Annotated in this window: 55 protein-coding genes (2 of these 55 cut by a window edge); 19 read left to right on the plus strand and 36 right to left on the minus strand. The window is 65.6% G+C overall.

The window, feature by feature from the left end:
• Window positions 1-148, minus strand: partial view of a hypothetical protein gene (locus EAW56_RS06640; RefSeq protein WP_239214837.1) — the 5' portion only. It extends 500 nt beyond the left edge of the window; the window shows 148 of its 648 coding nt (coding positions 1-148); its start codon is at window positions 146-148; its stop codon lies beyond the left edge, outside the window.
• Window positions 149-343: 195 nt separating this feature from the next.
• Here EAW56_RS06640 and EAW56_RS06645 point away from each other — a divergent pair, with 195 nt between their 5' ends.
• Entirely contained in the window at window positions 344-1,753 is a 1,410-nt protein-coding gene (locus EAW56_RS06645; RefSeq protein WP_167457405.1) for a DUF349 domain-containing protein, read from the plus strand.
• Window positions 1,754-1,761: 8 nt separating this feature from the next.
• The gene (locus EAW56_RS06650) at window positions 1,762-2,883 is read left to right on the plus strand and encodes a GNAT family N-acetyltransferase (RefSeq protein ID WP_244213374.1); all 1,122 of its coding nucleotides are present in this window, start codon (window positions 1,762-1,764) and stop codon (window positions 2,881-2,883) included.
• Here EAW56_RS06650 and EAW56_RS06655 read toward each other — a convergent pair.
• The 3 genes from EAW56_RS06655 to miaB form a co-directional block, all read right to left on the minus strand.
• Window positions 2,880-3,044: a glycerol dehydrogenase gene (locus EAW56_RS06655; RefSeq protein ID WP_122085783.1), complete on the minus strand. Its 165-nt coding sequence runs from the start codon at window positions 3,042-3,044 to the stop codon at window positions 2,880-2,882. The genes EAW56_RS06650 and EAW56_RS06655 overlap by 4 nt on opposite strands.
• Before the next feature lie 91 nt (window positions 3,045-3,135).
• The gene (locus EAW56_RS06660) at window positions 3,136-3,837 is read right to left on the minus strand and encodes an Rv2732c family membrane protein (RefSeq protein WP_244213375.1); all 702 of its coding nucleotides are present in this window, start codon (window positions 3,835-3,837) and stop codon (window positions 3,136-3,138) included.
• Window positions 3,838-3,882: 45 nt separating this feature from the next.
• Window positions 3,883-5,484 carry a tRNA (N6-isopentenyl adenosine(37)-C2)-methylthiotransferase MiaB gene (gene miaB / locus EAW56_RS06665; RefSeq protein ID WP_122085785.1) on the minus strand — a complete coding sequence of 534 codons (1,602 nt, stop codon included), beginning with the start codon at window positions 5,482-5,484 and terminating at the stop codon, window positions 3,883-3,885.
• Window positions 5,485-5,619: 135 nt separating this feature from the next.
• On the opposite strand from miaB, the gene gluA reads away from it, so the two are divergent.
• From gluA to EAW56_RS06685, 4 genes are all read left to right on the plus strand, one after another.
• Entirely contained in the window at window positions 5,620-6,348 is a 729-nt protein-coding gene (gluA, locus tag EAW56_RS06670) for a glutamate ABC transporter ATP-binding protein GluA (RefSeq protein ID WP_165765357.1), read from the plus strand.
• A gap of 50 nt (window positions 6,349-6,398) precedes the next feature.
• Window positions 6,399-7,274 (plus strand): glutamate ABC transporter substrate-binding protein, encoded by an 876-nt coding sequence (locus EAW56_RS06675; RefSeq protein WP_122085787.1) that lies wholly within the window; start codon window positions 6,399-6,401, stop codon window positions 7,272-7,274.
• A gap of 72 nt (window positions 7,275-7,346) precedes the next feature.
• The gene (gene gluC / locus EAW56_RS06680) at window positions 7,347-8,033 is read left to right on the plus strand and encodes a glutamate ABC transporter permease GluC (RefSeq protein ID WP_095534755.1); all 687 of its coding nucleotides are present in this window, start codon (window positions 7,347-7,349) and stop codon (window positions 8,031-8,033) included.
• Window positions 8,033-8,971 (plus strand): amino acid ABC transporter permease, encoded by a 939-nt coding sequence (locus EAW56_RS06685; RefSeq protein ID WP_122085789.1) that lies wholly within the window; start codon window positions 8,033-8,035, stop codon window positions 8,969-8,971. Before gluC ends, EAW56_RS06685 begins: the two co-directional genes overlap by 1 nt.
• 39 nt (window positions 8,972-9,010) lie before the next feature.
• Here EAW56_RS06685 and recX read toward each other — a convergent pair whose 3' ends face one another.
• The 3 genes from recX to EAW56_RS06700 all read right to left on the minus strand — a co-directional run bounded on the left by recX (window position 9,011) and on the right by EAW56_RS06700 (window position 11,250).
• Window positions 9,011-9,634 carry a recombination regulator RecX gene (gene recX, locus EAW56_RS06690; protein WP_122085791.1) on the minus strand — a complete coding sequence of 208 codons (624 nt, stop codon included), beginning with the start codon at window positions 9,632-9,634 and terminating at the stop codon, window positions 9,011-9,013.
• Window positions 9,634-10,788: a recombinase RecA gene (gene recA / locus EAW56_RS06695; RefSeq protein ID WP_095277290.1), complete on the minus strand. Its 1,155-nt coding sequence runs from the start codon at window positions 10,786-10,788 to the stop codon at window positions 9,634-9,636. The genes recX and recA overlap by 1 nt, the downstream gene beginning before the upstream one ends.
• A 246-nt stretch (window positions 10,789-11,034) precedes the next feature.
• Window positions 11,035-11,250: a DUF3046 domain-containing protein gene (locus EAW56_RS06700; protein ID WP_095545843.1), complete on the minus strand. Its 216-nt coding sequence runs from the start codon at window positions 11,248-11,250 to the stop codon at window positions 11,035-11,037.
• 74 nt (window positions 11,251-11,324) lie between these two features.
• On the opposite strand from EAW56_RS06700, the gene EAW56_RS06705 reads away from it, so the two are divergent.
• Genes EAW56_RS06705 through EAW56_RS06715 form a run of 3 tightly spaced genes read left to right on the plus strand, consistent with a single transcriptional unit; the run spans window position 11,325 to window position 13,218 of the window.
• A complete protein-coding gene (locus EAW56_RS06705) occupies window positions 11,325-11,918 on the plus strand; it encodes a biotin transporter BioY (protein ID WP_095545844.1) in 594 nt (197 codons plus the stop codon).
• The gene (locus tag EAW56_RS06710) at window positions 11,918-12,607 is read left to right on the plus strand and encodes an energy-coupling factor ABC transporter ATP-binding protein (protein WP_122085793.1); all 690 of its coding nucleotides are present in this window, start codon (window positions 11,918-11,920) and stop codon (window positions 12,605-12,607) included. The genes EAW56_RS06705 and EAW56_RS06710 overlap by 1 nt, the downstream gene beginning before the upstream one ends.
• Window positions 12,604-13,218, plus strand: a complete 615-nt coding sequence (locus EAW56_RS06715) for an energy-coupling factor transporter transmembrane component T family protein (protein WP_122085795.1) — start codon at window positions 12,604-12,606, stop codon at window positions 13,216-13,218. The genes EAW56_RS06710 and EAW56_RS06715 overlap by 4 nt, the downstream gene beginning before the upstream one ends.
• Window positions 13,219-13,276: 58 nt before the next feature.
• Here EAW56_RS06715 and EAW56_RS06720 read toward each other — a convergent pair whose 3' ends face one another.
• From EAW56_RS06720 to pgsA, 4 genes are all read right to left on the minus strand, one after another.
• Window positions 13,277-14,134 carry a PspA/IM30 family protein gene (locus EAW56_RS06720; RefSeq protein ID WP_122085797.1) on the minus strand — a complete coding sequence of 286 codons (858 nt, stop codon included), beginning with the start codon at window positions 14,132-14,134 and terminating at the stop codon, window positions 13,277-13,279.
• A gap of 70 nt (window positions 14,135-14,204) precedes the next feature.
• Complete coding sequence (locus EAW56_RS06725) at window positions 14,205-14,585, minus strand: helix-turn-helix domain-containing protein (protein ID WP_095277304.1); 381 nt, start codon at window positions 14,583-14,585, stop codon at window positions 14,205-14,207.
• Between the two features lie 8 nt (window positions 14,586-14,593).
• On the minus strand, window positions 14,594-15,088 hold the full coding sequence (locus EAW56_RS06730; RefSeq protein WP_122085799.1) for a CinA family protein: 495 nt from the start codon (window positions 15,086-15,088) through the stop codon (window positions 14,594-14,596).
• Entirely contained in the window at window positions 15,078-15,617 is a 540-nt protein-coding gene (gene pgsA, locus EAW56_RS06735; RefSeq protein ID WP_244213377.1) for a CDP-diacylglycerol--glycerol-3-phosphate 3-phosphatidyltransferase, read from the minus strand. The genes EAW56_RS06730 and pgsA overlap by 11 nt, the downstream gene beginning before the upstream one ends.
• Window positions 15,618-15,663: 46 nt before the next feature.
• Here pgsA and EAW56_RS06740 point away from each other — a divergent pair, with 46 nt between their 5' ends.
• Window positions 15,664-15,957 (plus strand): YciI family protein, encoded by a 294-nt coding sequence (locus EAW56_RS06740; RefSeq protein ID WP_122085803.1) that lies wholly within the window; start codon window positions 15,664-15,666, stop codon window positions 15,955-15,957.
• 31 nt (window positions 15,958-15,988) lie between these two features.
• Here the strand turns inward: EAW56_RS06740 and EAW56_RS06745 are convergent, their stop codons facing one another.
• From EAW56_RS06745 to dapB, 9 genes are all read right to left on the minus strand, one after another.
• The gene (locus EAW56_RS06745) at window positions 15,989-17,161 is read right to left on the minus strand and encodes a TerC family protein (protein ID WP_095547151.1); all 1,173 of its coding nucleotides are present in this window, start codon (window positions 17,159-17,161) and stop codon (window positions 15,989-15,991) included.
• Between the two features lie 184 nt (window positions 17,162-17,345).
• Window positions 17,346-17,948, minus strand: coding sequence for a DJ-1/PfpI family protein (locus EAW56_RS06750; RefSeq protein WP_122085805.1), 603 nt, complete (start codon window positions 17,946-17,948; stop codon window positions 17,346-17,348).
• Complete coding sequence (locus tag EAW56_RS06755; RefSeq protein ID WP_425267106.1) at window positions 17,949-21,191, minus strand: FtsK/SpoIIIE family DNA translocase; 3,243 nt, start codon at window positions 21,189-21,191, stop codon at window positions 17,949-17,951.
• Between the two features lie 219 nt (window positions 21,192-21,410).
• Complete coding sequence (locus EAW56_RS06760) at window positions 21,411-22,043, minus strand: TIGR03085 family metal-binding protein (protein ID WP_122085847.1); 633 nt, start codon at window positions 22,041-22,043, stop codon at window positions 21,411-21,413.
• A 20-nt stretch (window positions 22,044-22,063) separates the two neighbouring features.
• On the minus strand, window positions 22,064-22,507 hold the full coding sequence (locus tag EAW56_RS06765; RefSeq protein ID WP_122085809.1) for a hypothetical protein: 444 nt from the start codon (window positions 22,505-22,507) through the stop codon (window positions 22,064-22,066).
• A gap of 93 nt (window positions 22,508-22,600) precedes the next feature.
• A complete protein-coding gene (locus tag EAW56_RS06770; RefSeq protein WP_095277327.1) occupies window positions 22,601-24,661 on the minus strand; it encodes a ribonuclease J in 2,061 nt (686 codons plus the stop codon).
• A 2-nt stretch (window positions 24,662-24,663) separates the two neighbouring features.
• Window positions 24,664-25,572: a 4-hydroxy-tetrahydrodipicolinate synthase gene (dapA, locus tag EAW56_RS06775; RefSeq protein ID WP_095277605.1), complete on the minus strand. Its 909-nt coding sequence runs from the start codon at window positions 25,570-25,572 to the stop codon at window positions 24,664-24,666.
• A gap of 64 nt (window positions 25,573-25,636) precedes the next feature.
• Window positions 25,637-26,389 (minus strand): FAD-dependent thymidylate synthase, encoded by a 753-nt coding sequence (thyX, locus tag EAW56_RS06780; RefSeq protein ID WP_095277330.1) that lies wholly within the window; start codon window positions 26,387-26,389, stop codon window positions 25,637-25,639.
• A gap of 4 nt (window positions 26,390-26,393) precedes the next feature.
• Window positions 26,394-27,149 carry a 4-hydroxy-tetrahydrodipicolinate reductase gene (dapB, locus tag EAW56_RS06785; RefSeq protein ID WP_095545855.1) on the minus strand — a complete coding sequence of 252 codons (756 nt, stop codon included), beginning with the start codon at window positions 27,147-27,149 and terminating at the stop codon, window positions 26,394-26,396.
• 309 nt (window positions 27,150-27,458) lie between these two features.
• On the opposite strand from dapB, the gene EAW56_RS12570 reads away from it, so the two are divergent.
• The 4 genes from EAW56_RS12570 to EAW56_RS06800 all read left to right on the plus strand — a co-directional run bounded on the left by EAW56_RS12570 (window position 27,459) and on the right by EAW56_RS06800 (window position 30,876).
• On the plus strand, window positions 27,459-28,175 hold the full coding sequence (locus EAW56_RS12570; RefSeq protein WP_147453260.1) for an AMIN-like domain-containing (lipo)protein: 717 nt from the start codon (window positions 27,459-27,461) through the stop codon (window positions 28,173-28,175).
• Between the two features lie 128 nt (window positions 28,176-28,303).
• The gene (locus EAW56_RS13225) at window positions 28,304-28,915 is read left to right on the plus strand and encodes an AMIN-like domain-containing (lipo)protein (protein WP_425267104.1); all 612 of its coding nucleotides are present in this window, start codon (window positions 28,304-28,306) and stop codon (window positions 28,913-28,915) included.
• A gap of 222 nt (window positions 28,916-29,137) precedes the next feature.
• Entirely contained in the window at window positions 29,138-29,926 is a 789-nt protein-coding gene (locus tag EAW56_RS06795) for an NAD(P)-binding protein (RefSeq protein WP_122085812.1), read from the plus strand.
• 20 nt (window positions 29,927-29,946) lie between these two features.
• The gene (locus EAW56_RS06800) at window positions 29,947-30,876 is read left to right on the plus strand and encodes an oxygenase MpaB family protein (protein WP_122085814.1); all 930 of its coding nucleotides are present in this window, start codon (window positions 29,947-29,949) and stop codon (window positions 30,874-30,876) included.
• A gap of 503 nt (window positions 30,877-31,379) precedes the next feature.
• Here EAW56_RS06800 and EAW56_RS13130 read toward each other — a convergent pair.
• Together EAW56_RS13130 and EAW56_RS06810 are read right to left on the minus strand one after the other, a co-directional pair.
• Window positions 31,380-32,777 (minus strand): DUF6114 domain-containing protein, encoded by a 1,398-nt coding sequence (locus EAW56_RS13130; protein ID WP_167457406.1) that lies wholly within the window; start codon window positions 32,775-32,777, stop codon window positions 31,380-31,382.
• Window positions 32,758-33,345: a DUF6230 family protein gene (locus EAW56_RS06810; RefSeq protein ID WP_095277348.1), complete on the minus strand. Its 588-nt coding sequence runs from the start codon at window positions 33,343-33,345 to the stop codon at window positions 32,758-32,760. Before EAW56_RS06810 ends, EAW56_RS13130 begins: the two co-directional genes overlap by 20 nt.
• 438 nt (window positions 33,346-33,783) lie before the next feature.
• Between EAW56_RS06810 and EAW56_RS06815 the strand changes: the two genes are divergently transcribed.
• Both EAW56_RS06815 and EAW56_RS06820 read left to right on the plus strand, forming a co-directional pair.
• The gene (locus EAW56_RS06815) at window positions 33,784-34,824 is read left to right on the plus strand and encodes an oxygenase MpaB family protein (protein WP_244213378.1); all 1,041 of its coding nucleotides are present in this window, start codon (window positions 33,784-33,786) and stop codon (window positions 34,822-34,824) included.
• A gap of 21 nt (window positions 34,825-34,845) precedes the next feature.
• Window positions 34,846-36,429, plus strand: a complete 1,584-nt coding sequence (locus EAW56_RS06820) for a succinic semialdehyde dehydrogenase (protein ID WP_122085818.1) — start codon at window positions 34,846-34,848, stop codon at window positions 36,427-36,429.
• An 85-nt stretch (window positions 36,430-36,514) separates the two neighbouring features.
• On the opposite strand, the gene EAW56_RS06825 is transcribed toward EAW56_RS06820, so the two are convergent.
• From EAW56_RS06825 to EAW56_RS06840, 4 genes are all read right to left on the minus strand, one after another.
• Entirely contained in the window at window positions 36,515-38,794 is a 2,280-nt protein-coding gene (locus EAW56_RS06825) for a polyribonucleotide nucleotidyltransferase (protein ID WP_415528542.1), read from the minus strand.
• 241 nt (window positions 38,795-39,035) lie between these two features.
• A complete protein-coding gene (rpsO, locus tag EAW56_RS06830) occupies window positions 39,036-39,305 on the minus strand; it encodes a 30S ribosomal protein S15 (protein WP_095277357.1) in 270 nt (89 codons plus the stop codon).
• 148 nt (window positions 39,306-39,453) lie between these two features.
• The gene (locus EAW56_RS06835; RefSeq protein ID WP_122085820.1) at window positions 39,454-40,431 is read right to left on the minus strand and encodes a nucleoside hydrolase; all 978 of its coding nucleotides are present in this window, start codon (window positions 40,429-40,431) and stop codon (window positions 39,454-39,456) included.
• 52 nt (window positions 40,432-40,483) lie between these two features.
• The gene (locus EAW56_RS06840; RefSeq protein WP_095536729.1) at window positions 40,484-41,458 is read right to left on the minus strand and encodes a bifunctional riboflavin kinase/FAD synthetase; all 975 of its coding nucleotides are present in this window, start codon (window positions 41,456-41,458) and stop codon (window positions 40,484-40,486) included.
• A gap of 30 nt (window positions 41,459-41,488) precedes the next feature.
• On the opposite strand from EAW56_RS06840, the gene truB reads away from it, so the two are divergent.
• Window positions 41,489-42,385, plus strand: a complete 897-nt coding sequence (gene truB, locus EAW56_RS06845) for a tRNA pseudouridine(55) synthase TruB (RefSeq protein ID WP_095545864.1) — start codon at window positions 41,489-41,491, stop codon at window positions 42,383-42,385.
• A 5-nt stretch (window positions 42,386-42,390) separates the two neighbouring features.
• Here the strand turns inward: truB and EAW56_RS06850 are convergent, their stop codons facing one another.
• The 9 genes from EAW56_RS06850 to rimP all read right to left on the minus strand — a co-directional run bounded on the left by EAW56_RS06850 (window position 42,391) and on the right by rimP (window position 51,966).
• Window positions 42,391-43,044 (minus strand): 4'-phosphopantetheinyl transferase family protein, encoded by a 654-nt coding sequence (locus tag EAW56_RS06850; protein WP_122085822.1) that lies wholly within the window; start codon window positions 43,042-43,044, stop codon window positions 42,391-42,393.
• Entirely contained in the window at window positions 43,045-43,845 is an 801-nt protein-coding gene (locus tag EAW56_RS06855; RefSeq protein WP_095277369.1) for a metallophosphoesterase family protein, read from the minus strand.
• Window positions 43,842-45,173, minus strand: coding sequence for an MATE family efflux transporter (locus tag EAW56_RS06860; RefSeq protein WP_095545866.1), 1,332 nt, complete (start codon window positions 45,171-45,173; stop codon window positions 43,842-43,844). Before EAW56_RS06860 ends, EAW56_RS06855 begins: the two co-directional genes overlap by 4 nt.
• A gap of 20 nt (window positions 45,174-45,193) precedes the next feature.
• Window positions 45,194-46,237, minus strand: coding sequence for a DHH family phosphoesterase (locus EAW56_RS06865; RefSeq protein ID WP_122085824.1), 1,044 nt, complete (start codon window positions 46,235-46,237; stop codon window positions 45,194-45,196).
• Window positions 46,237-46,686, minus strand: coding sequence for a 30S ribosome-binding factor RbfA (rbfA, locus tag EAW56_RS06870; RefSeq protein ID WP_095534783.1), 450 nt, complete (start codon window positions 46,684-46,686; stop codon window positions 46,237-46,239). Before rbfA ends, EAW56_RS06865 begins: the two co-directional genes overlap by 1 nt.
• 132 nt (window positions 46,687-46,818) lie before the next feature.
• Window positions 46,819-49,722 carry a translation initiation factor IF-2 gene (infB, locus tag EAW56_RS06875; protein ID WP_122085825.1) on the minus strand — a complete coding sequence of 968 codons (2,904 nt, stop codon included), beginning with the start codon at window positions 49,720-49,722 and terminating at the stop codon, window positions 46,819-46,821.
• Window positions 49,723-49,843: 121 nt separating this feature from the next.
• Entirely contained in the window at window positions 49,844-50,158 is a 315-nt protein-coding gene (locus EAW56_RS06880) for a YlxR family protein (RefSeq protein ID WP_095277380.1), read from the minus strand.
• Between the two features lie 209 nt (window positions 50,159-50,367).
• Window positions 50,368-51,384, minus strand: a complete 1,017-nt coding sequence (gene nusA / locus EAW56_RS06885) for a transcription termination factor NusA (protein ID WP_095536737.1) — start codon at window positions 51,382-51,384, stop codon at window positions 50,368-50,370.
• Between the two features lie 39 nt (window positions 51,385-51,423).
• A complete protein-coding gene (gene rimP, locus EAW56_RS06890; protein ID WP_122085827.1) occupies window positions 51,424-51,966 on the minus strand; it encodes a ribosome maturation factor RimP in 543 nt (180 codons plus the stop codon).
• 31 nt (window positions 51,967-51,997) lie between these two features.
• Between rimP and EAW56_RS06895 the strand changes: the two genes are divergently transcribed.
• A complete protein-coding gene (locus tag EAW56_RS06895; protein ID WP_147453261.1) occupies window positions 51,998-52,834 on the plus strand; it encodes a hypothetical protein in 837 nt (278 codons plus the stop codon).
• Between the two features lie 44 nt (window positions 52,835-52,878).
• Here EAW56_RS06895 and EAW56_RS06900 read toward each other — a convergent pair whose 3' ends face one another.
• On the minus strand, window positions 52,879-54,669 hold the full coding sequence (locus EAW56_RS06900; RefSeq protein ID WP_122085830.1) for a proline--tRNA ligase: 1,791 nt from the start codon (window positions 54,667-54,669) through the stop codon (window positions 52,879-52,881).
• A gap of 31 nt (window positions 54,670-54,700) precedes the next feature.
• Between EAW56_RS06900 and yaaA the strand changes: the two genes are divergently transcribed.
• Window positions 54,701-55,294, plus strand: partial view of a peroxide stress protein YaaA gene (gene yaaA / locus EAW56_RS06905; protein ID WP_122085832.1) — the 5' portion only. Its footprint extends 108 nt past the window's final position; the window shows 594 of its 702 coding nt (coding positions 1-594); it begins with the start codon at window positions 54,701-54,703; the stop codon falls past the right edge of the window.

Consider the following 55,294-nt stretch of genomic DNA (forward strand, 5'->3'; position numbering starts at 1 on the left):
CACCTGAGGCGCCTAGGGCGTCTACCGCCTGCCCAACCGCCGTGCCGATCGCGCCGAGCACCCGCCGGGAGGGTTCGTGGGCCCCGGCGAGGGCGTCAACCAGGGCCGGCGACCCCGGCATGATGAGGACCTGTGCGCTGTGTTTCACCCGCACCACTCTAGTTGGCGTGCTCGGCGCGCAACCGGGTGGGAGGTCCGCTCCCGGAGCAAGGTTTGGCCGCGCAGCTGCCGGTACCCCTGTAAAGTTTGAGGAAGCACTCGCCAAGCGGCGCCCTACAACGGACGCCGCGTGGCACTGGCAGCCGCGTCGCGCGGCACTTTGAACGTAGGGAAAGGACCTGCAATGACCACCTCGGACCAGACACCGAAGCCAGCTCCGAAGCCCGGGGCGACCCCCGCTCCGAAGCCGGGCGTGAAACCTTCACCGGCCGCGATGCCGAACCGCTCGCCCAAGCCCGGTCCCGTGCCTGGTTCCGCAAACCCGCAGGCTGCCACCCCGTCCCCCGTCCCGCCGAAGGCGCCCGCGGTGCCCACCGCTGACCCGTCCAAGTTTGGTCGCATCGATGAGCACGGCGCGGTCTTTGTCACGCGCGGTGGCACGGAGCGCCAAATCGGCTCCTGGCAGGCAGGGACACCGGAGGAGGGCCTGGCGCACTACGGCCAGCGCTTCGACGACCTGGTCACCGAGGTCGAGCTGATCGAATCCCGCCTGGCAGCCCACCCGGACGACGCCGCGCAGCTTCGCCAGCGGGCCGAGGCGCTGAAGTCGACGCTGGACGAGCAGGCGGTCATCGGCGACCTGGACGCCCTGGACGCGCGACTGGACGCGGTCATCGCGGCATCGGACGTCGCCGGCCAACAGGCCCAGGAGGCGAAGGCGCAGCGCCGCGCCGACGCCATCGCCAGGAAGGAGGCGCTCGCGGCGGAGGCGGAGGAGCTCGCCGAAAACTCCAATGAGTGGAAGGCCGCGGGCGATCGCATTCGCGCCATCCTCGAAGAGTGGCGCACCATTCGCGGCATCGACCACAAGACGGACGACCAGCTGTGGAAGCGCTACTCGCGCGCCCGCGACGCGTTCAACCGTCGCCGCGGCTCCCACTTCGCCGAGCTGGACCGCAACCGCGCCGCCGCCAAGCGCGCCAAGGAGGAGCTGGTCGCGCGCGCCGAGGCTCTGCAGGACTCCACCGATTGGAACGAGACCGCGCGCGCGTACCGCGACCTCATGAAGGAGTGGAAGGCGGCCGGCCGCGCCCCGCGCGACGCCGACGACAAGCTGTGGGCCAAGTTCCGGGCGGCACAAGATAAGTTCTTCGGCGCCCGCGACGCCGTCAACGCCGAACGCGACCGCGAGTTCGAAGCGAACGCGCAAGCCAAGGACGCGCTGATCGCAGAGTACGAGCCGCTCATTGACCCGTCGAAGGGCCTCGGCGGCGCAAAGGCGAAGCTGCGCGAGCTGCAGGACAAGTGGGATGAGATTGGCTACGTCCCCCGCGGAAAGGTCCGCGAGTACGAGGACAAGATCAGCGCGCTCGAGCGCCGCGTCGCAGATGCAGAGGAATCCCGCTGGCGCAAGACCGACCCGGCAGCACAGGCCAAGGCTAACCAGTTCCAGGTCAAGGCAGATGACCTGACCAAGCAGGCTGAGGCTGCAGAGCAACAGGGCAACGCGAAAAAGGCCGCGGAACTGCGCGAGCAGGCCGCCCAATGGCAGGAGTTCGCCAACGTGGCGTCCAAGGCGGTCAGCGACAACTAGGACAACTAGTGCTCGCCCCGCAACTCTTCGCGCCCCGCCGCGACGCCCACACTCCGCACGCTGCCGCAGACGACGCGGCACACGACGCGGCGGCCGCCATTGTCGGGGCGTACGCCTTTTCCGCCACCCTAGCCATCCAGGACATCACCGGCATGGCCACCTCCGGCGTCACCGCCTCGCACATTGCGAAACGCCTCGAGCCGTCCGCTGAGTCCGCTGCGTACCTCTTCGCGCTCACAGATGCGCGTGCACCGCGCCCCGTCACCGACCTCGGATACCCCGAGTTGTTCGCAGCCGACCTCGAGCACGTCCAGGCGTGGGTCTTCGTCTCCCTGCCGCTCCTCGAGGACCTCACCGTCATCGAGGCAAACATCACCCTTGACGCCGCGATCGCACCCCTGCCAGGAGAACCCATCCCGGACGAACCATGGCGTGCCGCACTCTCGCTTGTCGACGCCCTGTCGACCCAACTCGAGCGCCCCACCAGACACATCTGGGTAACCCATGCGCCGGGCGAATTTACCCCACCGGCCGCCGAGGAATTCGGCTACGCGCCCGCGTTCCGCGAGGATCAGGCGACGTTCCCGGTCGAGCACATCTCGGCACTCCCCACTCCCGCCGGTGACATCCATGTCGTGGAAGGCCCCGGGTTCCGCACGAACCGCACCGGCGCACCGGGCGAGGCGGAACAATTCGGCCGGTTGCTTACCGCGGCCTCACGCGACTACCCGCGCGGCGACCTGCGCCTGGACACCATCGAGTGGGACCTCCAGCGCATCACTGACGCGGGTGCCAGGCTGACCGACCGCGGCGGTGTACAGCTCACTGGGATCGTTCGTGCCGCGGGCGAGATCGCTGGTCTGTGCGAGGTTGTCCGCTACCTTTCGGATGACCCGAAGGTCTGCGAGCTTGGGCTCGTCTACGTGCTGCCCGAGCATCGCGGTCGCGGCCTCGGCGCGGGGCTCATTCGCGCCACGCTCGAGCACGCGCGGGATGTGTGGGAGGGCCTGGAGACCGCCTACTGCTCGTACCCCGACGGTTCCGCAGCTGCGGAATCCATCATGAGGGCGCTCTCCGCCGAGTCTGCCTCCGCCACGACAGCGTGGCAAAAGCTCGAGGAGACGGATTAGCTGCGCGGCCGGTAGAGTGCGTTCGCGGCGGACGACGTTGCCGCCGAGCCGACCAGCACCAGAATGGTGTAGAGGATGCCGGTGATGCCCAGCATCTGCAACAGCCACCCGAAGAAGAGGGCACCGGCGACGGCGCCGCCGATCGAAACAACCCAACGCATACACAAGTCCTTCCGTGCGTGGAACAGGTAAAGTCCGGCTCCCCACCATACCGATTCTCCGCTCCGCGCGGGTCGGCCCCGGTCAGTGCACCTAGTCCGTGGGGTGTTTGCGGTGGCGTTCGGCGGCCCGGGCGCGGCGATCGTCGATAAGCAGCGGGTTCTCGCTGTATCCCTGGGCCTGGCGGGTGGCTTCCTGCTGGGCCTTGGCCACGTCGTCGGTGTCGTCGAGCAGCGCGCGGCGCTCACCGGCCGCCCGCTGGGCTGCGTCGCGGCGGGTGATCACCGGGATGAAGGCGAACGTGGCCACTGCAACCGCGAGGATGGCCAGGTAGCTGCCCGGGCCGTGGTGAAATCCCTGGTCAAACGCATCGCTTGTGCGGCGAAGCCACAGCGCGAGCACAGACGCAAACAGTGCGACCGTCGTGAGCATCCACGCGGGCGCGGCGAAGACGAAGCGGCGGGTGGCCAGCGCCACCGTCGTGAGCACGCCCAGCCCGGCCAGCGACAGCCACAGGAACACGGTCTCCGTGAGCTTCGCCTGAACGCTTGCCGACGCCTCCGTAACCCCCACGAACTGCCAGCCGCTCACCCCGCCCGCAAACGGGAGGAAGAGTGCAATGAGGTACACCACGACGCAGCCGGCAAGCACCCAGAACCCCGCGTTGACCGGGATGGTCGCGCCAGCCGCCTTCTCGGCGCGCGCGGCCTGCTTGGCATCGCCGCCCTTGTAGGTGTGGGCGGCCGCGCTCTGCTCCGCGAGCCGATTGTCCTCCGGGTGTGGTGCCTGCGCCATGGTGGCCTCCAATGAGTGTGCGTGGAAGTGGTTCGGGCAGTGAGTCTAGTTGCAGCCGCACGCGCCGCCCGCTGCGGCGGTGCCGGTTGCGGGGTCCGCGTTAGTGGCGGGGCGGCCGATCGTCGGCAAGCCCACCCCGACCGGCGCCGTGGTGGGCACCTCACCTGCGGCCGAGTTATCGCCCGCCTTGGTGCGGCGGTGCGAGCGCACACCCGAATCCGCGATGAGGAAGTGGGGCTTGGAGTCAGTCACGGTCACGTGGACGATGTCTCCCGGGCGGATCTCGCCGTCGATGTTGCCCTCGGGTGTGAAGTGCACGAGTCGGCCGTCACGGGCACGGCCGGACATGCGGTGGGTCCGGTCGTTCTTGCGGCCCCCGTCGGCCTGGACGAGCAGCTCCTGGTCGGTGCCCACCAGCTTCGCGTTCTCCTCCTCGCTAATACGCTCCTGCAGGGCGACGAGGCGCTCGAACCTGTCCTGCACGACCTCCTTCGGCACCTGGTCCTCCATCTCGGCGGCCGGGGTCCCGGGGCGCGGCGAGTACTGGAAGGTAAACGCCGAGCTGAAGCGCGCCTGCTCCACCACGTCGAGGGTGCCTTGGAAGTCCTCTTCGGTCTCGCCGGGGAAGCCGACGATGATGTCGGTGGTGATCGCCGCGTGCGGGAGCTTTTCACGCACCTCGTCGAGAATTCCGAGGAACTTCTTGGTGCGGTAGGAGCGGCGCATGTCCTTGAGCACCTTGTCCGAGCCGGACTGCAGAGGCATGTGCAGCTGCGGGCACACGTTCGACGTCTCCGCCATCGCGTCGATGACATCAGAGGTGAACTCGGCTGGGTGCGGAGAGGTGAAGCGCACGCGCTCGAGCCCCTCAATGTCGCCGCAGGCGCGCAGGAGCTTGGAAAACGCGGAACGGTCGCGCTCCAGGTCCTCATCAACAAAGTTCACGCCGTACGCATTCACGTTCTGGCCCAGGAGCGTAATTTCGGACACCCCCTGGTCCACCAGCGCCTGGACCTCTGCCAGGATGTCGCCGGGTCGGCGGTCCGCTTCCTTGCCGCGCAGGCTCGGCACGATACAGAAGGTGCACGTGTTGTTGCAGCCGACGGACACGGACACCCAGCCCGCGTACGAGGACTCGCGCTTCGCCGGCAGTACCGACGGGAAGACCTCGAGGGACTCGACGATCTCCACCTGCGCCTCGTCTTCCACACGAGCGCGGTCCAGCAGCGCGGGCAGCGCCGACAGGTTGTGGGTGCCAAACACGGCATCGACCCAGGGGGCCTTTTCCAGGACCGTGTCCCGATCCTTTTGCGCCAGGCAGCCACCGACAGCGATCTGCATGCCGGGGTGCGCTTCCTTGGTCTTCTTCAACTGGCCGAGCGTGCCGTAGAGGCGCTTGTCCGCGTTTTCGCGCACCGCGCACGTGTTGAAGACCACGAGGTCGGCTTCGGTCTCCTGCTCCGCGGCGACGTACCCGGCGCGTTCAAGCATGCCGGAAAGCCGCTCCGAGTCATGCACATTCATCTGGCAGCCGAAGGTGCGCACCTCGTAGGTGCGACCGGCTCCACCGCTGGTCACTTCTTGCCCCTGAAGATTCTGTTGCTGCGTCACGGTTGCACAGTGTATCGCCGCCAACGCCCGCAGCATAACCGGGAATTCCGCCGCCCACGCCGCTCGAGTTACCCACAGTTTGGGGGAGGTTTACACAAAGTTTCACAAAAGCATGTCACAGATCACTTGGATCAGCTAAATGTTATATGCATGACACAGGCTACTGAACCCATGATTCTCATGGAGGGCGTGCAGAAGTATTTCGGTGACTTCCACGCCCTGACTGACATCAATCTCACCGTTCCCAGAGGCGAGGTTGTCGTTGTGCTTGGCCCATCCGGGTCCGGCAAGTCAACCCTGTGTCGCACGATCAACCGCCTCGAAACCATCGAGGAAGGCTCGATCCACATCGACGGCAAGCTCCTTCCTGAGGAAGGGAAAGACCTTGCCAAGCTGCGCGCCGACGTGGGCATGGTGTTCCAACAGTTCAACCTGTTCCCGCACCTGACCATCCGTGACAACGTCACGCTCGGCCCCATCAAGGTGCGCAAGCACAGCAAATCGGACGCAGTCAACCGCGCGAACGAGCTGCTCGACCGGGTTGGCATTGGCAACCAGTCAGGCAAGTACCCGGCGCAGCTTTCCGGCGGTCAGCAGCAGCGCGTCGCTATCGCGCGTGCCCTGGCCATGGACCCGAAGGTCATGCTTTTCGACGAACCCACGTCCGCCCTCGACCCCGAGATGGTGGGAGAAGTCCTGGACGTCATGAGCGAACTCGCCGCATCCGGCATGACCATGGTCGTAGTCACACACGAAATGGGCTTCGCCCGCAAAGTGGCGGACCGGATCCTCTTCATGGCTGACGGCGAGATTGTGGAGGACTCCGACCCAGAATCCTTCTTTACCAACCCGCAGTCGGATCGTGCCAAGGACTTCCTGGCCAAAATCCTTCCGCATTAACCCCCTACGCCCTTCCCTTCCCCTCATCCCAATCCCAAAGGAGACCACTTATGAACCGCATCTTCCGCGCCCTGGCAACCACGTCCATCGCAGCGCTCACCGCCACCATGCTCGTCGCGTGCGGCGGCACCTCGAGCGAGAGCGGCGACGGCCTACTCGCCCAAATTGAGGCGGGCAACGTCACCCTGGGCACCAAGTATGACCAGCCGGGCCTCGGCCTGCGCGAAGCAGACGGCTCCATGACCGGCCTGGACGTGGAAATCATGACCTACGTGGTCAATTCCATCGCCGATGCGAACGGCTGGGAGCACCCTGAAATCACCTGGCGCGAAACCCCATCAGCGCAGCGCGAAACCCTGATCCAAAACGGCGAGGTCGCCGCCATCGGCGCAACCTACTCCATTAACTCTTCTCGCGCAGAGGCCGTGAGCTTCGGCGGCCCCTACCTGCTCACCCACCAGGGCCTGCTCGTGCGCAGTGAGGGTAATGACATCAACGGCCTGGATGACCTAGACGGCCGCATCCTGTGCTCCGTCACCGGCTCCACCCCGGCGCAGAAGGTCAAGGACGCGCTCCCCGGAGTGCAGCTCCAGGAGTACGACACCTACTCCTCGTGCGTCGAGGCGCTGCGCAACGGCAACGTCGACGCGCTGACCACAGACAACACTATTTTGGGCGGCTACGCGGCCCAGTCCCCGGGCGACTTCAAGGTCGTGGAGCTGGAAAAGGACGGCGAGCCGTTTACCAACGAGCACTACGGCATCGGCGTGACCAAGGACGACACCGAAACCGTCGACGCCATCAATACCGCGCTCAAGGCAATGTACGAGGACGGCTCCTTTGACACGTTCGTCAACGAAAACCTCGAGGGCGGCGTAGGCGTCGAGCAGGACAAGCCGGGCGACCTGTCATTCCTGGAGCAGTAGGCGCTCCCCACGCGCCCGCGCGCCCCGCGCCAGCCCCCAATCTACTCACCGCACTGCACCGAGGAGTCAACTATGGACGCCCTATGGGCCGACCTGCTGCCAAAGCTTTGGCCCGCATTTTTCACCACAATCCGGCTCACCGTCTATTCGGCCATCGGCGCGATGCTCTTAGGCACGCTGCTGACGGCAATGCGCGTCTCGCCGGTCGGTGTGTTGCGCGGGCTCGCCACCACCTACATCGAAACGGTGCGAAACACCCCACTCACCCTGGTTGTGCTCTTCTGCTCGTTCGGTCTGTACCAAAACCTCGGGCTTGAACTGGCCAGCAGGGACTCCTCGACGTTCATCGCGGACCAGAACTTCCGCCTGGCGGTGCTCGGCTTCATCCTGTACACCAGCTGTTTCGTCGCCGAGTCGCTCCGAAGCGGCATCAACACCGTCCACTTCGGCCAGGCCGAAGCTGCCCGCTCATTGGGCTTGAGCTTCGGGCAAATATTCTCGCTCATTATTTTCCCGCAGGCCGTCCGCGCGGCGATCGTGCCACTGGGCAACACGCTGATCGCGCTGACCAAGAATACGACCATCGCGTCAGTCATCGGTGTCGCCGAGGCATCGCTGCTGATGAAGTCCACGATCGAGTTCCACGCCAACGAGCTCTTCGTCGTCTTCGGCGTCTTCGCCGCCGGGTTCCTCATCCTCACCCTGCCGATGGGCCTCGCCCTGGGCTGGCTTTCTGACCGATTGGCGGTGAAGCGCTAATGTCCGTACGCGCAACAGTTCTTTACGACGCCCCTGGCCCCAACGCCGTCAAACGCAACTACATCTACACCGCTGTCACCATCGCCGTCCTCGCTGCGGCCGCGTGGTGGGTGATGAGCACGCTCGCCAGCAACGGCCAGCTCGAGGCCGCAAAGTGGACCTCCTTTGTCCAGGCCAACACCTGGACCACCTACATCTTGCCTGGACTCCTCGGCACACTGAAAGCAGCTGCGCTCTCCATCGTCTTCGCCATCGTCTTCGGCGTGATCTTCGGCCTCGGCCGACTCGCCCAAACCAAGGTGGTGCGCTGGTTGTGCGGCGTAATCATTGAGTTCTTCCGCGCCATCCCAGTGCTCATGCTCATGATCTTCCTGTACCAGCTCTTCGCGGTATTCAAGATCGTTCCTCCGAAAGGGCTCGCGTTCTGGGCCGTCGTCATCGCGCTGACGCTCTACAACGGCGCCGTCATCGCCGAGATCCTTCGCGCCGGCATCAAGTCGCTCCCGCGCGGGCAGTCGGAGGCAGCGCAGGCCTTGGGCATGTCGCACTGGCAGACCATGTGGCAGATCCTGCTCCCCCAGTCCGTCGCCGCAATGCTGCCGGCGCTCATCTCTCAGATGGTCATTGCGCTGAAGGACTCGGCACTGGGCTACCAGATCGGCTACATCGAAGTTGTCCGTTCGGGCACTCAGGTCGCGTCCGCGAACAAGAACTACATCCCTGCGCTCATCGTCGTGGCCATCATCATGATCGCCATCAACTTCCTGCTCACCCGCTTGGCGTCACGCGTTGAGCACCAGCTTCGCGCAGGTCGCGCGCGCCGCAACCCCTTTGCCAAGGTTCCCGAGCAGCACAGCCAGGGCCTGGAAACCAAAGACAACGTCAACGTGGACTGGCACAACCCGAACTACACCAAGGTTGCCAACCCTGACGAGTAAGCGTGGGGCATCGCCTCTCGACGCCACGCCCCGCGTCACTCACTCCCCCTCGAGCTCCGCGAGGCGCTGCTCAAGCACCTCGCGGCCCAGGCGCAGCGCCATCCCCTCGGGGAAGCCGCGGCGCGCCATCGCGCCGACGATGCGTCGCAACACCTTGTCGTACTCGGCCCGCCCGTCGGGGCGGTGCCTCACCTGGCGGGCCTTCTTCTCTGCCACCGCCCGCGCGGTGGCCTCCTCGTCTGCTTCACTGAGCTGCGCTAGGGCCTCGGCCCGATCGGCCTGAGCCACGCCCTTTTGCTGCAGCTCCCGGTCCAGAAACCGCGATGACTTCCCGCGCCGTTTCGCGCGCTGCCGCACCCACTCGTGGGCGAACGCCGCGTCGTTGAGCAGCCCGGACCCCTCGAATTCATCAAGAACGTCCTCAACGAGCTGTGGCTCGAACTCCGCGCGCAGGAGGCGGGAGCGCAGCTCGTCGCGGGAGCGCGCCCGCTGGTCGAGCAGCCCCAGCGCCCGCTTTCGCACTGGGGCCAGGGCCTCCTCCCGAGTGCGGTCGAAGAGCTGGTTGCTCCCCTCGCCGCGTTCGTAGGCCTCGACGGCCTCCTTGAGCTGCTCAAGTTTTTCCGGGTCAGGCTGGGCCGGCCCCCGATCGCGTGGGCCCGCCACTACTTCGCGTCAGCGGCGGACGCACCGGCCGGGGCGCCGTCGCCGACTTCGTCGTCGTCGAAGTCGACGTTGGGGACCATGTCCACTGGATCGTCGCTAAGCTCATCGCCCTCGCTGTTGTTGGACTTGGCGTACGCGCCGACGCCGAGGGCCTGGAAGATCTTGTCCTCGATCTCGTTGGCCAGGTCCGGGTTGTCCTTGAGGAAGTTGCGGGCCTTCTCCTTGCCCTGGCCGAGCTGGTCGCCCTCATAGGTAAACCAGGAGCCGGACTTCTTGACGATGCCGTTGTCCACGCCGAGGTCAATGATGGAGGACTCGCGGGAGATGCCCTCGCCGTACATGATGTCGAACTCGGCGATCTTGAACGGCGGCGAGACCTTGTTCTTCACAATCTTCATCTTGGTGCGGTTACCAATGGAATCCTGGCCGTCCTTCAGGGTCTGGATTCGACGCACGTCACAACGCACGGAGGCGTAGAACTTCAGCGCCTTACCGCCGGTGGTAGTCTCCGGCGAGCCGAACATCACACCGATCTTCTCACGCAGCTGGTTGATAAAGATCGCGGTGGTGCCGGAGTTGTATAGCGCACCGGTCATCTTGCGCAGCGCCTGCGACATCAGGCGGGCCTGGAGGCCGACGTGGGAGTCGCCCATCTCGCCCTCGATTTCCGCCTTCGGCGTCAGCGCCGCGACGGAGTCAATCACGATGATGTCGATGGCGCCGGAGCGCACCAGCATGTCCGCAATCTCCAGGGCCTGCTCACCGGTATCCGGTTGGGACACCAGCAGGTTATCGGTGTCCACGCCGAGCTTGCGCGCGTACTCCGGGTCGAGCGCGTGCTCCGCGTCAATGAACGCGGCAATACCGCCGGCGCGCTGGGCGGACGCGATTGCGTGCAGCGCCACTGTCGTCTTACCGGAGGATTCCGGCCCGTAGATCTCTACGACACGGCCGCGGGGCCAGCCTCCGATGCCGAGGGCGACGTCAATCGCAGTATTGCCCGAAGAAATGGACTGGATTGGCGGACGGTTATCGTCTCCAAGACGCATAATCGCGCCCTTGCCAAAGTCCTTCTCAATCCGAGCCATCGCCGCATCGAGCGCGTTTTGACGTTCGTTGCCGCTATTCGCGGCAGCCTTCTTCTTCGCAGCCATGTTGTTCTCCTTTATGTCTTTCGTAGGTTCGCACGCGGCACCGTGGCCGCCCTTTATCTATTAGACGCACGACCATAGGGGTGCGGTTCCCTCTGCCACCAATCTTTTTCTCCTGTGGCGCTGATTGGCACTCTACGGCAGGGCACGGACACGCAACGACTATACACGCATAGGTGTTCGAGTACACGTCGCGACACACAAGTGGGTCCACCCCTACACAGCGCGCCGCAGACAAAGGGCCGCGCGCTACTTCCCAGGCCGGTCTACACCCAGGCGGCGCTCCTGCGGCACGTCAAAGGAGTCACACAGTCGCTCCCACGCCACCTTCGGATCGACCCCGCTTTCGATCATCTCTGCAGCCGTTTCGCCCTCCACGGAAAGCACCTGGGACTGGATAATCCAACCGGCGCGATCCGAGCCGAATTCGTCTTCCACCAACTGCCGAAATTCCGTCAAACGCATGCCGTCTAACCTACACGCGCACCGCTCCCTCCCCGCATCGCACGAGTTGAACAGCGTTCACTAAGGTTTCACCCATGAGTACACACACCACCCCGGCAGCCACTGCGGGGTCCAAGCCCGGTATCACCGCCGTCGACATTGCCTACATCGCCGTCTTCGCGGCCATCTTCTGGATCCTCGGTTTTGTCTCCATCCCCGTCGGCACCGCAGGCGTGCCAATCGTCTTGCAAAACGCCGCCGCAATCCTCACCGGCCTGGTCCTCGGCGCTCGCCGCGGCACCGCCTCCGTCGTCCTCATCCTGCTCATCGGGCTCGCGTTCCCGGTCCTCGCGGGAGGTCGCACCACCCTCTACGCGCTCGGATCCCCCACCGCAGGCTACCTCGTCGGCTACATCATCTCCGCGGCCGTCGCCGGGTCGATCGCCTACTCCGCGCTCCGCTCGTCCAAAGCCGGACGAGTCATCCTCTTCCTCGTCGCCGGCACCCTCGGGCTCGCCCTGCAGTACCTTTTCGGCGTCTTCGGACTCATGCTCCGCGCCGACCTTTCCTTCGGTGCCGCATGGCTCGCCCAGGTCCCCTTCCTGCCCGCCGACGCCGCGAAGATCGCCGTCATGGTCATCATCGCGCTCGCCGTCCACGCCGCCTTCCCCGACATGCGCCGCCGCTAATGCCCACCATCGAATTCCGCGGCGCCGCCGTCTCCTACGACGGCCGCACAGTGCTCGCGCCCCTCAACCTCACGCTCACGGAACGCCGCATCGGCATCATTGGCTCCAACGGATCCGGCAAATCCACTACCGTCCGCCTCATCAACGGCCTTATCACGCCGTCCGAGGGGCAGGTGCTTTTCGACGCCATGTCGCCCTCCACCGACGGCAAAGCCATTCGCAAACGCGTCGGCTTTGTGTTCTCCGACGCGGAGTCGCAGATCGTCATGCCTCGTGTGCGCGACGACGTCGCATTTTCCCTTCGCCGCTTCAAACTTCCCCGGCAGGAAGTGCGCGACCGCGTCGACGCAGCACTCAAGCGATTCGGCCTGAGCGACAAGGCTGAGGCGTCCCCGCACACACTCTCCGGCGGCGAAAAGCAGCTTCTCGCACTGGCATCGGTCTTGGTAATCCGCCCGGAGACGATCATCGCCGACGAGCCAACGACCCTCCTGGACCTGCGGAACCGGCGCCGCATCATCAGGGAGCTCGATGCGCTGGACCAGCAGCTGATCGTCGTCACCCACGACCTGGACATGCTGCGCGGCTTCGACCGAGTCATCTGCATCAATGACGGCGAGCTGGCGTACAACGGGAACCCCGACGACGCGATCGCTTTCTACACCGAGCTCATGGAGCAGACATCGTGATCCGTACGCTCCCCCTCGGCGTCTTCGTCCCCGGCGACTCGGTGCTGCACCGCGCGCATCCGACGGCGAAGTTCGTCGCACTGCTGGTCTTCATCATCGCCGTCACATTGCTCCCCACGCGCCCGTGGCACGCACTCGCCGCGCTCGGGCTTGTGGTCACCCTCTACGCCGTGGCGGCCATCCCGCCGCGCATTGCAGCGGAGCAGGCGCTGCCAGTGCTCCCCCTGTTGGCGTTCCTCTCCGCGTTTCTCTGGTGGCAGAACGGTCTCGCCTCAGCTGCCGCCACGTTCTTCGGGCTCTTGGCCACAATCGCCGCAGCGAACCTACTCACGCTCACCACCACGGTAGAGGCGCTCTTAGATGCGCTTGATCGCAACCTTGCGCCACTCCAGCGCTTCGGAGTCCCCGTAAACACAATCAGCCTCGCCATCGCGTTGACGATCAGGCTCGTCCCGCTCATGCTGGCTACAGCCAATGAGGTCCTGGAAGCGCGCAAGGCGCGTGGGCTCGGGCTCTCCGTTACCGCGTTTGGCATTCCTCTGGTGATTCGCGCCGTCCTGCGAGCGCGCATGATCGGAGAAGCACTGATGGCCCGCGGCGCGGTAGATTAACCGCGCCGCGGGCCATCAATGGGGACGTTTGCGCCACGCTCTCGCGCCGGCGCCCTCCTTAGTTCTCGCCGCGAAGCTCACGCATGCGCTGCGCGACAGCGTCGTCGCTGACGTTCGCGCCGTTGCCTGCTGCGCCCTGCGCGTTGCCGACCCCACCCTGCGCGTTCTGCTCGATGGCAGGCTTGGAGCCGGAAGACAGTTCGCCGGACATCTCCGCGCGGATCTGCTCGAGGCGGCCGTGACCCGCCATCTGGATGCCGGCGCGCTCGACCTCGGCCATACGGCCCTGCACGGAGTTCTCTGCCAGCTCGGCGGAGCCGAGTGCCTTTGCATAGCGGCGCTCGATCTTGTCGCGCACTTGATCCAGGTTCGGGCCGGAGGCGGTGATGGAGTTCATGGACTGCATGGTCTCCGAGACCTTCTCCTGCATCTTCGCCTGCTCCAGCTGGCTGAGCAGCTTGGAGCGCTCTGCCACCTGCTGCTGCAGGTGCGCAGCGTTGCGCTCAACCGCCTGCTTGGCCTGGGTGGCCTGCTGCAGCGCCTGGTCGTGCAGCTGCTTCGTTTCCTCGATGCTCTGCTCCGCGGTGACCAGCTGCGCGGCGAAGGCCTCGGCCGCATTCTCGTACTCCTGGGCCTTCTGGGCGTCTCCACCCTCGCGGGCCTTGTCCGCCAGCTGCAGTGCCTGCTTGGTGTTCGCCTGCAGCTTCTCCACCTCTTCCAGGCGGCGGTTCAGCTGCATCTCGATCTGGCGCTGGTTACCAATCACCGCCGCAGCCTGCTGCGACAGCGCCTGGTGCTGGCGCTGTGCCTCACCGATGGCCTGCTCGATCTGCACCTTCGGATCAGCGTTCTCCTCGATCTTGTTGTCAAAGAGCGCCATGAGGTAGTTCCAGAACTTCGCAAACGGGTTAGCCATAATACTTCAAGAACCTTTCGTTACCTGTCAGTCACACTAATAATCCAACACTCTAGTGTGCTGGGCCGAGTTATGCTTCCGCTGCGGCCGGTGAAGTTGTTGCCAATTCCTCCTGAATGGAGTGCAGCGACATGTTCGCCACGACCTCCATCAGCAGCTCCGCCACCGACGTGTCCAGCGCGGTGCAGATGGCCGCGAGCAGCTCAGAAGAGACCTCCTTGCGGCCGCGCTCCAGCTCCGAGAGGTAGCCAGAGGACACACGCGCCTGCTTTGCCAGCTCGCGCAGCGTCACGCCCTTATCGGCGCGGTAGGCGCGCAGCGACATGCCGAGGGCCTCGCGCAGCAGCGGCTCGCGCTCCTGCACCTCCGGGGCGAGGGGGCGCCCCGCCGCGCCCTCGAGCGCGGCGGGGCGGATCATCGGTGATTCATGTACGAGAGTTGTAGTTGCCATCACGAGTTCTAACGGTCCTCCCCTTCTGTTTGTTCCCGGACTTCGTTGTACAGGGCCGACAGCGCCGCGCCCACCGCCGCCTCGCGGATTTCCTGGCGTGAACCGCGCAGCGGCTCGGTGCCACCCGCGGCCAGGGCGAAGCTCCGTCGCGGACCCGCGATGCCGACCCACACCTCGCCAACCGGGTGCCCGTCCTGCGGGTCGGGTCCGGCAACGCCAGTCAGCGCGACGCCGTAGTCCGAACCACAGACTCGGCGCGCGCCTTCGGCCATGGCACGCGCCGTGACGGGGCTGACGGGGCCGTTCGCTTCCAGCACCGCGTGCGGTACGCCGGCCAGCGACTCCTTCAGGTCCGTCGCGTAGGTGACCAGGCCGCCCCGCAGCACTGCGGAAGCGCCCGGCACCTGCGCCACGGTCGCGGCCGCGAGGCCTGCGGTGAGGGATTCGCAGAAGGCGAGGGTGGCGGGGGCGTCGATAAGCAATGCGACGAGCTCACGCTCCATTGTTGGCCTTTCGCGCGTCCACGAGGTACTGCACGCCCGTGACCACGGTGACCAGGACGGCAATGAGCATGACCGTGAGCGTCGGGAGGTCCATCCAGCCAGGCAGTGGGCACAGGTACATCCCTACGCCGACGGTCTGCAGCACCGTCTTAAGCTTGCCGCCCTTGGAAGCTGGAACGACGTGGCCCTGGCGCAGCATCCACATCCGCCAGACTGTAATACCCAGCTCGCGGCCGATGATGACCACCGTGATCCAGACGGGCAAGGAGCTCGCGATGTTGAGCGTCACCAGCGCGGTAATCATCAGTGCTTTGTCCGCGATCGGGTCCGCGATCTTGCCAAAGTCGGTGACAATATTGCGCGCGCGGGCGATGTCACCGTCGAGCTTGTCCGTGATCATGAGGGCCACGAACAGGCCAAAGGCCCACCACCAGTGCTGCGTGAGCACAAGCCACGCAAACACGGGGATAAACAGAATTCGCAGCAACGTCAGAGCGTTGGGCAGATTCCAATTGGACTGAGTCTTCACAAAAACCAGCCTACCTATCCATTCGCTGTGGCCTAGACTGCCACCCATGAAGTATTTTGCGTTTACCTATATCTACGGCGAGGACACGGCGCTTGTCGACGCCATCCGCCCCGCCCACCGCGAATTCATCGCCAGCCAGCTGTCGCTGGGACGGATCGTCGGCTCCGGCCCGTACGCGGGCGGCGAGCAGGCACTCATCATCCTGCAGCTGCCGGACACCGCCACGGTCGCGGACGCCGAGGAAATCATGGACGCGGACCCCTACACCGAGAAGTCCGCGCTCGCGTCCCGCGAGGTCCACGAGTGGAACCCGGTGAGCAATATCTTCGCCGGGAAGTAAGCCGGCGTTTCGGCCGGGACGCCCCTCGTCCCTACTTCTTACCGCCGCGGGCGACGTGCAGGTGATCCGTCTCCCGCGAACCCGTGGCGGTGTGATCGCCCTTGCCGGAGGTAGCCGGATCATCGACCCACTCGATGTGGTGACCGTACTTGTCCACCTTGCGGCGGTTGCCATGGTCGTCATAGTCGATGTGGTAGCTCGTCTCGTTCGGATCCATCTTGCCGGCCTTCACGTCGGCCCGATCCTTAAGGATCGACGCCACCGCAGTGACCACGAGTACGCCCACAATCACCACCAGCGAGGCCACAGTGCCAACCTCCGGTACGGCCAGGCCCTCGCCCCCGTTAATGAACGGCAAGTTGTTCTCATGCAGTGCATGCAGCAGCAGCTTCGCACCGATGAAGCCCAGGATGATCGCGAGCCCGTACGGCAGGTACACGAGCTTGTCCAGCAGGCCATTGAGCAAGAAGTACAGCTGACGCAGGCCCAGCAGCGCGAAGGCGTTCGCGGTGAAGACCAGGAACGACTCCTGAGTGATACCGAAAATAGCCGGAATGGAGTCGAACGCGAACATCACGTCGATAAAACCGATGGACAGCAGCGCCACAAACAGTGGGGTCACTGCCTTCTTCCCCGCCTCAGTCTTCGACACCAGTCGGTCACCGTGATACGACTTGGTCACCGGAATGACCTTGCGCAGCGTTTTCACCACGAACATGTCGTTCGGGTCTTCGTCGGGCTGGTCTGTCGCCTCGTCGTAGATGAGTTTGATCGCCGTGTAGATCAGGAAGGCTGCGAACAGGTAGAACACGTCCGACCACGCCTCGATGATCACCGCGCCCAGCAGGATGAACAGGAGGCGGAAGACCAGCGCCATGACAATGCCGATCAGCAGCACCTTTTGCTGGTACGCCCGAGGGATTTTAAAGGCGCCCATAATCAAGGCGAACACGAACAGGTTATCCACCGACAGTGAAAGCTCGGTGATGTAGCCCGTGAAGAACTGTACGCCGTGCTCGGCGTCCCAGAGCCACCAAACGATGCCGCCAAAGATTGCGGCCATCGTCATGTAGAAGGCGGCCCAACCTCCGGACTCTTTCATCGTGGGCTCGTGCGCATTTCGCACGTGCGAGACGAAGTCAAAGACGAAGAAGCCGAGAATCACCGCTGAGGTGATGAGCCAGATATACAGGGGCACATGCATAGACATATCCTCCGGTCAGAAGTTGAACAAAAATGACCGGAGGTCTCCCCCACCCAGCGCGGGGCGACCCGGACCGGGGCAATCGCTTACCGACGCTTCCGTGTTGACGGTCCAGGCGCTTACGGGGTACTCCCCTCCAAGCTCGTCCAACAATACACCACCCTGTGCGCCGCGCGAGTCACGGCTACACAGCGAACGGGTCCTCGTCAGCGTCAAGGTTCAGGCGGAGCTCGATAGCGGAAGCAACCTCGCGCGCCACATCCACTCCACACTCGGCTGCGACGAATGCCGCCGCCATATCCGTCCCGGCCGACACTCCAGAAGACGTCCATCGGTCGCGGTCATGCACCCACCGGGCAGATTTGCGCCAGTCGATGTCGCACCCGAAGCCAGTGGCCCATGCAAATGCCCGCTTGTTGCTGGTTGCCGCATATCCCTCAAGGAGTCCCGCTGCGGCGAGCAGTGCCGAGCCCGTACACACCGACATGACGACACTCGCGCCGTTCGCCATCGAGGTGAGATTTCGAAGAAATTCCTCGTCACGGGCAAGCGTTCGCGTCCCGAGCCCTCCGGGGATAAAGAGCACGTCGCCGCTTTTCTGCGCGTAGGAGCCATCGACCTCGAATCGCACACCCTGGGACGCGCCCACCGGTCTCCCATCCGGCGAGAGTAGCTCGGTGTCCCACCCTTCAACCTTGGACAATATCTCCAACGGCCCAGCCACGTCGAGGAGTTCGAATTCCTCAAACAGGACGATCGAGAATCTCCTCGAGCTACGGTGCGACATCTAGAACGCCCCGCCAGTCGGGTTGTAGGTCGCCTCCACCGTGCGGGTGTCGTCGCCCGATGCGTCTGGGGCGTCGCTTGGCGACGCCGCGTCGTCGTCAAGCGACTGCTCCTTGGGTGCCTCCGCGGGGTCCGCGCCCTTGATCATCCAAATGATGGTCTCCAATTCCTCGGGCTTGACCAACACTTCGCGGGCCTTCGAGCCCTCGGACGGGCCAACGACGCCGCGGGACTCCATGAGGTCCATGAGGCGGCCCGCCTTGGCGAAGCCGATGCGCAGCTTGCGCTGCAGCATCGACGTCGAGCCGAGCTGGGAGGTCACCACGAGTTCGACGGCCTCGAGCAGATCGTCGAGGTCCTTTCCGATGTCGTCGTCGATGACCTTCTTCTCTGCCTGCTTCTCCTCGGTGACACCCTCGACGTAGTCGGGCTCGTCCTGAGACTTGGCGGCGTCGACCACAGCCTGAATTTCCTCGTCGGTGACGAAGGCGCCCTGCATGCGCTGCGGCTTGCCGGCACCCTGCGGGATAAACAGCCCGTCGCCCATACCGATGAGTTTCTCGGCGCCGCCCTGATCCAGGATGACGCGGGAGTCAGTCAGCGAGGAGGTAGCGAACGCGAGGCGCGAAGGCACGTTGGTCTTGATCAGGCCGGTGACGACGTCCACGGAGGGGCGCTGCGTCGCGAGCACCAGGTGGATGCCGGCTGCACGCGCCTTCTGCGTGATGCGCACGATCGACTCCTCGATCTCCTTGGGCGCGGTCATCATCAGGTCGGCGAGCTCGTCGACCACGCACACGATGAACGGGTACGGGCGCATCTCGCGCTCCGAGCCGGGCGGTGCCTGGATGTCGCCGCTGCGGACCTTCCGGTTGAAGTCCTTGATGTGGCGCACGCGCGCCTGCTTCATGTCCAGGTAGCGCTGCTCCATCTCCTCCACCAACCACTGGAGGGCGGCCGCGGCCTTCTTCGGCTGCGTAATGATCGGGGTGATCAGGTGCGGGATGCCCTCGTACGGAGTCAGCTCGACCATCTTGGGATCCACGAGGATCAGGCGGACGTCCTCCGGGGTCGCGCGGGTGAGCAGCGACACCAGCATCGAGTTGACGAAGGCGGACTTACCGGAACCGGTCGAGCCGGCCACCAGCAGGTGCGGCATCTTCTGCACCGAGGACGCGATGAAGTCGCCCTCGATGTCCTTGCCCAGGCCGATAAGCATCGGGTCCTCGTCGGTGGCCACCTTCGGCGCGTCGAGCACGTCGCGCAGTCGGACCATCTCGCGGTCGCGGTTCGGCACCTCGATGCCCACGGCGGACTTGCCCGGGATCGGGGTCAGCAGGCGTACGTTGTCCGTCGCCACCGCGTACGCCAGGTTGGACTGCAGGTTGGTGATCTTGGAGACTTTCACGCCTGGGCCGAGCTCGACCTCGTAGCGCGTCACCGTCGGGCCGCGCGAAAATCCGGTGACCTGGGCGTTGACCTTAAACTCCTCGAAGACGTCCGTAATCGCCTCGATCATGCGGTCATTCGCCTCGGTCCGCGTCTTCGGAGCGCTGCCCTGGATGAGCAAGTCTGTCGACGGCAGCGCGTAGTCCGAGTTGCGCTGAATCTTGCGCGCACGCTGCTGCGCCGGGTCGACGCTTGCTGCCTCCACCTCGGACTTCGGGGTTGAGGCCGGAACTGCGGACGCGTCGACACCGGAGCGGGCGACGATCGCCTTGCGCACGGCTTCGCGGGAGCTGCTCACTGCGTCACCGGCTGCCTCAGCGGCGGCACCCGCCGCGGAAGCGCCCGCGCCAGCAGCAGCGCCCGCCGCCGCAGTGGAACCTGCGGCCCCTGCAGCCTTCGCCGCGCCTGCGGCCCCGGCTGCAGCACCTGCAACGCCGCCCGCAGCTTCCGCGGTGCGCTTCAGGACCTTGGTCTCCCCGTCGTCACTGTGTTTGCGTGCGCGGGTGGCGCCGCGCTTCGAAGACGCAGGGGCAGGATCGTCGTGTACCTCGGGCTCGGCAGGAGCGTCGAAGGCCTCCGTGACCGGTTCGCCGAAGTCGTCCACCCGCTGTCGGTCGAACGCCTCAGTCGGATCGGAGTGCTGCTCGTCCGTCGGGTAGTTGTCCATCGGCGTGCGGCGACGCGGACGGGTCCGGCGCAGACGCTCTCGGCGCGCCTCCTCGCGGTCGGGCCGCTCGGCGCGGTCGGGCCGGGCGGGGCGTTCCCGTCGCGGCGCGGGCCGTCGGTTGGAGCGGCGCTCGCGACCTTCGGCGATGTCGTCGAGGTCGCGTTCGACGTGGCCGTACAAATCATCGTCCAAGCCGTCAGCGTCGTCATCATCAACGTCGTCGTCGCTTGGGTTTCTGGTGGCGTCGAAAAGCTCGGAAATGCGCGCGACGACGTAGTCGTACGCCTGGCGCACGGTAATACCGGTGGTTTTCAGCGCGCCGTACACGATCACGAGTGCGAGGAGCGGGATCGCAACGTACGAGGAGAAGCCTTTGGCCAAAAGGCCGCCGGTGTATGCGCCGATGACACCTCCGGCAATGCGGCGCGTCTCCCAATCTGCGGGGGTGCCGGCGAAGACGTGGACGAGTCCGAGCATGGCCACCGCGATAATGCCCAGGCCCAGCGAGACCCGGTTGCGGACGTCCCGCGGCGTGCGCACATTGAGCATCAACGCGATGGCGATCCCGACGAGGAGGACCGGCAGGATGAGCGCGCCAGCACCGATTACCCAGTGGGTTACTGTGGCGATGAGCTCGCCAATCGGACCGGCGATGTCCAACCACACCGATGCACCGATGACCGCGGCGAGGCCAATAAGGAGTAGTCCCCACGCATCCGCGTGCTCGGCTATGCTGTCACGACCGCGCCGCGGGAGGCCCCTGCCGTCGTCGCCGAGTTCGGCCTGCTCGCCACGATCGTCATAATCGTCGTAGTCGTTGTGGTCGGCGTAGTCGTTATGGTCGTCGCCGCGGCGGGCGGATCGCTTTGCGCTCCTCGTACGGGTGCGTTGTTGCACGTGCTCCTCTTCATCATCAAACGGGTCAAAGCTGTCGTCGAGTTCTTCGTCGGTGGCGTACCGGCCACCGCGGCCACCGCGACCATCACGGCCACCGCTGACGCGACGGGACAGGCCCCCGAACACGCCCCTCACCCCGCGCGCCGCAGAGCTTGCTGCCGCTCCGATCGAGCGACCGACCACGCTGGTGGCCGAGCCGACGCGCTCGTCGGCAGTTTCCGCGGCCACCATTGATGATGTCGGCGGGTGCGTCAGCGACACGGGGCCATTGCGCCGCGTCGACGACCCGCTCGAGCGGGGACGCGTTGAGCGTGGTGCGGAATTTTTGACAGACATGGCTGTCACTCTAATACCTCGAGTCACATACTTCCCATAGGCAACTCGGGGTGGCGCGGAAAAACCTCGCCGCATCGAGGGAGCCACTCCCCCATTGGCCCCTTAAGAAACCGACTATCCGACGGACATCTCGTGGCCCTCGAGCAGGTCCTCGTTTTCCACCCGCACCTTTGCCACTGCGACGCGGCCAACCACCCACAGCAGGAGCTCGCTCGGTGCACCGAAGACGCGGACAACCCGATCACCCCGCTCCGCCACCCCAGACTTACCGCCAAGCGTGACGGGCGGCAGGTGCTCCGGGGTGAGGATCACCGGGACCGGCGCCTTGCGCAGCGTCACCTTGCCGTAGCTCGTCGCGGACTTGAGCAAGCGTTCCTGCGCGGCCGCACTGAGCTCCCTCGGCTGCACATCGGTGCCTTGCGCGCGGCGGACGTCCTCGTGGTGAACAAAGTTTTCGCCCGTGTTCAGCGGCGCAAAAAGAGGCGCGGCGAATTTGCTCGGACCTGCGAGCCAATCCTTGATGTTGTCCTCGTACGGGCGGTTCCTGGCCTTGTCCATCTCCTTGTCCAGCCCCTTGGCCAGCGGCGAGAAGAAGTTGCCAAACCCCCACGGGAGGCGGTGCTCACGCACGTACAGGTGTGCAGCGAGATCGCGGGTGGTCCAGCCATCGAGCAGCGTCGGGGCGTCGGGACCCAACTGCAGAAGGAGGGCGCCAAGGTTTTCACGTTCACGAGAAGCTAAAGACATGGTGCCCACCCTAGCGCCTTTTAACTCGCAGAACTGGAGAGACTGTGTTCCAGGCTGAAGAACGCCCGAATGATGGGTGCGAACGGCGCGACTTTAGCGTCAGCGGTGACGAGCTTGCCACCCTTGGCCCAGCCCAGGTCGGTCACCTGCTGGCCGTCGACGTAGCAGGTACCCACACCACCTTTGAAGTTCATAGAGCACAGCAGCTGGTCCGCATCAAAGTCACCGATGACGCGCACTCCCCGGGCCTCGCTGTTGCGGAAATTCGGGTCCCCGAACTTGATCACGTCGTACATCCTCCAGGCCGAGCCATACCCCGGCTCGTGCGGCACCTCAGTGCCCTCAGGCAGCGGGTGTCCGCCGGTCCAGTCCGTGTCGACGTCAGCGTCATCGGCGTGGGCAGCGGGCGCGAGCAGAATTGTGGCGGCGATCATTGCGGCGGTGGTCTTTGTGCAGTCCATCATAGACCATTTTTATACACACCTGTCAGGAACGCCGCAACCCCCTCGGTCCGAACTTGCAGGCCGAGGGGGTTGGCGTCGCTAAGCGAATTGCGGCTACAGCGACTCGCGGGTGAGCTCGATGTCGTCGTCCTCAACCGGCAGGTTATCCGCAGCCATCGGCACGACCGTCGGCAGAATGACCGGCTCGCGCTTGTACTTCTGCTCAATCGCGCGGGAGACCTTGCGACGCAGCTGCTGCACCATACGGTACGGGTCGTTCTCGCCCTCTGCGGCGAGGTCGCCCATCACGCCCTCGACACGCTCGACGAGCTTCTTGTTGAAGTCGCGGTCGTCGTCGGAGAAACCGGTGGTGGACACGCGCGGAGCCTCCAGCAGCTGACCGGTGCGGTCATCGATCACGCAGGTGATGGACACAACGCCGCCGGATGCGAGCGAGCTGCGGTCTGCCAGCACGTCCGGGTCGACGTCGCCCATGGTCTCGCCGTCAACGTAGAGCTGACCGACCTGGTACTGGCCGACCACCTTGATCTTGCCAGCGTGCATGTCCACCACCACGCCGTTCTGCGCCAGCGCGGTGTGCTCCGGGCGGACACCGGTGGAGATCGCGAGCTCCTTGTTTGCGCGCATGTGGCGCCACTCGCCGTGCACCGGCATCGCGTTCTTCGGCCGCGCCGCATTGTAGAGCTGCAGGAGCTCACCGGCGTAGCCGTGACCGGACGCGTGGACGTGCGCCTCGCTGTTGGTAATCACCTTTGCGCCGATCTGCGCAAGGTTGTTGATCACGGCAAAGACGGCTTCCTCGTTGCCCGGGATCAGAGAGGAGGACAGGATGATCGTGTCTCCGTCGCGGACCGTGATCTGGCGGTGCTCGCGGCGCGACATGCGCGACAGCGCAGCCATCGGTTCGCCTTGCGTGCCGGTGGTGATGAGCACCGTCTTGTGCGGCGCCATCTTGGCGGCCTCTTCGATCGGGATGATGGTCCCCTTCGGGGCCTTGAGCAGGCTCATCTTCTCCGCGATCTCCATGTTGCGCAGCATGGAGCGGCCGTTGAACGCGACCTTGCGGTTGTTCGCCACGGCGGCGTTGACCGCCATCTGCACGCGCGACACGTTGGACGCGAAGGACGCGATGACCACGCGCTGCTTCGCCTGCGCAACGAGGCGGGTCAGGGTGTCCTCGATGCCGGCCTCCGAAGCGGAGATACCCGGGATCGTCGCATTGGTGGAGTCGCAGAGGAAGAGGTCCACGCCTTCGTCGCCAAGCCTCGACAGCGCGGGGATGTCGGTGGGCTTGCCGTCGTACGGGGTCTGATCCACCTTGACGTCGCCGGTCATGACGACGTGGCCGGCGCCGGTCTTGATGGACACGCCCAGGCACTCCGGGATGGAGTGGCCGACGTGCCAGAACCGGAGACGGAACTGGCCGAGGGTCACCTCGGAGTCCTTGTTCACCTCGTGCAGCTTCGGGCGCTGGCGGTGCTCCTTCGTCTTCGCGGCGATGAGCGCGTTGGTAAATCGCGAGGAGTAGATCGGGATGTCCGGGCGCAGCTTGAGCAGCCACGGGATGGCCCCGATGTGATCCTCGTGCCCGTGCGTGACCACGAGGCCCTCGACCTTGTCCAGCTTGTTCTCAATGGGGCCGAAGTCCGGCAGGACAAGGTCCACACCCGGTTCGCCGGAATTGGGGAAGAGCACGCCACAGTCCACGATGAGCAACTTGCCGTTGTACTCAAAGACCGTCATGTTGCGGCCGATCTCAGAAATGCCGCCAAGCGCGTAGATGCGCAGCGTGTCCTTCGCCGGCTTCGGCGGGGCGGGCAGGCGCTTCGTCAGGTCCGCGCCCTGCATGGACTTCACCGGGTTGCGGCGGCCACCGCCACCGCCACCACCGCGGCCGCGACGGCGCCTGCCGCGGCCGTTGCCGCCACGGCCGTTGCCGTTGCCATTGCCGCCGTTCTTGGCGTGGCCACCGTTGCGACCACCGCCGTTCTTGCCGTTGCCGCTTCCGTGGTCGGCGTCGTTGTGGCCGTCGCCCTGGGACTCGTTGTTGGGGGTCTGCTGGGACGGCGCCTTGAACGCGGGCTGCTGCTCAGCAGGCTCCGGCGGGCCCGCCTTGCGGGTCACCTTGCGGGAGCGATTACGGGGTTCGTTCATACTTAGAGAACTCCAGCCTTTTCCATATCTTCACGGAGCGCCTCAAGCTGCGCCGGGGTTGCATCAACCACCGGCAGGCGCGGCGCCCCTACGTTGATGCCCTGCAGTCGCAGGGCTGCCTTTGCAAATGTTGCACCGCCGAGCGCTGCTTGCTGTCGAGCAAGCACGGTCAGGGTGTTGGCGTTGATTTCCCGCGCGCGGGCGAGGTCGCCTTCCTCGAAGCTTGTCACCATGTCACGCATTGCCTGCGGAGCCGCGTGCGCCACGACGGAGATCATTCCGGTCGCGCCAACGGACAGCCAGGGCAGGTTGAGCGGGTCGTCCCCGGAGTACCAGGCCAGGCCCGTGCTCTGAATGAGCGGAGCGGCCTCAAAGAAGTTGCCTTTCGCGTCCTTTACCGCCTGCACTGTCTCGAGTTCAGCCAGCTCAGCAATGGTCTCCCCAGCTATGGGGATTCCGGAGCGGCCGGGAATGTCGTACAGGCAGATCGGCAGGTCGGTCGCTTCGGCCACGGCGGTGAAGTGGGCCTTTACGCCTGCTTGGGAGGGCTTGGAGTAGTACGGGGTGACTACCAGCAGTGCGTCCGCCCCGGCATCGCGCGAGGCCTGCGCCAGCGCGATCGAGGTTTTCGTGTTGTTCGTGCCGGCTCCCGCAATCAGCGTTGCGGAGTCACCCACCTCTTCCTTGACCGCCTTGAGCAGGGCCAGCTTCTCCTCCACCGTGGTGGTCGGGGATTCGCCGGTTGTGCCTGCGAGGACAAGCGAGTCGATTCCATGATCTACAAGGTGGGCTGCCAACTTTCGGCCTGCATCACAGTCAAGTTCTCCGTTGGAATCGAACGGCGTGACCATTGCAACGCAGACGGTGCCAAAGACTTCTGCACCGAGGTTAGCTTTCATAGATGTGCCCATGAGCACACAGACTACCCTCTTCGTCAACGCAAGTGCTTATCGACGCCCCTCTGCAACCCCGTCCCTACCGCACGTAGGGGCTGGTGGCCATCCGCGTGCCGTCGGCAAGCTCGCTGATCAAAAAGTCACTGAACAACACTGGTGCCTGACCGCGCAGCAGCTCCAGGCACTCGACGGCGAGCGTGCGGATCTCCACGTCCGCGTGCTCGGACGCCCGTGAGGCGATGAACCCGCGCCACGCGCGGTAGTTTCCGGTGACGACGAACCTGGTTTCGGTCGCGTTGGGCAGGATCGCGCGCGCGGCTTGGCGGGCCTTCTTCTTGCGCAGCAACGCGTTCGGCTCCGAGGCCATGTTTTCTTCCAGGGCCTGCAGCAGCTCGTCGTATACAAAGCGTGAGTCGTCCACCGCGCGCAGGAACATGCGCGAAAGTTCCTCGTCGTCCGCGATGATGTCAGGGACGACAACCTCGTTGTCGTCGCTGTGCACGAAGCGCTGCGACAGCTGGGAGAAGGAAAAGTGCCGGTGGCGGAGCAGCTCGTTGCCCGCCGCGCGCGACAGTCCGCGGATGTACAGGGTCGCGGTGGCGTGTTCGAGCAGCGCGTCGTGCCCGACGTCCAGGATGTGGTGCAGGTAGGCGTCGTTCGCCGCCGTGTGCGGGTTGGGACGGTCAAAGGACTCGTAGCAGGCCCGGCCCGCAAACTCCACGAGCGATTCCGCGTCTGTGGCCGTGGGATCGGCCTCCCACGCCACGCCCTCGGGGGCGCGGAACTGGGAGGCAGCGATGAGCTGGACATCCAAGTGCGAGGAAACGGCCATGTCGCTACAGCCCCAGGTAGTCGTCCAGACCGATGGTCAGACCGGGACGGTCTGCGACGCCACGCACGCCGGTAAGCACGCCAGGCACGAAGGATTCGCGCCCGTAGGAGTCCTGGCGGATGGTCAGCGACTGATCGGTCGTGCCGAAAATGACTTCCTCGTGCGCGACCATACCCTGCATGCGCACCGCGTGGACCTTCACACCATCGACGTCGGCGCCGCGGGCACCATCGAGCTGCTGCTCGGTGGCGTCCGGCATGGCGCCCAGACCGGCGTCGCGGCGGGCGTCAGCAATGCCCTGCGCCGTCTTCAGCGCAGTGCCGGAGGGCGCGTCGAGTTTGTTCGGGTGGTGCAGCTCGACGACCTCGGCCGAATCGAAGAACCGGGCCGCCTGGCGAGCGAACGCCATGGTCAGCACCGCGGAAATTGCAAAGTTGGGCGCAACGAGCACGCCCACCCCGGGGTTGTCGGCGCACCAAGCGCGCACCTGCTCGTACCGGGCGTCATCAAAGCCGGTCGTGCCCACCACGCAGTGGATGCCGTGATTGATGCAGTACTCAAGGTTATCCATCACGGACGCTGGCGTGGTGAAGTCCACGATGATCTCCGCGCCGCGCTCGGCAAGGACCTCGAGCGAGTCGCCGCTGCCGACCTCTGCAACCAGCTCCAGGTCCTCGGCCTTGTTCACGCCGGCCACCACAGCGGTACCCACGCGCCCCTTCGCTCCGAGCACTCCGACCTTGATCACCTTGTCCGCCATGCTGGCCTCCTCGTTTCCGCTTGCATTGTTCCCTCGCAACTCTAGCCCGCGCGGCCAAGCCCGGGCACACTGGCGGGTATGCGTATTTCAGTCCTTGCTCGCTGTGTTCAGGACCAGCAGCGCGCGCTCGAGTTCTACCGCGACGGCCTGCCCTTTACCCAGTTCAGCGCGGATGACGTCGCCACCGACAGACGAGGTCAAGGCCGCAGTGTTCGACGACCAAAACGGCCACTACATCCAGCTCATCGAGGGCGCGTAGCATTTCGCTTCTCGACGCCCACACCCTCCCCTTCCCCATATACTGGCACCATGCAACAGTCACGTCAGCACCACGCGCCCCATGTCTCCCACGCCGCCGCAGTCGCCAGCGCCGCCCTCGCCTGTACTCTCGCGCTGACCGCCTGCTCGCCGGAGTCATCCGATGAGGCTCCCACCCCCTCGAGCGCAGCCACTCCGACGTCTGCGGCAGAGGTTGCTTCCAGCGAACGCCCGGAGGGGGACGTGGGGGCGTCGGTAAGCACGGTGCCTAAGACGCAGCCTGAAACTCGGGCTGAGACTCCGGCGCAGAAGCTGTCCGCGGCGAGCGATGGCGGGCAGTTCAGCACGGAGCAAGTCCGGGTCACGCAGCCGCAGCCAGCTGACCTACAACTGCAGGATGTGCGCGCGGGCTCCCACGGCGATATTGACCGCGTCGTCTTTGAGTACGCGGGGACGGGCTTGCCAAGCTACGTGGCGGGGTACGTCGATACGCCGCGGCAACAGGCCTCTGGGAACGTGATGGAGGTGCCGGGCGCGGCGCACCTCGAAGTGAATGTGCAGGGTACGGCCGGGGATATGATGCGCACCGACGCGCCGATCACGGCGATGGGCAGTAAGGGCGTCGCGGCGGGCAACATCGCGGACGTGTACCTGGGTTCGATCTTTGAGGCCGACTCCCAGTTCTTTATCGGGCTGGACGGCCAGCGCGGGTACAAGATCTACACGCTTGAGAACCCGACGCGCGTCGTGGTCGATATTGCACGATAAGCGGGGCGGGAGCGCCACGGGAGGCATACATTGGCAGTTACGCCATCGTTTCCTGTCATTCGCCTGTCTACACGCTCGGCCTGCGGAACCGTTGCGAGCATTGCCGCGGTTTCCATCCTGCTCGCCGGTTGCGCCAACGAGGGTGTCAGCGGCCCAGAGACCGTTACCGCCCAGTCGACGACACAGGTAACGGAGGACACGGATGCGAAGACCCACGATCCCGGCGCGAGTGTGGTGGCTACAACCGGCAGGCCCGGCGACAAGATAGCGCTCGCGCCGCTGACCAAAGCGCTGGTCACGCCGTCAGCGGAGGCATTTCGGGAAGTGGGTACTCGAACCCGGGCACGCCCGAGGTCCTCCTCCGTGACGTTCGTGCCGCAGAGCACGAGGGGTTCGACCGGCTGGTCTTTGAGTTTTCGGGGAACCCGGAGGTCGTCGAGAAAGCTATGACTTATCAAGATGCCCCGGACCAGCAAGGCACCGGAGACATTGAACCCGTCAAGGGCAATGCGTACCTTCCGGTTTTGCTGCGACGGGTGGCAGTCGTTGACATACCCGAAGGGCACCAGTTTGTTGGTCGTGGCAGTTTAGGCGTGGCGGCGGGCAACATTCTTGATGCATTCAACTCTGGTGGCACCGAAGGCGATTCGCTCTTCTACGTGGGCCTGGACTCCGAGCGCGACTTCACGTTCCAGATGTTTGAGAACCCGACGCACGTAGTACTCGACTTTCCCAAGTAGGCGCAACCCCTCTTCATCCGCGGGCACCCCTCCATCGGGTGCCCGCTTTTGCATGTGCACTGTTGGTAGTCGGGCAAGGGGAGGTCGACTGAGTTATCTGCAACACACTTTTTCTTGCGAGAGAGCGCTATTACCCCGTATCGTTCTGTATGATCTAGAACAATTCCATGAATCGATCTTCTCGTTGGCGCATACATCGCCAGCTGTGAAAGGCACCCAACAATGTTTGATCCCTACAGACGCCCCACAGTGGCCGTCATCGGCGCCGGCCCTGCTGGCGCTACCGCTGCCGCAGAATGCGCATTCTCCGGCTTTGACACCACCCTCTTTGACAAGCGCGAAGCAATCGGCGGCCACCTGGCGGCACCCGATGCGGAACCTGTGTCCAAGCGTCTCCACTACCGCACGCCGTACCTCAAGGTGACCAAGGTGGACGGTTCTGCTGCTGCCGCCGCGCGCCACCTCGCCGCGGCAGTGCAGGCGGGCGGCGCGGAATTCCGCCCGCACACCACGGTCACCGGTGCTGTGTTTGATGAAGGCGAAGGCCAGTGGGAGGTGACGTTCATCGATGCACAAGGCGGCGAGCACACTGAGCGCTTTGACATTCTCGTCCGCGCCACCGGCGAGGCATCGCCGTGGATCGCAGTCCCCGGCCGCCCAAACATCTCGGTCGATGACCTCTACCTGCACCACGGCGTGGAAGTTGTCGGTCTGCCGAACGCGCTGTTTGTCGACGGCCCCTACCCCACCGATTCCAGCCTCAAGCGACACCCCTTGGCCGTGCTCGAAGCGCGCGGCGATTACGCCCGCCGCTACGCCCGACAGCTAGAAATCCGCGGGCCCGGTGCGCTGACCGTCAAGCGCGACAAGTGGCTCGTGCAACCCGGCGCCGTCCGCGGCATTCGCTCGAAGCTATCCGAGTTCGATGCGACCGTCCATCAGTTCAAGCGCGCCTCTCACTATGCCGACGACGCCCGCCGAACCGCCCGAGCCACCGCAGCGGCACACTAATCAAGCCCGAAGGAGACACCATGACTACCGTCCACCCGTCGACGAAGAACGAGTCCGCTGCCGACGCGGGGCTCAACGCAGCGCAGGAAGCGGCTCAGGGCCACGTCGCCGAGCCGCAACCCGGCCTGCCCGAGCTCGGCCCGGATTCCATCCTTTGGGATCGTTTTGGCGACTGGCGCTCCGCATTCGTCGCCCTGGCCGCAGGCGTGCTGCAGATCGCGCACCGGGACATCAGCCGTTCCCTGGTCCAGCAATCCAACGTGTTTGATAACGAGGTCGCGCGCCTAGTTCGCTCCGCATTCCCAATCATCCGCGCAGTGTACGAAGGGCCCGAGGTTGGCTCAATGATCCGCGACTTCCACAAGGACATTAAGGGCACCCATCCGGATGGCTCGCGTTACCACTCGCTGAACCCGGAGGTCTACTACTGGGCACACGCGACGTTTGCCGCGATGCCGTACCAGCTTGCCGGCAACTTCATGCCGGATATGACCAAGGCGGAGAAGGATCAGCTCTTCCAGGAGTGTCGCACCTGGTACAGCTTCTACGGTGTCGCCGAACCCGAAAGCGCACCGAAGACGTACGACGAGTATGTCGAATTCATGGACCGCATGATCGACGAGCTCGGCCCCAGTGAGACGATCGAGCGCTCCCGCATCATCAATGGTCTGACGCTCGACACACCGGACCCGTCGGTGCCGAGATGGGCGTGGAAGCCGGTTGCCCCCTTCGCCTCCAAGCTCCTCCTCTGGGTGGCTATCGGCATGATCCCCGACAAGCTTCGTGACAAGCTCGGCTGGGAGTGGACCAAGAAAGATGCCCGTCGCCTCAAGCTGCTTTCTACGGGCACACGCGCTGTATTCTCAGTCCTCCCGCGCAAGGCGCGCATGGTACCGATCGCATCCCGCGCGTACGAGAAAGCCGAAGCCGAGGGCGGCTTCCACTACTAACGGCTGCCACCGCGACGAGAGTGCGCCAGGTTTCTTCCCGAGACCTGGCGCCTTCTTTATGCACTGCGCCCGGAGGCGAGCTTTCTCGTTGTGTGTCCGTGTTGTGGCTCAACGTACGGACGAAATTCCGCACGGGCGGAAAGCTCGGCTCCAAAAAGTTCCGCACAGGCGGAAAACCGTCCCCAAACCTCCCGTCCTCGTGCACTCCGTGCGATCAAGAATTCCGCACAGGCGGAAAGCTTGGCCTCAAATAATCCGCACACGCGGAAAAGCCGGCCCCAAAAAATTCCGCACAGGCGGAAAAGCTGGGCCCGAAAAATTCCGCACAAGCGGAAAAGCCGGGCCCGAAGAATTCCGCACAGACGGAAAACTCGGGCCCCCAAAAACTCCGCACACGCGGAAAATCTGACCCCAGTCCTCCCGACCTCGTGTACTCCGTGTGATCAAAAATTCCGCACAGGCGGAAAAATCAGAGCCCAGTCAGAACTATCTGCTCGCCCAATCTACGGAACTGTCAAACGAACCGACGGCGCACTAAACCCTTGTCCGTAGAGCGTCACCATTTGCATGGTCACGTTGTTCAGCGAGATCTCATTCATCAACATGTCGGGCACTTCTACATTGGGAACGGGGCGCTTATCGGGTACACCGAGCTGATCGAGGACCGAGTTGATGTCACCGCTGAGATCGACCGTCACGGGGATGGTCGGGAGATCACGCACAGCGGGCGTCGCAGTCAAGCCTGTAGCCACGACTTTCACCGGCCCATTCGTTACGGTCGTATCAACATTTCCCGTGGTCAGGTTCCCGCCGCCCATGCCGGGAATCTTAAGACCCAGGTTGTGCCCAACCAGCCGATCGCCGCTCAGCACCAGCGCTCGTTGCTGCTGTCCTCCCACGTTGACGTAGTCGAGCGTCGCGTGCACATTACCGGTCAGCGTGACTTTGTCCGCAGTCACAATACTCGGCGCCGCAGCCGGGGCCAGCCCCGAGGGAATTGCGCTCGTACCTATCGACGCCCCCTCGCCCACCCCCGGAGCCGCCGGGGCCGCAGGGGCCGAACTCTCCGGTGCGGGCTGCGCCGGCGTCTGCAGACCGGGAACGTCGGGGACCGACGGCGCTGGCAACTGCGGAATCTCCGGCAACTGGAGTTCCGGGGCCGGAAGCTTTGGAAGCTCCACCTGCGGGAGCTGCGGCGCTGCGGGGGCCGCCGGTTCCTGTGCAGACACGACCCCAGTGTCGCCGAGCAGCAGTGCGAGGACCGCGTTCGCAGCAGCGACGGCCACGACCGAGTTCAGCGTGGAACCTCCACTCCACTTCGAGCTTCCCCCGCGCTGTTCGGTCTCGGATTCCTCGGGTTCGGACTCATCGAAGGCGTCCTCGGCGAACGGATCGAAGTCCTCCGGCTGCTCCGGTGCGTCGGCAGCCGACGCACGTTTCGTGTGCTTCCCTTTGCGCTTCTTCGCACTCTTCTCGCCCGGCTCCCAGCCCAGCGCAAGGGCGCCGCCGACAATGCCAAACAGCGCGCCCACAACGAAGCCGCCGAGGTTCGAGGTCGGCAGGGAGATCACCGACACGATGATGGCCAGCACGCCCAAGTACACCGCGGTGGCGGGCTGCAACCAGCACCCGAGGCCGAACATGAACATCAGCACGCCGATGAGCAGGGTGGACACGCCGGAGACGGTGGAGATCATCACCAGGATGTCGGAGACCTCAAACGTGATGTATGCCGGTGCCGCGATGACGAATCCGGAAATCATCATGAGCAGGCCCGGAATGAACGGGCGGTTCTTCCGCCACTGGTTGAAGCGGTGTGCCAGGCCCGGTGTGTCGTGGGTGGCGGTGTCGTGGTCGTCGATAAGCATGTGCTCCTCGTCGCTACTTGAGGCCGCAGGCATTGTCACTCCCCTTCACCACGGTCACACCAACGCCGGACGCGGAGAGGTACTCGGCGCCGATGGACGTAGTGGTGATGTCGTCGGCACTGAGCGAGACTTTGTTGGAGTGCAGGCCCCAGGTTCCAGGCGCGGCCTGCGCGTTAACCTGCTGGGCGTCGATGCCCACGCTTGCGTCGGTGAGCTGGAGTGCGCCCTTAATGTCGTTGGCACCCACGACGAGGTTGCGGACCTCGACGCTGTTGTCGCCGTTGGCGCGAAGCGCGAGCGTGCCCTCGCCGACCATCGGGAGATCCGGCAGCGTGGCGGAAAGGCACAGGTTGGAAGCGTACGCGTGGCCAAACTTCAGGCGGGCGACCGGAATGGTGTCGTCCTCCTTCATCGGCTCACTATCCACAAACAGCGAGAAGTCCTCGCCATCCAAGTGCGTCATGCTGACCTTGAAAAAGGTGCCCGAAAGCGCCAGGTTTGCGGTCAGGCCTCCCTGTGCGACAGCGACGCCAGTGGCCCCGAACGCCAAGAGCCCGGTGGTCAACGCGACCGCGGTCTTCTTCCAGTTGAATTTCCCCATGGGGGCAACCTTTCATCGTTGTGCAACCGTTTTGACCAATGCACCCTCGGGTGCTGCGGGGAGTGCTGAGGTTGTGCCTGAGACATCCATCAAAACGACACGCTCTTGTATGATTTGCCACACATTAGCACGACCGCGGTGGCCCAGACCAAACCGAATCCCATGACGTCCGCCACATGCGCCCATAGCGGAAAATACCGGGCACCCCCGCGGTCGCACTGCGAACCACTACCCGCACATAAGGTAGGTGCCCACACCAGATCCTCGCCGTCACAGCCCCAGAACGCCCGCAGAACGCCCACGTTTCAGCCGGCGCCTCGACACGGCCAAATCCTTAGGGCCGGAAAATGATGTGACCCCCACCCGGCCAACCGCGCTGCTGTGCTACCGTTCACATATCAACCGAGATGTCTACAAGCACATGAAATGAGGCAACTGATGTCCACGCCAGTTTCCGCCAACTCCTCCAAGGGCGGTAAGCGCGAGCTCCGCCGCTCCCCACTCGGCCCGGACTCGCTCCTGTGGAAGTGGGGTTCTGACCAGCGCATCCAGCTCCTGCGCGGGTACACCGGCGTCATGCAGAACATGCACCCGGCCATCGGCCAGTCGCTGCTGGACCACTCCAAGTTCTTCGACGAGCCGTTCGCCCGTCTGGAGCGCTCCACCCCGCAGATCATCATGTCCATCTATGACGACGGCGACCTGGGCAAGCAGATCCGCGACTACCACACCACCATCAAGGGCACTCTGCGCAACGGCGAGCGCTACCACTCCATGAACCCCGAAACCTTCTGGTGGGCGCACGCGACGTTTGTCTACCGCGTCATCTACGCCCAGGAGCTCTTCGGCACCCCCTTCACCCACGAGGAGAAGGACCAGATCGTGCGCGAGGGCGTGACCTGGTGGGACCACTACGGCATGTCTGAGCGCCCGGTCATCGACAACTACGACGACCTCGTGGCGTACATGGACGAGATGGCCGACACCGTCCTCGAGCGCAACGAAACCGTCGACTTCGCTCTGCGCACCGCCCGCGACGAGATGATCGCCCCGCCGGAAGGCGTCTCCCCGAAGGTGTGGAAAGTCATTTGGAAGCCGATCATGCGCAGCGTCATCTGGCTCACCTACGGCACCATCCCCGCCAAGGAGCGCGCCATCCTCGAGCTCGACTGGTCCGCAAAGGATCAAAAGCGCTTCGACCGCATTGCCAAGCTGGTGAAGAAGGTCTTTGACATCCTCCCGGAGGACAAGCGCTACATGGAGCCGGGCCGGTCCCAGATGATCAAGCACGGCATGATTTCCGGCGAGTACAAGGAGCCGAAGAACATCCGCCCATACCAGGGCAACGGCGACGAGGACCCGGAAGCAGAGCTCAAGGCCGCAGACGGCATCACCGTGTCCGCACGCAAGCAGCGCAGCACGCTTGACGACGATGCCGACGCCGTCGCCGCCCGCCGCGCAGCCGGCTGCCCGTTCTAACCAGGAGTGAGCGCAAACTTCATGCCAATTCATCGTTTGAAGGAACAGCCGCTCCCGGAACATTTCCTGGAAATGCTGCTCAACTTGACCACCAACCGCGCGACGGGCTCGCTCGACGCCAGCGAGCGCCAAGATGTCACGTCCCCCTTCGTCGACCAGCCCATCGGCTGGGTCGGCGCCGGCACCGCCGCGGACGTCGATGAAGCGTTCCGCCGCGCCCGCACCGCCCAACGGGAGTGGGCCGCGCGCGACATCGCAGACCGGGTCGCTGTGCTCGAGCGCTTCCACGACCTGGTGTACCGCGAGCGGGAGCTGCTCGCGGACATCGTCCAGCTTGAGACCGGCAAGGACCGTACCGCCGCGTTCGACGAAGTCCTCGACGTCATGAACAACGCCCGCTACTACGCCAACACTGCGGAGCGCCTGCTCACCACGGCGAGCCGGGCGGGCGCGTTCCCCCTGATTACCAAGACGGCCGAGCAGCGCGTGCCCAAAGGCGTCGTCGGCCAGATCAGCCCGTGGAACTACCCGCTCGCGCTCGGCGTCTCAGACGCGGTGGCCGCCCTCATCGCCGGCAACGGCGTCGTGGCAAAGCCGGACTGGCAGACCCCGTTCTCCAACCTCATGTCGCTCCACCTGCTCATCCAGGCGGGCCTGCCGCGCGACCTCTTCCAGATCGTCACCGGCTCCGGCGAGGAGGTCGGCGGCGCGATCGCCGCGCAGTGCGACTACCTCATGTTCACCGGCTCCACCAAGACCGGCAAGCTGCTGGGCAGGACGGTCGGCGAGCGGCTCGTCGGGTTCTCGGCAGAGCTCGGGGGCAAGAATCCGATGCTGATAGCCCCGGACGCTGACGTCGATAAGCATATTGACACGATCGCCACCGCCTGCTTCTCCAACTCCGGCCAACTCTGCGTGTCCATCGAGCGCATCTACGTGCCCGACGCGCTCTTCGACCGCTTCATCGCCGCATTCCGGCGCGCCGCGGAGTCCATCACCCTGGGCAAGGGACTGAACTGGGATTACGAGATGGGCTCGCTCATCAACCAGGCCCAGCTCGACCGCGTGCAAGCATTCGTGGACGACGCGGTGGCGAAGGGCGCAACCGTAGTGACCGGCGGAAAGGCGCGCCCGGACATCGGTCCCTTCCACTTCGAACCAACCATCCTCACCGGCCTCGGCGAGGGCACCGACCTGGCCACCCAGGAAGTTTTCGGCCCGGTCGTATACGTTCAGCGCGTGCGCGACATGGACGAGGCCGTCAAGCTGGCCAACGCAACCTCCTACGGCCTGAACGCCTCCGTGTTCGGCGCGCCGAACACGGCGTGGGCCCTCGCCCAACGCATTGAGTCCGGCAGCGTGACCATCAACGACGGTTACGCCTCCTCCTGGGCCTCCATCTCCACCCCGCTCGGCGGTGTGAAAGAATCCGGCCTAGCCCGCCGCCACGGCCCCGAGGGCCTGACCAAGTACACGGAACCGAAGAACATCTCCCAGCAGCGAATCATGCCGATGCGCGGCCCCGCGCAGCTCCCCCGCCGCTACTACGGCACGCTGCTCACCACAGCGCTCAACCTGGGCAAGAAGCTACGGTTCCTCCCCTAGCGTTCGCATTTGCTTACCGACGCAACAACGCCTCCCCACCAGCGCGCAGCCGGTTCGGGGAGGCGTTTGCCGTCGCGGGTTCGACCTACTCCTCGACGGGGACCAGGGAGATCTTGCCGCGGTTGTCAATGTCGCGGATCTCCACCTCAACCTTGTCGCCGACGTTGATCACGTCTTCAACATTCTCAATGCGGGTGTTGCCGCCCAGGTTGGAGATGTGGATCAGGCCGTCGGTGCCCGGCAGGATGGACACGAAAGCGCCGAAGGCAACCGTCTTCACCACGGTGCCCAGGTAGCGCTCGCCCACCTTCGGCATCTGCGGATTCGCAATCGCGTTGATCTTCTCAATCGCGGCGTCGGCAGCCGAGCCCTCGGTCGCAGACACGTAGATGGTGCCGTCGTCCTCGATGGTGATCTCCGCGCCGGTTTCCTCCGTGATGGAGTTGATCGTCTTGCCCTTCGGCCCAATGACCTCGCCGATCTTCTTCACCGGGACGGTCACCGTCGTGATCTTCGGAGCGAGCGGGTTCATCTCGTCGGGGCCCTCGATGACCTCGGACATGGTGTCCAGGATGGTCTCGCGGGCCTCGTAGGCCTGCTCCAGCGCGCCGGCGAGGACGTCAGACGGGATGCCGTCCAGCTTGGTGTCCAGCTGCAGGGCGGTGATGAACTCGCTGGTGCCGGCGACCTTGAAGTCCATGTCGCCGAACGCGTCTTCTGCACCCAGGATGTCCGTCAGGGTGACGTACTCGGTCTCGCCGTCAACCTCGCCGGACACCAGGCCCATGGCGATGCCTGCCACCGGCGCCGCCAGCGGCACGCCCGCGTTGTACAGCGACAGGGTCGACGCGCACACGGAGCCCATCGACGTCGAGCCGTTGGAGCCCAGCGCCTCGGAGACCTGGCGGATCGTGTACGGGAAGTCATCCTTGGACGGAATGACCGGCAGCAGCGCGCGCTCTGCCAGCGCACCGTGGCCGATCTCGCGGCGCTTCGGGGAGCCGACGCGGCCCGTTTCGCCCGTGGAGTACGGCGGGAAGTTGTAGTGGTGGATGTAGCGCTTCGTATCCTCCGGGTGCAGCGAGTCAATGTGCTGCTCCATCTTCAGCATGTCCAGCGTGGTCACGCCGAGGATCTGGGTCTCGCCGCGCTCGAACAGTGCGGAGCCGTGTGCGCGCGGCACCAGCTCGACTTCCACCTCGAGGTCGCGGATGTCGGTGACCCCGCGGCCGTCGATACGGAAGCCCTCGGTGAGGATCTTCTCGCGCACGATCTTCTTCTGCACTGCGTTGTACGCGGCGCGGATCTCCTTGGACATGGCGGTGACCTCAGCGTCATCGTCGTCCACGTCAAACTTGTCCAGGAGCGCCTCCTCGATCTCCTCCATGTACTCGTTGGAGGCGTCCTCGCGCTCGGCCTTGGACTTGATGGTCATGATCTTGGCCAGCTTCTTCGCGGCCTTCTTCTCCACCTGCGCGTAGACCTTGTCGGTGTACGGAGGGAAGAGCGGGAACTCCTTGGTCTCCTTGCCCACTTCCTGAGCCAGGTCGGCCTGCGCCTTCGCCAGCGTCTGAATGTACGGCTTCGCAGCCTCGAGGCCCTCAGCAACCGTGGACTCCTTGGGTGCCGGGTAGCCGTCCTTGACCAGCTGCACGACGTTCACACCGGCGCCGGCCTCCACCATCATGATGGCAACGTCTTCCTCGGTCTTCTTACCGCGCTTGCGCTCCACCATGCGGCCTGCCACGACCATCTCAAACAACGCGCGCTCGTGCTGCGCAGCGTTGGGGAAGGCTACCCACTGTCCCTCCGGGTGCTTATCATCCGCAATCAGCGCCATACGCACACCGCCGACGGCGCCGGAGACCGGCAGTCCGGACAGCTGCGTTGCCGCGGAGGCGCCGTTGATGGCCACCACGTCGTAGTACTCGTCAGGTGCCATGGACATGACAGTGATCACGCACTGCACTTCGTTGCGAAGCCCCTTGGCAAACGTCGGGCGCAACGGGCGGTCGATCAGGCGGCAAGCCAGAATCGCCTGCGTGGTCGGGCGGCCCTCGCGGCGGAAGAACGAGCCCGGGATACGGCCGGCGGCGTACATGCGCTCCTCCACGTCGACCGTCAGGGGGAAGAAGTCGAAGCCCTCGCGCGGCTGGTTCGACGCGGTGGTGGTGGCCAGCATCATCGTGTCATCGTCCAGGTAGGTGGTCACCGACCCGTCCGCCTGGCGGGCGAGCTGACCGGTCTCAAAACGAATGGTGCGGGAGCCAAAGTCGCCATTGTCCAGCGTGGCAACCGCCTCAGTAATCCCGAACTCCTCGTCCACGTGAATGTCGTACGAGTTCTTGGGCGTAAAGGTGCTCAAAAGATCTCTCTCCTCGAGTCTCGTCGTGGCGGTCATCGGTGCCGCCGGTTCGTATGCGTTCATCTACAACGGCAAACATCATACCAGCTCGACCGTGCAAGGCACGCTTCTCTGCACCTCCCCACCGCGCACAAAACCCGCCGCCTCGTCCCGGGAACGTGTCGGCGGACAGCGTCCCGGTTCGAAAGCGGCGGGTTCGTGCATCTCCGCCCGGTAACACCGGGCGGGCTCTCAGTTGCGCTTAGCGGCGCAGGCCCAGGCGAGCGATGAGGTCGCGGTAGCGCTCAACGTTGTTCTCGCGCAGGTACTTCAGCAGACTGCGGCGACGGCCGACCAGCAGCAGCAGACCACGGCGGGAGTGGTGATCGTGCTTGTGATCCTTCAGGTGCTCGGTCAGGTTGTTGATGCGCTCGGTCAGCAGCGCAACCTGCGCCTCCGGGGAACCGGTGTCGGTCTCGTGGACGCCGTACTCCTTGAGGATTTCGGCCTTCTTCTCAGTGGACAGTGCCATGAGTATGCTCCTTATATTTCAGTCCGCATTCTTCAGTGTTCTCGTGCCCTGCGGGACTGCTGCGAACCACAGTCTGTGCCCCGGAACGCTCCGGTGACAGGGCCAGCGGATCATACTACCGGAGCGCTACCGCCCTCCCCAAATCGCGCTACCTGGCGGCCGCGTCACTCCCCGGGGTCCGCTGCGCAAGCCCGGTCAGCCGGCGCATGAACTCGGCGAGGAAGCGCTCGACGTCCACGCCCACCGCCACGTGCCCGGTCTTCGCCGCGTCGTTGAGCCGGGCTTCGTCGCCAATCGTGCGCCCCCGCGTCTCGCCCTCCGTGTCCGTCTTCAGGTTGATGTCCAACGTCTCCACCAGGGTCGGGTCCGCCGCCACCGCCACGGCGAGCGGGTCGTGGAGTCCGCACCCACCCAGGTACGGCGCGGTGGTCTCATAGGCCTTGATGTAGTAGTCCGTCGCGGTGGCCAGGAAGTCGCCGCCGGTCGTGCCCAGTGCCTTCCACTCCGCGGTCTCCTTGGATGTCAGCAGCGTTTGCAGCGTCACATCCAGGCCAACCATCGTAATGTCCTTCGCGTTGCGGAACACTAGGTCAGCGGCCTCGGGGTCCTGGTTAATGTTGGCCTCGGACCACTGCGTCACGTTGCCGGGCACGGTGAGCGCGCCACCCATGATCACGATGTGCGCGTTGTCCGCAAACGTCGGGTCCGCCTCCATCGCCGCGGCCACCGTGGTGAGCGGCCCCACAGGCACGATCACCAACTCGTCGCCGTGCTGGCGCACAGACTCCACCATGAACTCCACGGCGGACTGCTCCTCCACCGCACGCGAGGCGTCCGGAATCTGGGCCTCGCCGATACCGTTCTTGCCGTGGATGAACTCGGAGATTTCCATGACCTCGAAGGAATCGCGGGTGCGCGCGTGGTCCGGCCCCGCGTGGACCGGGATGTCGGTGCGGCCGAACAGCTCCAGGATGGCCAGCGAGTTCCTCGTTCCGGTGGGGACCAGCACGTTGCCGTAGGTCCCCGTCACGCCGATGAGGTCCAGGTCCTCGGAGCCGAGTGCGTACGCAATCGCCAGCGCATCGTCGATGCCGGTGTCCACGTCCAGGATGAGCTTGCGTGCCATGGTTGGGTCCTTTCGCTGGGGAGACTGTCGTGCCCCCGACAATAGCGCGCCCCTACTCTGCGGCGAGGATCTCCCGGGTACGGGCGACGTCGCGAGCCATATTCTCCAGCAGCTCGTCCACCGAGTTGAACTTCACCATGTCGCGGACCTTGTCCACAAACTCCACGCGCGCCATCCGTCCGTACAGATCGGCGTCGCGATCCAGAATGTAGGACTCGACGCTGCGGCGGGTATCACCAAAGGTCGGGTTGGTGCCCACCGAAATCGCCGCCGGGTAGCGCACCCCGGGCTCGATGTCGCCGTCGATGGGGGCGTCATCAATGATGGTGACCCAGCCGGCGTAGACACCATCCCCGGGCAGCGCCGACATCTCCTCGACGTACTGATTCGCCGTGGGGTACCCCAGCTCGCGCCCACCCCGGCCCGCGCCGCGCTCGATGATGGAGATCACCGAGAACGGCCGGCCCATGTAGTCCGTGGCCAAGCCGATATTTCCGGCCGTAAGCTCGTCGCGGATGGCGGTCGAGCAGATGCGCACGTCGCCGTCGTTGAGCAACTGCACGATGGTCACCGCGAGGCCGTGGCGCTCGCCCAGCTGCGCCATCGTCTGCGCGGTGCCGGCGGCGTCCTTGCCAAAGGTGAAGTTTTCGCCCACGACCACCTCGAGGGCGCCGAGCCGCCCCTGCAGCACTTCGGTGACGTAGTGCTCAGGACTGTCGCCTGCCAGCTCCTCGCGGAAGTCGATGACCAGGAGGTAGTCCACGCCGAGCTCCGCGATCTGCCGGGCACGCTCCTCAATGGGAAGCAGGGCGACGGGGGCACGATCGGGGGCGAAAATACTCACCGGGTGCGGGTCGAACGTCATCACCACGCACGGCACGCCACGCTCGCGCGCCCTGTCCACGGCGGTGCTGATGAGCAGCTGGTGCCCGCGGTGCACGCCGTCGAACACGCCGATGGTGACCACGCAACCGCCGTCCGCCTTCAGATGTGCTGGGACGCTTCCAAGCCCGTGCAAAATATCCACGCGCAATAGCGTACGGCATACTGGAAAACCATGACCGATCCCCTCGCAACCTCTGGAATCGTCGTGGTAGACAAGCCCGCGGGCATGACAAGCCACGATGTTGTAGCGAAGCTGCGCCGCGCATTTTCCACCCGCAAGGTGGGGCACGCCGGCACGCTCGACCCGATGGCCACCGGCGTGCTTGTCGCCGGGATCGAGCGCGGCACCAAGCTGCTCGCCCACCTCGTCGCGCACGACAAGCGCTACGAGGCCACCATCAGGCTCGGCCAGTCCACCACCACCGATGACGCGGAGGGCGAGCTCACTGCGGAGCATGACGCAGCAGCCATCACCGACGGGCAGATTGCCGCCGAGATCACTGCCCTGACCGGCGACATCATGCAAAAACCCACCGCGGTCTCCGCCATCAAAATCAACGGCAAGCGCGCGCACGAGCTGGTCCGCGAGGGCAAAGACGTGGACATCCCCGCCCGCCCGGTCACCATCTTCGCCTTCGACACCCACGAGGTCAGCAGGCAGGGCTCGCTTATCGACGTCACCGTGACCGTCCACTGCTCCTCCGGCACCTACATCCGCGCTCTCGCCCGCGACCTGGGCGCCGCGCTCGGCGTCGGCGGTCACCTCACGCAACTCCGCCGCACCAGCGTTGGCGCATTTTCGCTTGCCGACGCCACGCCGCTCCCCGTCCTCCAAGACTCCCCCGCCCTTTCGCTCACCCTGGACGAGGCGCTCACTCGCGCCTGGCCGGTGCTCCCGGTCAGCGACGACGAGTACCAGGCACTCGCGCTGGGGAAATGGCTCGAACCGCGCGGGCTGCAGGGCGTGCACGCCGCCCAGGGGCCGGACGGGCGCGTCGTGGCCCTGGTCAAGGAGAAGGGCAAGCGCCTGTCCACGGAGTTCGTGGCTCGCCCGGCAACCCTGGGCTAAATCGCCTACTCCACGAAGACGGAGGCGATGATATAGCCGTCGCCGACCACCCAGCGCCCCTCAAACAGCGGTGCCGGGGTGGGGCGGGCCAAGATGTAGGACGAAAACGTGCCGTCGGTGCGCAGCACGATGTCGGCGTCCTCGAATCCGAGCCAGCGGCGCGTCATGGGAAACCAGCACTTGTACGTCGCCTCTTTGGCGCAGAAGAGGAGCTTGCTGGCCCACTCGAAGCCTTCTTCCTCCAGCTCGCGCAGCATCGCCCGCTCGGTGGGCCTGGCGATGCGGGGCACCACCTCGCTCGGCAGCGGGACCGCGGGCTCGGCGTCGAGTCCCATGGACCGCACGTGCCGTGTCGGTGCCGCCACCGCCGCGCGAAAGCCGGTTGTATGCGTGAGCGACCCGGTGTAGCCGTGCGGCCACAGCGGCATCCCGCGCTCGCCGCGCAGAATCACGCCCGCGTCGGTGCAGCCCAGCTCCTTGAGCGCCTCGTGGGCGCACCAGCGCGCGTCGCCGAACTCGCCCTTGCGCTTGTCCACGGCGCGGCTAACAAGCTCTCGTTCGCTGGGGTGGAGATCCTCGTAGTGGGTCAGGTCTCTGCGCTCATTCGTACGCAGGTACACAAACCGGGCCTCGGGGGGAAACAATGCCAGGTTCTGCATCTAGGCCCCCAGTTCCATGACCGGGTACGGGAACTGCACCCCTGCAGGGTGGCGCTGCCACTCGCGCGGGTACCCGAGCGAGACCTCGATGTGGTCCACGCCGTCCACCTCCACGACGCCGGGCATGTGCAGGTGCCCGTACACCACTGCGCGGGCGTTGTAGCGCTTTGGCCAAGATCGCGTATGCCTCGTCCCGCACCACAGCGCAATCTCAGACCACTGCATCCGCAGCGTCGGCTCCTGCACCAGCGGCCAGTGGTTCACCATGATGGTGGGCCCGCTGATTCGTGAGAGCCGCTTCGTGGTATACGCGAGACGATCCCAGCACCACGCGCGCACGTCCACAAACGGGGCGATGGCGTACTGGTCCGTCATCACGATGTTCTTTTCCTTCGCCGCCTCGATGGCCTCCTCGACCGTCATTCCGGGGCCACGGAATGAGTAGTCGTACAGCGTGAACAACGGGGCGACGGTAACGCCACCGAAGACGGGGAACTGGTCCTCTGGGGTGACCACACCCAGCTCTCGCATGGACTGCACCAGTGCGGTGTACTTATCGCGGCCGCGGTAGCGGTCCGCGCTGCGGGCGAACAGCTCGTGGTTGCCCGGCACCCAGATCACCGTGTCGAACCTTCCGGCCATCTCCGCCATCACCTGCACGATCAACTCGTGGCGTTCCGCCACGTCTCCGGCCACAATCAGCCAGTCCGACGGGTCCGCGGGCTGGATCTGGGCGATCTTCGGCCCGTTCCGCTTCACCGCTGCGTGGAGGTCGCTCACTGCCCAGAGGGTGGTGGTCATGCGCTCGCCTTTCGGGTCTTGCGCTCTGCTCCTGTCTGTGCCCATTCGTCGCCCCGGAAACGGATGACCACGCCGACCAGGCGCAGCAGCACCGAGGCGAGGTGTCCAGCCCAGATGCCGACCAAGCCCCACCCGAACGCCACCGACAGCAGCGTGAGCGGGAGGAAGGCGCCGAGTACGGAGGCGATGGTGATGTTGCGAAGGTACGCCGCGTCGCCGGCCCCGAGCAGCACCCCGTCCAGGGCGAAGACGACGCCGCCGGTGACAATCATGGCGATGAGCAACCACCACGGGATGGTGAGGGCGTCGTGGACGGCTGGGTCCTGGGTGAAAATGGACTGCAGGGGGGCGTCGAAAAGCGTGAAGACCAACGCCAAGACCACGCCGAAGCCGACGGAGAACCGGGTGGCCTGCGCGCCGACGGAGCGTGCCTCGGCGACGCGCCCCTTGCCCAGCGAAGCTCCGGTGAGCGTTTGCGCGGCGATGGCCATCGAGTCGAGGACGAGCGTGAGGAAGTTCCACAGCTGCAGGAGGATCTGGTGCGCGGCAAGCGTCGCGACGCCAAACCGGCCGGCCACCGCCGCCGCGGCGAGAAACGAGATCTGGAAGGACAGGGAGCGCAGGATCAGGTCGCGCCCCAAGACGAGCTGCTCACGCATCACGCGCCAGCGCGGCCCCCAGCTGCCGGCGTGCTCGCGGAGCAGCATGGTGAGGAAAAGCGCGGCCGTGATCCCCATGCCCAGCAGGTTGGCCATCGCGGAGCCGATCAGGCCGAACTTTCCCACCAAGATGGGCAGCGCGATCGCGCCCGGAATGAGTCCGCACAGTGTGAGAAGGAACGGAAGCCGCGTGTTTTGCACACCGCGCATCCAGCCGTTGCCCGCCATGATGATGAGCGTAAGCGGGATGGCAAACGCGGAGACATGCATCCACCGCGCGGACTCCTGGGCCGTGGCCGCGTCGTTAGTCAGGGCCAGCGCGATCGGCTGCGCGAACAACCAGATGATGGTGGCGAGCGCGAAGCCGACGCCGAGCGCCACCCACGTGGCCTGCACGCCTTCCGCCACGGCGGCCTCGCGCTTCCCCGCGCCGAACAGGCGGGAGCTGCGCGCGGTCGTACCGTAGGACAAGAACGTGAGCTGGGTGGTCACCGTGGACTGGATCGTGGTGCCTGCGGCGAGGGCCGCCAGCTCCGCGGTGCCCAGCCGACCGACCACGGCGGTGTCCAGCAGCAGGTAGAGGGGGTTGGCCGCCAGCACACCCAGTGCCGGCAGGGCCAGGGCGAGAATCTTGCCAGGGGTGACCGTCGCGTCGTTGCGTTGCGCCATCACGGCAGCGTGCACTCTCCTTATCGGTTAGCGTTCGGGAAGTTTTGGGCTGCTGGCTCGTGTTGGGAGGCAGCGCGCTCTTCGCGCGTAGGCAGCGCAGCGATCAGGTCCCGCACAACCATGTCCTGCGATCCGTACGCCGTGTACCCCGCGGCCGGGATGTGCCCGCCGCCCCCAAGGGCCTGGGCCAGCTTGGATACGTCGATCACAGTCGAGCGCAGCGACACCGCCCAGTGCTTCGGGCCGTTCTGCTTGAGCACCATACCCACGTCGGAGCCTTCCAGCACGCGGGCGTAATCAATGATGGTTTCCACCGTGGTCTGGCTCATGCGAGCCAGCGCCTCCGCCGGGATGGTGAACACGCTGACAACGAGTCCCTCCTGGCGGAAGTTCTGCAGGTCCGCCAGCACTCCGCCCATGATCTGCAGGTCGCGGGGGCTCGCTTTATCGATTAAGTCCATGGTGAGTTGCCGGGTGTCCAGGCCGTATTCCATGAGCTCGGCGGCAAGCGTGTGCATTCGCGGTGTCCCCCAGCGGAAGCTGCCCGTGTCGGTGACCAGCCCGGCGTACAGGCAGTACGCGATCTCAGAATCCAGCTCCACGCCAAGGTGCGTGAACAGCTCGCGGATAATGGTCGTGGTGGACTCAGCATCTGCGATGAGGTTGTGGGCGCCGAAGCCCGGGTTGGTCTCGTGGTGGTCGATCACCACGACCCGGTCGCGTTCGGAGGCGATCTGCTCGCGCAGCAGGCCGGTGCGGTCCACGGACGCGCAGTCCACGGTGACGATGAGGCCGTCTGCGGGCAGGTGCGACCCGTAGGTGATGTCGTCCACACCAGGCACAGTTCGCAGGTTGCCCGGGTGCGGATAGGTCTGCCCGATGTAGACACGGGCGTCCTTGCCCAGCTTGCGCAGCCCCGCCGCCAGGCCGCACGCGGAGCCGACTGCGTCGGCATCCGGCTTGATGTGCGCTACGACGGAGACGCGCTCCGCGCCGCGCAGCACCTCGGCGACCTGCCCCAGCTGCTCCCCGACTGCCGGGGTGTCCGCGAACAGTCCACCCATTACTGCCCGGACTCTGCGTCGCCGCTGATCTTGTACGGGTTACCGTCTCCGGCCGGAGTCGCGTTGGCGCGCAGACGCGCGGTCTCCGCGTCGCGGGCGCGCGCCCGGCTCAACAGCTCCTCCATGCGCGCGGAGGCCTCCGGCACGGTGTCGAGCTCGAACGCGAGCGTCGGCGTGAAGCGCACGGCGAGCTGGTCGCCGACCTTCTTGCGCAGCTGGCCGCGGGCGCGGTGGAGCGCCTCCGCCGCCCCGTCGAAGTCCGGCTCTTCGTCGATGTCGCGACCACGCACTGTGTAGTACACAGTCGCGTCGTGCAGGTCGCCGGTGACGCGAACGTCGGTGATGGTGACCAGCTCCAGACGCCGGTCTTTGACCTCTCGCTCAATCGCAGACGCCACGATCGCGTGAATCTGCTTGGCAAGGCGCTGTGCGCGCGGGTTGTCAGCCATGTCATCATCTCCTTCTTCGCGTAAGCGTCTCTAGTCTAGACGCTCGCATGTGCTTATCGACGCCACGCTGCCCGCACCCCAGCGTCATGCAGGGGCCGGGCAGCGTGCTTCCCTCTTTCTGCGCGTTATGCGCTAGTCGCGGGGAACCTCGACCATCTCGTAGACCTGGATCTGGTCGTCCACCTGGATGTCCGGGTAGGACAGGACCATACCGCATTCGTAGCCCTTGGCCACCTCGGTGACATCGTCCTTCTCGCGACGCAGCGACTCGATCGTTGCATCCGGGGTGATGACGTTGCCGTCGCGCACGAGGCGCAGCTTCGCGCCGCGCTTGACGTGGCCCTCGGTGACCATGCAGCCGGCGATGAGGCCGACGGAGGATGCCTTGAAGATCTGGCGGATCTCCGCGGCACCAACCTCGCGCTCCTCGTAGATCGGCTTGAGCATGCCCTTGAGTGCGGCCTCCACCTGGTCGATGACCTCGTAGATCACCGAGTAGTAGCGGATCTCCACGCCCTCGTTGTTGGCCTCCTCGGTCGCCTTGCCCTCAGCGCGAACGTTGAAGGCGACGATGACCGCGTCGGAAGCGGCAGCCAGGACCACGTTGGTCTGGGTGACGGCACCAACACCGCGGTCGATGATGTTCACCTCGACCTCGTCGTCCACCTCGATCTTGAGCAGCGCCTCCTCCAGGGCTTCCACCGAACCGGCGTTGTCGCCCTTGAGGATGAGGTTGAGCTGGCTCGTCTCCTTGAGCGCCTGGTCCAGGTTCTCCAGGGAGACGCGCTTCTTCGTGCGCGCCTGCATCGCTGCGCGGTGGCGGGCGTCGCGCTGCGCCGCAATCTGGCGCGCCACGCGGTCGTCCTCCACCACGAGCAGGTTGTCGCCCGGGCCGGGAACGCCGTTGAGACCCTGCACCTGTACCGGACGGGACGGCTCGGCTTCCTGCACGTCGTTGCCCCACTCGTCGACCATGCGGCGCACGCGGCCGAAGTTGCCGCCGACAACGATGGAGTCGCCGACGCGCAACGTACCGCGCTGCACGATCACGGTGGACACCGGGCCGCGTCCGCGGTCCAGGTGGGACTCGATGGCCACACCCTGCGCGTCCATGTCCGGGTTGGCGGTCAGCTCCAGCGCAGCGTCGGCGGTGAGCAGGACGGCCTCCAGGAGGTCGTCGATACCCGTGCCCTGCTTTGCAGAGATGTCGATGAACATGGTGTCGCCGCCGTACTCCTCGGGGATGAGGCCGTACTCGGTGAGCTGGCCGCGGATCTTGTCCGGCTGTGCCTCCGGCTTATCCACCTTGTTCACGGCAACCACGATGGGCAGGTCCGCCGCCTTGGCGTGGTTGATCGCCTCAACGGTCTGCGGCATGACGCCGTCGTCCGCAGCGACAACCAGGATGGCCAGGTCGGTCGACTTCGCACCGCGGGCACGCATGGCGGTAAACGCCTCGTGTCCCGGGGTATCCAGGAACGTGATCTTGCGCGGCTCGTCCTCGAGGGTGACCTCGGTCTGGTACGCGCCGATGCCCTGGGTAATGCCGCCGGCCTCGCCGCGGCCCACGTTCGCCTTGCGGATCGAGTCCAGCAAGCGGGTCTTACCGTGGTCGACGTGGCCCATCACGGACACGACCGGAGGACGCTGCTGGAGATCCTCGTCGTCGCCCTCGTCCTCGCCGAACTGCAGGTCGAAGGACTCGAGCAGCTCGCGGTCCTCGTCCTCAGGCGAGACGATCTTGACCTCGTAGTTAATCTCCGCGCCCAGGAGCTGGAGGGTCTCCTCCGGCACCGACTGGGTCGCCGTGACCATCTCACCGAGGTTGAACAGCGCCTGCACGAGTGCCGACGCCTCCGCGTTGATCTTCTCCGCAAAGTCGGACAGGGTTGCGCCCTGGCGCAGGCGCACGGTCTTGCCGTCGCCGTCCGGGAGACGAACGCCACCGATGACGTTCGGCTTGTGCATCTCCTCGTATTCGGCCCTCTTCTGGCCCTTGGACTTGCGACGACGCCCCGGTGCGCCACCCGGACGCCCGAATGCGCCCGCGGTGCCACCGCGACGACCGCCGCGTCCGCGGAAGCCACCGCCGCCGCCACGGTTCGGGCCGCCCGGGCCACCACCGCGTCCGCGACCGCCGCCACCGTTGCCGCGTCCACCGCGGGTACCGGCAGCCTTCGCCGGCATCTGCTTCGGCGACGGAGCTGCAGCCATATCAGCGGGCGACGGACGACGGCCGCCACCAGCACGATTGCCGCCCTGGCGCTGACCGCCCTGACCCTGGCCACCCTGACCCGGGCGCTGTCCGCCCTGGCCGCGACCACGGCCTCCACCTTGATTGCCCTGGCCCTGGCCGCCACGGCCGCCACCGGGGCGCGGCGCCGGGCGCGGAGCGGAGGTGTTGGACGAGAACGGGTTGTTCGCCACCTTCGGACGACCGCCCGGCTTTGCCACCGGTCGCGGCATCGAACCCGGCGTCGGCGCTGCGCCCTGGCCCGGCTTCTTCGCTGCAGGCTTCGGCGCACCCGGCTTCGGGGCGCCAGGCTTGTTCGCCGCCGGCTTCGGTGCACCAGGCTTGGGAGCACCCGGTTTCGGGGCGCCACCCTGCGCAGCCGGAGCGCCCTGGCCCGGCTTCTTCGCCGCAGGCTTCGGCGCGCCAGGCTTGTTCGCCGCCGGCTTCGCAGCCCCCGGCTTCGGAGCGCCACCCTGCGCAGCCGCAGCGCCCTGGCCCGGCTTCTTCGCCGCAGGCTTCGGCGCGCCCGGCTTTGGGGCACCAGGCTTCTTTGCGGCAGGTTTCGCGGCCCCCGGCTTGGGGGCACCGGGCTTCGGAGCGACCTTCGCGCCGCTGTCGCCCTCGGCCTTCCCACCGGATTCCTTCTCCTGGTAGTAGGCCGTCATCTTCTTCACCACTGGCGACTCAATGGTCGACGAAGCGGTCTTTACAAACTCGCCTTGTTCCTTCAACGTGGCGAGCAGTTCCTTGCTAGTAACGCCAAGCTTCTTGGCAAGCTCGTGTACGCGTAACTTTCCGGGCACGTGTCTCCTTGTTGTTGTGCTAGGAGACGGTGCCCGCCGAACCCGTGGCTCGTGCGGCTACCGACCCCTAGACGTGGTCATTGACTTTCATCGCTGATGCTGCTTCACGGTTGTGTACTCATCAGTGTTCGGTCTTCCTTACTTGCGTTGGGTCGTTCGCCAGATTGGCGAGGTACGTGTGTACATGACCTAGGTCCGCCGGAGCGGACAGACGGAACGCCCTGCCGAAGGCACGGCGTTGCTCCGCCAGCTCGACTGCTTCCCGCGTCGGCGTGATCCACGCTCCCCTGCCGGGCAATGACCGGCGTGGGTCGGCGAGGATCCGGCCGGGCGCCTCGGGGTCCTGAACGAGTCGCAGTAGCTCGGTGTCGGGCAGCACGTCGCGGGTAGCAATGCAGGTACGAGTACGGATGGGACGCTTGCGCGTAACGCTCATCCACAACCCTTCCTGTTGCTCGACGTACAGTCCTGCCCACACCCAACTACTGCGACCGGGAACGCGACACGTCTCGGCGCACGGGAAATAAGCCGCGTCCTAGCCTACGCCATTGCGGCGCTAAACAATACTTACGGCGGTCAGCAGGGTTCCTGCCGGCCCCGGGGGCATTGCTTCTCGACGCTCATGCGCTCCCCAGCTACGCCCCGCTACTCCGCGGCTGCGTCCGTATCGGCGTCGGAGTGGATGTCAATCTTCCACCCCGTGAGTCGCGCTGCCAGACGGGCGTTCTGCCCTTCCTTGCCGATGGCCAGCGACAGCTGGTAGTCCGGCACGGTCACCCGGGCCATCTGCGCGTCGCGGTCCAGGATGTCCACCTTGACCACCTTGGACGGCGCCAGCGAGTTGCCCACGTAGGTGGCCGGGTTCTCGGAGTAGTCGATGATGTCGATCTTCTCCCCGCCCAGCTCCTTCATGATGTTGGACACACGCGCGCCGCGCGGGCCGATGCAGGCACCCTTTGCGTTGACGCCCTTGACGGTGGCGCGCACCGCGACCTTGGAGCGGTGGCCGGCCTCGCGAGCGATCGCGATGATCTCCACGGAACCGTCCTCAACCTCGGGCACCTCGAGCGCGAACAGGCCGCGCACCAGCTCCGGGTGCGTGCGCGACAGGTTGACCTGCACATTGCGCTCACCCTTGTTCACGCCCACCACATACGCCTTGACGCGGTCGCCGTGGGTGAGGCGCTCTCCCGGGATCTGCTCAGCGGGCAGGAGGATGCCGTCCTGCGGATCCGCCTCGGTGCCCAGCTGGACGATGGTCAGGCCGCGCGCCTCCGCGTTGGCGTCGCGCTGCACCACGCCGGAGACGACGTGGCCCTCGAACTCGGAGTAGGCGGTGTAGACACGCCCTGCCTCCGCTTCGCGCAGGCGGCGCTTGATGGCGTCGCGCACCGCGGGGGCACCAATACGGGAGAAGTTGACCGGCGTGCTGTCGTACTCGGAGACGACCTCGCCGTCCTCGTCCAGCTCGCTGACCATGACGTGCACATCGCCGGTGTCCGGGTCGATGTCCACGCGAGACTTGGTGTTTTCGTCCGGCTTCCCGTCGCGGTAATCCAGGTACGCAAACAAAAGCGCGCTCGCGATGGTGGTGAGCAGGTCGTCGACAGCGATGCCCTGCTTGTCCTCAATCACTTTGAGCGCGTTCAAGTCAATATTCACTTGTTGTTCCTTCCAGGTAAGCCGGGTGAGCCCCGGAGCTTACTCGTCTCCTGCTTCTTCGTACGCAGCGTCGACCAGCTCCTGCTCGGCAGCCGGTGGCGCTTTGAACTCAATTTCTACCACTGCCTTCGGCATTTCGGAAACCAGGCGGGTTTCCACGCGCGGCTGCTTGGCGCCGCGCTCGATGAGCACGACACGATCCTCAGCATCGTTGAGCGCACCGATGCGCCACGTCTCCTTCTTTCCGTCGGCGTCCAGCAGGGCGACGGCACGGCCACGGTTCCGGCGCCAGTGCCGCGGCGCGGTCAGCGGCATGTCCACCCCGGGCGTGGTCACTTCGAGTGTGTAGCCGGCGCCGAAGTTGAGGTCCCCGGCGGACTCGTGGGCGTCGAAAAGCTCACTGAGCTCGTTGGAAACGACCTCCAGCTCGTCCAACGTGGGGTGCTCGTCGCCGTCGAGGGCGATGACCACCTGTGATTTCTTGCCGGCGCGCACGGCGCGGACTTGCTCAACGTCCAGGTCGTGGTTGCGCGCGATGGGGGCGACAATGTCCTCGAGCTGCTCGGGTGTAGGAAAAGCCATGGCCCCCACCCTATCGTGTACGGTTTTCCGGGTGAAGAAACTCGTCGCCCTTGCTATGTCCGCCCCCGTCGCGCTTTCGCTCGCATCCTGCGACGCGCTCGATGTGGTCGGGCCGCGCCCCAACGCCGACCTCGTCGCGCTCGCCCAGCAGGCAGTCGCCGATGAGCAGGCGCTTGGCGACGCCCCGCTCGCCCACACCCGCGCCATGCAGGCACAGCAGCTGTTCGACGAGGTTGAGCGCCTCTGCGGCACCACCGAGTCCGGCGAGTTGCCGAGCACGTGCAAGGTGGAACGCACGCCCGGCGAGTCGGCGGGCAACCCCGACGAGGTGTCCGCGGCCGACCACGCGGCAGACGCGCTCACGGAGGCAGCCGCGGACGTGCCGGAGGAATCCGTCGCACTCGTGACCGCCCAGGCGATTGATCTGCGCGTGGCAGCTGGAACGGAGCCCGCTGCAGACGCAGACAGCGCGGACAGCACAGACTCCGAGATCACCAACGAGGCCGACCTGGACGCCGCCCGCGAGATGCTGCGCCGGGAGTACGCGGCGCAGTACGGCTTTTCCATGGCCACCGCGTACGCGGACGACGCGCTTGACCAGCGCCTCGAGGCACTGCGCGACGCCTCCGACGAGCGTGTGCGCGCCCTCGTCACCGCGGTGGAGCCCGCCGGCGGCGTCCCGGAGGCCGACCCAGGCTACGCATTCGAGGGCGTCCCGGCGCCTGCCGACGTCGCCTCCGCCGGCGCCTACACGCAGACCCAGCAGCAGGCGCTTGTGGATCAGTGGCGCGCCACCGCCGCCAACGCCGAGAGCCCCCAGTTCCGCCGCCTGGCTATTCAGCTCGCCGCGGAGGCACAGGGGGCGTAGCCGCAGGCGCGCGGCGCCCGCGGGGCAGCCACGCCCGGAGGGCGCTACTGCGCCAGCTGCTCCGCGACCAGCTCGCGGACCTTCGCCACGATCTCGCCGGCCGGCACCTCGAGGGTTTCGCCGCCGCGGATGCGCAGCTCCACGTTGCCGTCGGCGAACGCGCGGCCCAGGATCACGATGAACGGCATGCCGAGGAGCTCGGCATCCTTGAACTTTACGCCTGGGGAGACCTTCGGGCGATCGTCGAAAAGCACCTCGAGCCCGGCATCTGAGAGCTCCGCGGCGATCTGATCGCCAGCCTCGAGCGCGGCCTTATCCTTGTTGGCCACCGCCACGTGGACCTGGTACGGCGCGATCGCGACCGGCCAGACCAACCCCTTGTCATCGTGGCGCTGCTCGGCCACCACCGCCATCATGCGAGAGACACCGATGCCGTAGGAGCCCATGGTCGGCACGGCACGCTTACCGTTCTCGTCCAGGATCTGCACGTCCATGGCTTCGGTGTACTTGCGACCCAGCTGGAAGATGTGCCCCAGCTCGATACCGCGCGCCAGCTGCACAGTGCCGTTGCCCTCCGGCGCCGGGTCGCCCTCGCGGACCTCGGCGGCCTCGACGAAGGCGTCGACGGTGAAGTCGCGGCCGGCGACCAGGCCCACCACGTGCTTCTGCGGGGCGTCCGCGCCGGTGATCCAGCTGGACCCCTCGACCACGCGCGGGTCCGCGAGCACGCGCACCCCGTTGGCCTGCAGCGCGCGCGGGCCGACGTAGCCCTTGACCAGGAAATCGGAGTTCTTGAAGTCTTCGTCGCTGGCCAGCTCGAAGGTTGCCGGCTCGAGGGCTGCCTCCAGGCGCTTCTCGTCCAGCTCGCGGTCACCGGGCAGCAGGACGCCGGTGAGCTGCGGGCCGACCTTGTTGCCGTCCTCGTCTACCGCGCGTGGGTCGTCCACCTTGATCATCATGCACTTGAGGGTGTCGGAGGCCTGGACGGGCGCGCCGTCGACAAGCACCTGCTCCTTGTTGGCCCACTCCACGAGCGCGTCGATGGTCTCGGAGGCCGGGGTGTCGTACTCCTGCGCCTCCGGTTGGCCCTCGATCGGGGTGGCGGCGGGCGCAACGGTGACAACGGCCTCGACGTTCGCCGCGTAGTCGCCCTCGGAGGAAACGACGAAGGTGTCCTCGCCGTTTTCGCTGTACGCGAGGAACTCCTCGGAGGCCGAGCCGCCCATCGCGCCGGAGGTGGCCTTACAGATCTCGTAGCGGATGCCCACGCGGCCGAAAATGCGCTGGTAGGTCGCGCGGTGCTTCGCGTACGACGCGTCCAGCCCCTCATCCGACATGTCGAAGGAGTAGCTGTCCTTCATCACAAACTCGCGGCCGCGCAGAATGCCCGCGCGCGGACGCGCCTCATCGCGGTACTTGGTCTGGATCTGATACAGCGTGACCGGGAAGTCCTTGTAGCTGGAGTACAAGTCCTTCACCGTCTGCGTGAACATCTCCTCGTGCGTGGGTCCGAGCAGCATGTCGGCGCCCTTGCGGTCCTTGAGGCGAAACAGGTCGTCGCCGTACTCGTCCCAGCGGTTGGTCGCCTCGTACGGCTCCTTCGGCAGCAGCGCGGGGAAGAGCAGCTCCTGGCCGCCCATCGCGTCCATCTCCTCGCGCACAACGCCCTCGATCTTGCGCATCGTGCGCAGACCAAGCGGCAGCCACGAGTACACGCCCGGCGCGGCACGGCGGATGTAGCCGGCGCGAACGAGCAGCTTGTGGCTGGGGACTTCGGCGTCGGCGGGGTCTTCGCGCAGGGTGCGCAGGAACAGCTGAGAGAGGCGTGTAATCATGCGCACAATCCTAGCGCTAAGGTTGTGAGCCATGCTGATCGTCCTCCCACCTTCCGAGACCAAGGCACCCGGCGGCCAGGACGCACCGATGAGCGTGTCCTTTCCCGCGCTCGACCCGATCCGCTCTGACCTGATGCGCGACCTCGCGGCGCTCCCGGTCGAGGAGATGATGGCCGAGCTGAAGATTCCTGCGTCGAAGCGCGCGGAGGCGGAGGAAAACATGGGATTGGCCAAGGCTCCTGTGATGCCCGCCATCTTCCGCTACACGGGCGTGCTTTTCGACGCCCTGTCCGCCCCCACCCTCCCCACTGCCTGCCTGGAGCGCTTGGCGGTCGGCTCCGCGCTCTTTGGCGTCGTGCGCGCCGGCGATATGATCCCCCGTTACCGGCTCTCCGGTGGTGCCCGCCTTGGCGGCGCCACGCTGAAGTCCCGCTGGGGCACCGCGATTACCAACGTCCTTAGCGACTTCCCCTTCGTTGTCGACCTCCGCTCCGGCACGTACCAGAAGCTCGGCCCCGTTCCCGGCGCTGCCACAGTGCGCGTCGAATCCGTGCAGCCCGACGGGTCGCGCAAGGTAGTCAGCCACTTCAACAAGCAGTACAAGGGCGAGCTCGCCCGGGCCCTC

The organism is Corynebacterium gottingense, assembly GCF_003693265.1.
GTDB lineage: Bacteria > Actinomycetota > Actinomycetes > Mycobacteriales > Mycobacteriaceae > Corynebacterium > Corynebacterium gottingense.

What these genes read in the sequence shown, in the direction of transcription:
- dapB (WP_095545855.1), bottom strand. Translation starts at nt 27,149, where the DNA reads ATGGCGGACAAGGTGATCAAGGTCGGAGTGCTCGGAGCGAAGGGGCGC.
- thyX (WP_095277330.1), bottom strand. Translation starts at nt 26,389, where the DNA reads ATGGCCGTTTCCTCGCACTTGGATGTCCAGCTCATCGCTGCCTCCCAG.
- EAW56_RS06850 (WP_122085822.1), bottom strand. Translation starts at nt 43,044, where the DNA reads ATGCAGAACCTGGCATTGTTTCCCCCCGAGGCCCGGTTTGTGTACCTG.
- EAW56_RS06645 (WP_167457405.1), top strand. Translation starts at nt 344, where the DNA reads ATGACCACCTCGGACCAGACACCGAAGCCAGCTCCGAAGCCCGGGGCG.
- EAW56_RS12570 (WP_147453260.1), top strand. Translation starts at nt 27,459, where the DNA reads ATGCAACAGTCACGTCAGCACCACGCGCCCCATGTCTCCCACGCCGCC.
- rpsO (WP_095277357.1), bottom strand. Translation starts at nt 39,305, where the DNA reads ATGGCACTGTCCACTGAGAAGAAGGCCGAAATCCTCAAGGAGTACGGC.
- EAW56_RS06655 (WP_122085783.1), bottom strand. Translation starts at nt 3,044, where the DNA reads ATGCGTTGGGTTGTTTCGATCGGCGGCGCCGTCGCCGGTGCCCTCTTC.
- EAW56_RS06880 (WP_095277380.1), bottom strand. Translation starts at nt 50,158, where the DNA reads ATGAGCGTTACGCGCAAGCGTCCCATCCGTACTCGTACCTGCATTGCT.
- EAW56_RS06660 (WP_244213375.1), bottom strand. Translation starts at nt 3,837, where the DNA reads ATGGCGCAGGCACCACACCCGGAGGACAATCGGCTCGCGGAGCAGAGC.
- EAW56_RS06860 (WP_095545866.1), bottom strand. Translation starts at nt 45,173, where the DNA reads ATGGCGCAACGCAACGACGCGACGGTCACCCCTGGCAAGATTCTCGCC.
- rbfA (WP_095534783.1), bottom strand. Translation starts at nt 46,686, where the DNA reads ATGGCTGACAACCCGCGCGCACAGCGCCTTGCCAAGCAGATTCACGCG.
- EAW56_RS06810 (WP_095277348.1), bottom strand. Translation starts at nt 33,345, where the DNA reads ATGGGGAAATTCAACTGGAAGAAGACCGCGGTCGCGTTGACCACCGGG.
- miaB (WP_122085785.1), bottom strand. Translation starts at nt 5,484, where the DNA reads ATGCTGCGGGCGTTGGCGGCGATACACTGTGCAACCGTGACGCAGCAA.
- EAW56_RS06795 (WP_122085812.1), top strand. Translation starts at nt 29,138, where the DNA reads ATGTTTGATCCCTACAGACGCCCCACAGTGGCCGTCATCGGCGCCGGC.
- recA (WP_095277290.1), bottom strand. Translation starts at nt 10,788, where the DNA reads ATGGCTGCGAAGAAGAAGGCTGCCGCGAATAGCGGCAACGAACGTCAA.
- EAW56_RS06705 (WP_095545844.1), top strand. Translation starts at nt 11,325, where the DNA reads ATGAGTACACACACCACCCCGGCAGCCACTGCGGGGTCCAAGCCCGGT.
- EAW56_RS06765 (WP_122085809.1), bottom strand. Translation starts at nt 22,507, where the DNA reads ATGATGGACTGCACAAAGACCACCGCCGCAATGATCGCCGCCACAATT.
- EAW56_RS06820 (WP_122085818.1), top strand. Translation starts at nt 34,846, where the DNA reads ATGCCAATTCATCGTTTGAAGGAACAGCCGCTCCCGGAACATTTCCTG.
- EAW56_RS06710 (WP_122085793.1), top strand. Translation starts at nt 11,918, where the DNA reads ATGCCCACCATCGAATTCCGCGGCGCCGCCGTCTCCTACGACGGCCGC.
- gluC (WP_095534755.1), top strand. Translation starts at nt 7,347, where the DNA reads ATGGACGCCCTATGGGCCGACCTGCTGCCAAAGCTTTGGCCCGCATTT.
- EAW56_RS06750 (WP_122085805.1), bottom strand. Translation starts at nt 17,948, where the DNA reads ATGTCGCACCGTAGCTCGAGGAGATTCTCGATCGTCCTGTTTGAGGAA.
- EAW56_RS06700 (WP_095545843.1), bottom strand. Translation starts at nt 11,250, where the DNA reads ATGCGTTTGACGGAATTTCGGCAGTTGGTGGAAGACGAATTCGGCTCG.
- EAW56_RS06770 (WP_095277327.1), bottom strand. Translation starts at nt 24,661, where the DNA reads ATGAACGAACCCCGTAATCGCTCCCGCAAGGTGACCCGCAAGGCGGGC.
- EAW56_RS06835 (WP_122085820.1), bottom strand. Translation starts at nt 40,431, where the DNA reads ATGGCACGCAAGCTCATCCTGGACGTGGACACCGGCATCGACGATGCG.
- dapA (WP_095277605.1), bottom strand. Translation starts at nt 25,572, where the DNA reads ATGGGCACATCTATGAAAGCTAACCTCGGTGCAGAAGTCTTTGGCACC.
- EAW56_RS06745 (WP_095547151.1), bottom strand. Translation starts at nt 17,161, where the DNA reads ATGCATGTGCCCCTGTATATCTGGCTCATCACCTCAGCGGTGATTCTC.
- EAW56_RS06760 (WP_122085847.1), bottom strand. Translation starts at nt 22,043, where the DNA reads ATGTCTTTAGCTTCTCGTGAACGTGAAAACCTTGGCGCCCTCCTTCTG.
- EAW56_RS13130 (WP_167457406.1), bottom strand. Translation starts at nt 32,777, where the DNA reads ATGCCTGCGGCCTCAAGTAGCGACGAGGAGCACATGCTTATCGACGAC.
- EAW56_RS06800 (WP_122085814.1), top strand. Translation starts at nt 29,947, where the DNA reads ATGACTACCGTCCACCCGTCGACGAAGAACGAGTCCGCTGCCGACGCG.
- truB (WP_095545864.1), top strand. Translation starts at nt 41,489, where the DNA reads ATGACCGATCCCCTCGCAACCTCTGGAATCGTCGTGGTAGACAAGCCC.
- EAW56_RS06900 (WP_122085830.1), bottom strand. Translation starts at nt 54,669, where the DNA reads ATGATTACACGCCTCTCTCAGCTGTTCCTGCGCACCCTGCGCGAAGAC.
- EAW56_RS06755 (WP_425267106.1), bottom strand. Translation starts at nt 21,191, where the DNA reads ATGGTGGCCGCGGAAACTGCCGACGAGCGCGTCGGCTCGGCCACCAGC.
- EAW56_RS06815 (WP_244213378.1), top strand. Translation starts at nt 33,784, where the DNA reads ATGTCCACGCCAGTTTCCGCCAACTCCTCCAAGGGCGGTAAGCGCGAG.
- rimP (WP_122085827.1), bottom strand. Translation starts at nt 51,966, where the DNA reads ATGGCTTTTCCTACACCCGAGCAGCTCGAGGACATTGTCGCCCCCATC.
- gluA (WP_165765357.1), top strand. Translation starts at nt 5,620, where the DNA reads ATGATTCTCATGGAGGGCGTGCAGAAGTATTTCGGTGACTTCCACGCC.
- EAW56_RS06740 (WP_122085803.1), top strand. Translation starts at nt 15,664, where the DNA reads ATGAAGTATTTTGCGTTTACCTATATCTACGGCGAGGACACGGCGCTT.
- EAW56_RS06730 (WP_122085799.1), bottom strand. Translation starts at nt 15,088, where the DNA reads ATGGAGCGTGAGCTCGTCGCATTGCTTATCGACGCCCCCGCCACCCTC.
- EAW56_RS06855 (WP_095277369.1), bottom strand. Translation starts at nt 43,845, where the DNA reads ATGACCACCACCCTCTGGGCAGTGAGCGACCTCCACGCAGCGGTGAAG.
- EAW56_RS06675 (WP_122085787.1), top strand. Translation starts at nt 6,399, where the DNA reads ATGAACCGCATCTTCCGCGCCCTGGCAACCACGTCCATCGCAGCGCTC.
- EAW56_RS06865 (WP_122085824.1), bottom strand. Translation starts at nt 46,237, where the DNA reads ATGGGTGGACTGTTCGCGGACACCCCGGCAGTCGGGGAGCAGCTGGGG.
- EAW56_RS06720 (WP_122085797.1), bottom strand. Translation starts at nt 14,134, where the DNA reads ATGGCTAACCCGTTTGCGAAGTTCTGGAACTACCTCATGGCGCTCTTT.
- EAW56_RS06685 (WP_122085789.1), top strand. Translation starts at nt 8,033, where the DNA reads ATGTCCGTACGCGCAACAGTTCTTTACGACGCCCCTGGCCCCAACGCC.
- EAW56_RS06725 (WP_095277304.1), bottom strand. Translation starts at nt 14,585, where the DNA reads ATGGCAACTACAACTCTCGTACATGAATCACCGATGATCCGCCCCGCC.